Annotated in this window: 48 protein-coding genes (2 of these 48 running past the window's edge); 30 read left to right on the top strand and 18 right to left on the bottom strand. The window is 62.9% G+C overall.

The window, feature by feature from the left end:
- Together FO013_RS07265 and FO013_RS07260 are read right to left on the bottom strand one after the other, a co-directional pair.
- Window positions 1–1,081, bottom strand: partial view of an HRDC domain-containing protein gene (locus FO013_RS07265; protein WP_186293012.1) — the 5' portion only. The gene continues 95 nt to the left of window position 1, outside the view; only the first 1,081 of its 1,176 coding nucleotides appear in the window; its start codon is at window positions 1,079–1,081; its stop codon lies off the left edge, out of view.
- Window positions 1,078–1,692, bottom strand: a complete 615-nt coding sequence (locus FO013_RS07260) for a DUF3000 domain-containing protein (protein ID WP_143921874.1) — start codon at window positions 1,690–1,692, stop codon at window positions 1,078–1,080. The genes FO013_RS07265 and FO013_RS07260 overlap by 4 nt, the downstream gene beginning before the upstream one ends.
- A 150-nt stretch (window positions 1,693–1,842) precedes the next feature.
- On the opposite strand from FO013_RS07260, the gene hemE reads away from it, so the two are divergent.
- The 4 genes from hemE (at window position 1,843) to FO013_RS07240 (ending at window position 5,929) form a co-directional block, all read left to right on the top strand.
- On the top strand, window positions 1,843–2,889 hold the full coding sequence (hemE, locus tag FO013_RS07255; protein WP_143921873.1) for a uroporphyrinogen decarboxylase: 1,047 nt from the start codon (window positions 1,843–1,845) through the stop codon (window positions 2,887–2,889).
- A 4-nt stretch (window positions 2,890–2,893) separates the two neighbouring features.
- Complete coding sequence (hemG, locus tag FO013_RS07250) at window positions 2,894–4,288, top strand: protoporphyrinogen oxidase (protein ID WP_143921872.1); 1,395 nt, start codon at window positions 2,894–2,896, stop codon at window positions 4,286–4,288.
- A 45-nt stretch (window positions 4,289–4,333) separates the two neighbouring features.
- A complete protein-coding gene (hemQ, locus tag FO013_RS07245) occupies window positions 4,334–5,044 on the top strand; it encodes a hydrogen peroxide-dependent heme synthase (protein ID WP_143921871.1) in 711 nt (236 codons plus the stop codon).
- Window positions 5,045–5,158: 114 nt separating this feature from the next.
- Window positions 5,159–5,929 (top strand): class I SAM-dependent methyltransferase, encoded by a 771-nt coding sequence (locus tag FO013_RS07240; RefSeq protein WP_222103587.1) that lies wholly within the window; start codon window positions 5,159–5,161, stop codon window positions 5,927–5,929.
- Window positions 5,930–5,946: 17 nt separating this feature from the next.
- Here FO013_RS07240 and FO013_RS07235 read toward each other — a convergent pair whose 3' ends face one another.
- The gene (locus FO013_RS07235) at window positions 5,947–6,159 is read right to left on the bottom strand and encodes a hypothetical protein (RefSeq protein ID WP_143921870.1); all 213 of its coding nucleotides are present in this window, start codon (window positions 6,157–6,159) and stop codon (window positions 5,947–5,949) included.
- A 124-nt stretch (window positions 6,160–6,283) separates the two neighbouring features.
- Between FO013_RS07235 and FO013_RS07230 the strand changes: the two genes are divergently transcribed.
- On the top strand, window positions 6,284–6,736 hold the full coding sequence (locus FO013_RS07230; RefSeq protein ID WP_143921869.1) for a MarR family winged helix-turn-helix transcriptional regulator: 453 nt from the start codon (window positions 6,284–6,286) through the stop codon (window positions 6,734–6,736).
- Window positions 6,737–6,814: 78 nt separating this feature from the next.
- On the opposite strand, the gene FO013_RS07225 is transcribed toward FO013_RS07230, so the two are convergent.
- The gene (locus tag FO013_RS07225) at window positions 6,815–7,342 is read right to left on the bottom strand and encodes a GNAT family N-acetyltransferase (protein WP_143921868.1); all 528 of its coding nucleotides are present in this window, start codon (window positions 7,340–7,342) and stop codon (window positions 6,815–6,817) included.
- Window positions 7,339–7,764 (bottom strand): peptide-methionine (R)-S-oxide reductase MsrB, encoded by a 426-nt coding sequence (gene msrB / locus FO013_RS07220; RefSeq protein ID WP_143921867.1) that lies wholly within the window; start codon window positions 7,762–7,764, stop codon window positions 7,339–7,341. The genes FO013_RS07225 and msrB overlap by 4 nt, the downstream gene beginning before the upstream one ends.
- Before the next feature lie 183 nt (window positions 7,765–7,947).
- Between msrB and FO013_RS07215 the strand changes: the two genes are divergently transcribed.
- Window positions 7,948–9,147 (top strand): alpha/beta hydrolase, encoded by a 1,200-nt coding sequence (locus FO013_RS07215; RefSeq protein WP_143921866.1) that lies wholly within the window; start codon window positions 7,948–7,950, stop codon window positions 9,145–9,147.
- A 16-nt stretch (window positions 9,148–9,163) separates the two neighbouring features.
- Here FO013_RS07215 and FO013_RS07210 read toward each other — a convergent pair whose 3' ends face one another.
- Together FO013_RS07210 and FO013_RS07205 are read right to left on the bottom strand one after the other, a co-directional pair.
- Entirely contained in the window at window positions 9,164–11,818 is a 2,655-nt protein-coding gene (locus FO013_RS07210) for a penicillin acylase family protein (RefSeq protein ID WP_143921865.1), read from the bottom strand.
- Window positions 11,819–11,844: 26 nt separating this feature from the next.
- Complete coding sequence (locus FO013_RS07205) at window positions 11,845–12,714, bottom strand: DUF817 domain-containing protein (RefSeq protein WP_143921864.1); 870 nt, start codon at window positions 12,712–12,714, stop codon at window positions 11,845–11,847.
- Between the two features lie 118 nt (window positions 12,715–12,832).
- Here FO013_RS07205 and FO013_RS07200 point away from each other — a divergent pair, with 118 nt between their 5' ends.
- Window positions 12,833–13,480, top strand: a complete 648-nt coding sequence (locus FO013_RS07200) for a Rossmann-fold NAD(P)-binding domain-containing protein (protein ID WP_143921863.1) — start codon at window positions 12,833–12,835, stop codon at window positions 13,478–13,480.
- 37 nt (window positions 13,481–13,517) lie between these two features.
- On the opposite strand, the gene FO013_RS07195 is transcribed toward FO013_RS07200, so the two are convergent.
- Together FO013_RS07195 and FO013_RS07190 are read right to left on the bottom strand one after the other, a co-directional pair.
- On the bottom strand, window positions 13,518–14,066 hold the full coding sequence (locus FO013_RS07195; protein ID WP_143921862.1) for a hypothetical protein: 549 nt from the start codon (window positions 14,064–14,066) through the stop codon (window positions 13,518–13,520).
- A gap of 10 nt (window positions 14,067–14,076) precedes the next feature.
- A complete protein-coding gene (locus tag FO013_RS07190) occupies window positions 14,077–14,898 on the bottom strand; it encodes a L,D-transpeptidase family protein (RefSeq protein WP_143921861.1) in 822 nt (273 codons plus the stop codon).
- A gap of 60 nt (window positions 14,899–14,958) precedes the next feature.
- On the opposite strand from FO013_RS07190, the gene FO013_RS22320 reads away from it, so the two are divergent.
- The 4 genes from FO013_RS22320 to FO013_RS07175 all read left to right on the top strand — a co-directional run bounded on the left by FO013_RS22320 (window position 14,959) and on the right by FO013_RS07175 (window position 19,840).
- Entirely contained in the window at window positions 14,959–16,227 is a 1,269-nt protein-coding gene (locus FO013_RS22320; RefSeq protein WP_186293011.1) for a DUF6636 domain-containing protein, read from the top strand.
- Between the two features lie 245 nt (window positions 16,228–16,472).
- Window positions 16,473–18,245, top strand: a complete 1,773-nt coding sequence (leuA, locus tag FO013_RS07185; protein WP_143921860.1) for a 2-isopropylmalate synthase — start codon at window positions 16,473–16,475, stop codon at window positions 18,243–18,245.
- Between the two features lie 93 nt (window positions 18,246–18,338).
- Complete coding sequence (gene recO, locus FO013_RS07180; protein ID WP_143921859.1) at window positions 18,339–19,067, top strand: DNA repair protein RecO; 729 nt, start codon at window positions 18,339–18,341, stop codon at window positions 19,065–19,067.
- Window positions 19,064–19,840, top strand: coding sequence for an isoprenyl transferase (locus FO013_RS07175; RefSeq protein ID WP_143921858.1), 777 nt, complete (start codon window positions 19,064–19,066; stop codon window positions 19,838–19,840). Before recO ends, FO013_RS07175 begins: the two co-directional genes overlap by 4 nt.
- Before the next feature lie 110 nt (window positions 19,841–19,950).
- Here the strand turns inward: FO013_RS07175 and FO013_RS07170 are convergent, their stop codons facing one another.
- Entirely contained in the window at window positions 19,951–21,771 is a 1,821-nt protein-coding gene (locus FO013_RS07170) for a DEAD/DEAH box helicase (RefSeq protein WP_143921857.1), read from the bottom strand.
- Window positions 21,772–22,108: 337 nt separating this feature from the next.
- Here FO013_RS07170 and FO013_RS07165 point away from each other — a divergent pair, with 337 nt between their 5' ends.
- A complete protein-coding gene (locus FO013_RS07165) occupies window positions 22,109–23,488 on the top strand; it encodes a glycine--tRNA ligase (RefSeq protein ID WP_143921856.1) in 1,380 nt (459 codons plus the stop codon).
- Window positions 23,489–23,691: 203 nt separating this feature from the next.
- On the top strand, window positions 23,692–24,951 hold the full coding sequence (locus tag FO013_RS07160) for a YibE/F family protein (RefSeq protein WP_143921855.1): 1,260 nt from the start codon (window positions 23,692–23,694) through the stop codon (window positions 24,949–24,951).
- A gap of 207 nt (window positions 24,952–25,158) precedes the next feature.
- Here the strand turns inward: FO013_RS07160 and FO013_RS07155 are convergent, their stop codons facing one another.
- Window positions 25,159–26,550, bottom strand: a complete 1,392-nt coding sequence (locus tag FO013_RS07155; RefSeq protein ID WP_143921854.1) for an aspartate aminotransferase family protein — start codon at window positions 26,548–26,550, stop codon at window positions 25,159–25,161.
- Window positions 26,547–27,032, bottom strand: a complete 486-nt coding sequence (locus tag FO013_RS07150) for an Lrp/AsnC family transcriptional regulator (protein WP_096167274.1) — start codon at window positions 27,030–27,032, stop codon at window positions 26,547–26,549. The genes FO013_RS07155 and FO013_RS07150 overlap by 4 nt, the downstream gene beginning before the upstream one ends.
- A gap of 192 nt (window positions 27,033–27,224) precedes the next feature.
- On the opposite strand from FO013_RS07150, the gene FO013_RS07145 reads away from it, so the two are divergent.
- Window positions 27,225–28,553 carry a M24 family metallopeptidase gene (locus FO013_RS07145; protein ID WP_186293010.1) on the top strand — a complete coding sequence of 443 codons (1,329 nt, stop codon included), beginning with the start codon at window positions 27,225–27,227 and terminating at the stop codon, window positions 28,551–28,553.
- 34 nt (window positions 28,554–28,587) lie between these two features.
- On the opposite strand, the gene FO013_RS07140 is transcribed toward FO013_RS07145, so the two are convergent.
- On the bottom strand, window positions 28,588–29,976 hold the full coding sequence (locus FO013_RS07140; RefSeq protein ID WP_143921853.1) for an L-lactate permease: 1,389 nt from the start codon (window positions 29,974–29,976) through the stop codon (window positions 28,588–28,590).
- A 78-nt stretch (window positions 29,977–30,054) separates the two neighbouring features.
- Here FO013_RS07140 and FO013_RS07135 point away from each other — a divergent pair, with 78 nt between their 5' ends.
- The 9 genes from FO013_RS07135 (at window position 30,055) to FO013_RS07095 (ending at window position 41,227) form a co-directional block, all read left to right on the top strand.
- Window positions 30,055–30,603 carry a helix-turn-helix domain-containing protein gene (locus tag FO013_RS07135; RefSeq protein WP_143921852.1) on the top strand — a complete coding sequence of 183 codons (549 nt, stop codon included), beginning with the start codon at window positions 30,055–30,057 and terminating at the stop codon, window positions 30,601–30,603.
- Window positions 30,604–30,774: 171 nt separating this feature from the next.
- Window positions 30,775–32,427, top strand: a complete 1,653-nt coding sequence (locus FO013_RS07130) for an ATP-binding cassette domain-containing protein (protein ID WP_143921851.1) — start codon at window positions 30,775–30,777, stop codon at window positions 32,425–32,427.
- 57 nt (window positions 32,428–32,484) lie between these two features.
- Entirely contained in the window at window positions 32,485–33,675 is a 1,191-nt protein-coding gene (gene dusB, locus FO013_RS07125; protein WP_143921850.1) for a tRNA dihydrouridine synthase DusB, read from the top strand.
- 2 nt (window positions 33,676–33,677) lie between these two features.
- Entirely contained in the window at window positions 33,678–34,985 is a 1,308-nt protein-coding gene (locus FO013_RS07120) for a deoxyguanosinetriphosphate triphosphohydrolase (protein WP_143921849.1), read from the top strand.
- Between the two features lie 3 nt (window positions 34,986–34,988).
- The gene (gene dnaG / locus FO013_RS07115; protein ID WP_143921848.1) at window positions 34,989–37,205 is read left to right on the top strand and encodes a DNA primase; all 2,217 of its coding nucleotides are present in this window, start codon (window positions 34,989–34,991) and stop codon (window positions 37,203–37,205) included.
- Between the two features lie 90 nt (window positions 37,206–37,295).
- Window positions 37,296–37,940, top strand: coding sequence for a TetR/AcrR family transcriptional regulator (locus tag FO013_RS07110; protein WP_143921847.1), 645 nt, complete (start codon window positions 37,296–37,298; stop codon window positions 37,938–37,940).
- Between the two features lie 11 nt (window positions 37,941–37,951).
- Window positions 37,952–39,718: an MDR family MFS transporter gene (locus FO013_RS07105; RefSeq protein WP_260848036.1), complete on the top strand. Its 1,767-nt coding sequence runs from the start codon at window positions 37,952–37,954 to the stop codon at window positions 39,716–39,718.
- Window positions 39,660–40,625, top strand: coding sequence for a D-2-hydroxyacid dehydrogenase (locus FO013_RS07100; RefSeq protein WP_143921846.1), 966 nt, complete (start codon window positions 39,660–39,662; stop codon window positions 40,623–40,625). Before FO013_RS07105 ends, FO013_RS07100 begins: the two co-directional genes overlap by 59 nt.
- Complete coding sequence (locus FO013_RS07095; protein WP_143921845.1) at window positions 40,622–41,227, top strand: hypothetical protein; 606 nt, start codon at window positions 40,622–40,624, stop codon at window positions 41,225–41,227. The genes FO013_RS07100 and FO013_RS07095 overlap by 4 nt, the downstream gene beginning before the upstream one ends.
- Window positions 41,228–41,404: 177 nt before the next feature.
- Here the strand turns inward: FO013_RS07095 and FO013_RS07090 are convergent, their stop codons facing one another.
- Complete coding sequence (locus tag FO013_RS07090) at window positions 41,405–42,832, bottom strand: glyceraldehyde-3-phosphate dehydrogenase (RefSeq protein ID WP_143921844.1); 1,428 nt, start codon at window positions 42,830–42,832, stop codon at window positions 41,405–41,407.
- 53 nt (window positions 42,833–42,885) lie between these two features.
- Window positions 42,886–43,926: a YhjD/YihY/BrkB family envelope integrity protein gene (locus tag FO013_RS07085; protein WP_143921843.1), complete on the bottom strand. Its 1,041-nt coding sequence runs from the start codon at window positions 43,924–43,926 to the stop codon at window positions 42,886–42,888.
- Between the two features lie 102 nt (window positions 43,927–44,028).
- On the opposite strand from FO013_RS07085, the gene FO013_RS07080 reads away from it, so the two are divergent.
- The gene (locus FO013_RS07080; RefSeq protein WP_222103586.1) at window positions 44,029–44,793 is read left to right on the top strand and encodes a DedA family protein; all 765 of its coding nucleotides are present in this window, start codon (window positions 44,029–44,031) and stop codon (window positions 44,791–44,793) included.
- 75 nt (window positions 44,794–44,868) lie between these two features.
- Here the strand turns inward: FO013_RS07080 and FO013_RS07075 are convergent, their stop codons facing one another.
- Both FO013_RS07075 and FO013_RS07070 read right to left on the bottom strand, forming a co-directional pair.
- The gene (locus FO013_RS07075) at window positions 44,869–45,885 is read right to left on the bottom strand and encodes a glutathione S-transferase family protein (protein WP_143921919.1); all 1,017 of its coding nucleotides are present in this window, start codon (window positions 45,883–45,885) and stop codon (window positions 44,869–44,871) included.
- 111 nt (window positions 45,886–45,996) lie between these two features.
- Window positions 45,997–47,805 (bottom strand): AMP-dependent synthetase/ligase, encoded by a 1,809-nt coding sequence (locus tag FO013_RS07070; protein WP_186293009.1) that lies wholly within the window; start codon window positions 47,803–47,805, stop codon window positions 45,997–45,999.
- A gap of 190 nt (window positions 47,806–47,995) precedes the next feature.
- Between FO013_RS07070 and leuS the strand changes: the two genes are divergently transcribed.
- Together leuS and nadE are read left to right on the top strand one after the other, a co-directional pair.
- Entirely contained in the window at window positions 47,996–50,920 is a 2,925-nt protein-coding gene (gene leuS / locus FO013_RS07065; protein WP_143921842.1) for a leucine--tRNA ligase, read from the top strand.
- Window positions 50,921–50,959: 39 nt separating this feature from the next.
- Window positions 50,960–51,787 (top strand): ammonia-dependent NAD(+) synthetase, encoded by an 828-nt coding sequence (nadE, locus tag FO013_RS07060; protein ID WP_313900572.1) that lies wholly within the window; start codon window positions 50,960–50,962, stop codon window positions 51,785–51,787.
- A 20-nt stretch (window positions 51,788–51,807) separates the two neighbouring features.
- Here the strand turns inward: nadE and FO013_RS07055 are convergent, their stop codons facing one another.
- Window positions 51,808–52,503, bottom strand: a complete 696-nt coding sequence (locus FO013_RS07055; protein ID WP_143921840.1) for a hypothetical protein — start codon at window positions 52,501–52,503, stop codon at window positions 51,808–51,810.
- A 94-nt stretch (window positions 52,504–52,597) separates the two neighbouring features.
- Between FO013_RS07055 and FO013_RS07050 the strand changes: the two genes are divergently transcribed.
- From FO013_RS07050 to FO013_RS07035, 4 genes are all read left to right on the top strand, one after another.
- The gene (locus tag FO013_RS07050; RefSeq protein WP_143921839.1) at window positions 52,598–53,905 is read left to right on the top strand and encodes a UDP-glucose dehydrogenase family protein; all 1,308 of its coding nucleotides are present in this window, start codon (window positions 52,598–52,600) and stop codon (window positions 53,903–53,905) included.
- Window positions 53,902–54,777, top strand: a complete 876-nt coding sequence (locus FO013_RS07045; RefSeq protein WP_260848034.1) for a DegV family protein — start codon at window positions 53,902–53,904, stop codon at window positions 54,775–54,777. Before FO013_RS07050 ends, FO013_RS07045 begins: the two co-directional genes overlap by 4 nt.
- Window positions 54,778–54,923: 146 nt before the next feature.
- On the top strand, window positions 54,924–55,817 hold the full coding sequence (locus FO013_RS07040; protein WP_143921837.1) for a helix-hairpin-helix domain-containing protein: 894 nt from the start codon (window positions 54,924–54,926) through the stop codon (window positions 55,815–55,817).
- 40 nt (window positions 55,818–55,857) lie between these two features.
- On the top strand, window positions 55,858–57,671 hold the 5' portion of the coding sequence (locus tag FO013_RS07035) for a ComEC/Rec2 family competence protein (protein WP_143921836.1). 484 nt of this gene lie beyond the right edge of the window; 1,814 of the gene's 2,298 nt are visible here — the first part of the coding sequence; the start codon lies at window positions 55,858–55,860; its stop codon lies beyond the right edge, outside the window.

Raw genomic sequence — 57,671 nt, 5'->3', positions numbered from 1 at the left:
CGACGTCGACTCGTGGCTGAGCGCCGAGAGACTTGACGATGGCGGGCTGCAATAGCACGTCGTGAGGAATGTCGTGCTCTTCGGCCAACTCTGCCATGGCAGCCTTGAGAGCAGAGACCCGATCCTTGATATCTGTGTGGCTGAACGGCGACCGTGTATGCGCCGCGTTGACTTCCCTTCGCCCCGGCAGCTCGTCAGCCGTCAGTCGGGTCGCTTTGCGGTAGGCCCGGTAGAGTCGGCCGGAGTCGGCGCGGGAGAGTTTGGGCCAGCTTGCCATGATGTCGTCGCTTGAGTGCACTCGGGACTGAGCGAGGGCGACCAGGTCCCGATCACGCAGAATACGCGATGGAGCGGTATCGGTCTCGGCAGCCATCTCATCGCGAGCAGTCCACAGCTCCCGCACCTTGGCGATGTCCTTGCGTGACTTGAGTTTGGTCAATCCGTGCGTCCTGCGCCAGGGCTCAGCGAAGTGTTTGGGCTCGAAATCAAGGAGATGTTCGAACTCCTGCGAAGCGAACTCCCACTTATCGGCATCGATGAGCGCCTCGCGGAGGATGTCGCGGATGGGCAGCAGAACCTCGACGTCGAGGGCGGCATAGTTGAGCCACTCCTTCGGAAGCGGTCGCTTCGACCAGTCGGCGGCAGAATGCTCCTTGGCCAAGCGAACGCCGAGAGTCCTCTCAGCCACGGCGGCCAGACCGAACTTGTCCCATCCGAGCATGCGGGCAGCGAGCTCGGTGTCGAAGAGCGCCTCCGGTCGCATGCCGCGCTCCTGCAGGCAGGGCAGATCCTGAGTCACTGAGTGTATGACCCATTCATCTGCTCCGAAAGCTGAGTTGAGAGGGCTGAGGTCCGCAAGCACTTCCGAATCGAGCAGGAAGGTTCCTGCGTTCGCGCGTCGCAGCTGAACCAGGAATGCGCGCTGGCCATATCTGATGCCCGATGCGCGCTCGGCATCGATGGCGATGGGGCCGGACCCGTGTGCGAGCTCGTCACAAGCCGTAGAGAATTCTGCATCGGAGTCGACGAGCGGCGGAACGCCATGAGCGGGTGTGGCCAAGAGCGGTAGTTCGGTTGTCATCGACGTCGCCCGGGCAGGGCTGAAACTCCTTCAGGAAGCGGTGGCAGTCCGGCAACTGTGCACAGCAGATCAATCCAGGCTTCGAAGTGATCGCCGATCAGTTCCGGTTCCGCGATCACGGGGGTCCATGAAGCGCGCAGCTCCAAGTCTATCGTGGACGAGCGGTCGGCAAGAGTGCCGAAGCTCTCGGAGAGGACGCGGGTCGTCGTGCCTCCAGCGGCGACGACCTCGCAGTCATTTGCTTCTAGTGCCTCTTCGAGCCAAGTCCAGGCCACAGTGCCGAGCATCGTCTCATTGCCGAGCTCGTGTTCGAGCTCGGCGCGGATGTAGGACACGACACGGAACTGGCCCTCCCATTCCTCAGGGGAACTGGGATCATAGAGGACGACGATGCGGCCCGTGGCCAATTCGTCGATCGCTTCACCACTGGCGCGGAGAAAGGTCTCATCGGCACTGACCTCGGCACCCAGCGCGTAGGAATACGGCGCCAAACGAGCCGGCGCCGGTATCTCGGAGATCGAGACGTTATTCGTGTTCCGAGCTTCGCGCAGAACCGAGGTCACGGCGGAGAACTCCGACGGAATGCGATTGAGAGGTGAGGTGTTGACCACACTTGCCACGATAGATCAGGCCACGGTGGAGGTGAATCGTCCACGCCGTGATGGGACCAAGAGTTTTCACCGGCGCCTGCGATCAAGACGCAGCGTCTTGAAACCGGAATCCGATGGGCATCGATCCGCCCGAGATGGGAGAATGGGGACATGACTTCAACCTTGTTGCCCGCCCTGCGGGGAGAGCAGATTGCGCACACTCCGGTCTGGTTCATGAGGCAGGCCGGCCGATCACTTCCCGAATATCGCGAGCTGCGTGCAGGAACTGCGATGCTCGATGCCTGCCGCACCCCGGACCTCGTCTCAGAGATCACCCTGCAGCCGGTGCGCAGGCATGGTGTAGACGCCGCCATCTTCTTCTCCGACATCGTGGTCCCACTGCAGGCGGCCGGCGTCGACGTGGAGATCGTCCCCGGCACAGGGCCCGTGATTGCGAATCCGATCCGCAGTCGCGCCGATGTCGAAGCAATGGCAGAGCTCGAACCCGACCAGATCCCAGACATCGTGGAATCCATCGGCCGGATCGTCGAAGAGCTGGCAGGGCGGACTCCACTCATCGGCTTCGCCGGTGCCCCCTTCACACTTGCCAGCTACCTCATCGAGGGCGGACCGAGCAAGAACCATGAGAAGACCAAATCCCTCATGGCCGCGGAGCCCGAGACCTTCTCCCTTCTGTTGAGCAAGCTCGCTCGGATCTCCTCGACATTCCTCGACGTGCAGCTGGGCGCCGGAGCCTCCGCGTTCCAACTCTTCGACTCCTGGGCCGGATACCTGTCCCGACGTGACTACGAAGACCACGTCCTCGAACACTCCACCGCGGTCTTCGAATCGCTGCGCCATCACGAGGCGCCGAGCATCCACTTCGGTGTTCAGACAGGTGAACTCCTGACCTCCATGTCCCGAGCAGGCTCCACTGCAGTCGGCGTCGACTTCCGCGTCGACCTCACCGATGCCTCGACACGCGTGCAGCCGGGCCAGCCATTGCAGGGCAACCTTGATCCGGCCCTGCTGTTTGCCCCGTGGGAGGCTCTGGCTCCGCGCATCGAGGAGATCGTGAGGCAGGGGCTCGAACATGAGGCAGGATTCGTCTTCAACCTCGGCCACGGAGTCCTCCCCGACACCGATCCCGAAGTGCCCGGACGGATCGTGGCCGAGGTCCACCGCGTCTCCGCAGAGATCCTGTCCGCTCGAGGCTGAGGCGATGAGTCACATCACGATCGTCGGAGGAGGCATCTCCGGGCTCGTCACCGCCTATCGTCTGGCACCTGACCATCAGATCACCCTCATCGAAGCCGACGCGCGCCTCGGCGGGTGTCTGCACTCGACGACCTTGGCCGGGGCAGTGCCGGTGGGCCTCGACACCGGAGCCGAAGCCAGCCTGTACCGGCGCCCGGAGACGAAGGACCTCGCCGCTGAACTCGGATTGGACATCGAATTCCCCCAGGCGGCGCACAGCTCGCGAGTCCTGTCGAAGGGGTGTCTCCACCCGATTCCCAAACGCACCGTCATGGGAGTGCCGGGCAACGCGGCCGAGGTCAGGGACCTCCTCGGCGAAGACGTCAGTGACCGAGTAGCCCATGAGGTCATCACGGGCCCGATCGAGGGTTCGGACGTGTCGTTGGGGGACTTCCTGACGGACCGCCTGGGCGCCGATCTCGTCGATACGCTCATCGACCCGCTGCTCGGGGGAGTGTATGCGGGACGGTGTCGTGACCTGTCGCTGGCGTCGACGGTGCCCGCTCTGCTGCCGGCGGCTCTCGAGGGGACCTCCGTGCTCGAGCTCGTTCAGAGCCTGCTCGCTGCGCGTGACGCACAGTCCGCAGCCGGCGCAGAGGGCGCAGGCCCGCAGCCGGTGTTCATGAGTCTCGTCGGCGGGATCAACCGCCTTGTCCCAGCGCTCGAGCAGCACATCCGAGAACTCGGAGGCACCATCCACACCGGCACGCAGGTGACGACCGTTCAAGCCGACGGGGGCGGATGGACAGTGGCGACTGAGGACTTCGTCGTCGATTGCGATGGCGTCGTCCTCGCCACCCCGGCGCATGTGACGAAGGATCTCCTCGCCGAGGTGGCCCCTGAGACCGCTTCGATGCTCGCATCCGTGCCCTACGCTTCGACCGCTCTGATCCCGGCCCTCGTCGAGGTTGGCGACCGTGAACTCGAAGGATCGGGTTTCCTCGTCCCACCGACAGAGAGCTCATTCATCAAGGCCTCGACATTCGTGTCGAACAAATGGCCCTGGTTGCATGAGCGCATTCCTGAGGGCACCGCCTTGATCCGAATGAGCATCGGGCGATACGGGGACGGGCCGGGAGTCTGGCAGGATTGCCAGGACGATGAGCTCATCGCACGCGCCTACGCGGACTGGCAGTCCATCGCCGATCGCCGTTCAGATCGGCTCATCGCGGCCGAGGCGCACCGGTGGGAACATGCTCTGCCGCAGTATCTGCCGGGCCACGCCGAAACGGTGGCGAGAATCGACGAGGAGATCGCCGGAATCGCCGGCCTCGAACTGGCAGGTTCGGCATACTTCGGTGTGGGCATCCCTGCCTGCATCAACCGGGCCGAGACGGTTGCCCGGAGAATCACCTTTTAGGAACTGACGCACACGCAAGACTGACACACAGCAGAAGGAGCAGGAATGAGCGAATACTCGCACCCCACAGACGAGCAGATCGAACAGGCGAACAATGAGACGCGATATATCGCGTACTCGGTCTTCGCCTCGGCGGGCGAACTCGGCGACGCCGACCGTGCCGAACTCGCCGACGAACTCCACGAAGCTCTCGCCCCATTGAAGGAGCAGGGCCTCGTCGTCCGCGGAATCTACGATGTCTCTGCTCTGCGCGCGGATGCAGATGTGATGTTCTGGTGGCATGCACCGACCGTCGAACTCGTCCAGGCCGCCTACTCGGCAGTGCGTCGCAGCATGCTGGGCGGAGTCCTCGAACCAGTCTGGTCGGTCGTGGGCCTGCACCGCCCGGCTGAATTCAACAAGGCACACCTGCCGGCGCTGCTGACCGATGACGAACCGGGCAAGTACATCTGCGTCTACCCCTTCGTTCGGTCCTACGACTGGTATCTCCTCGATCCCGAAGAGCGCTCCACGATGCTGCGCGATCATGGCATGGCCGCTGCTGGCTACAAGGACATCAAGGCCAACACGATCGCCTCCTTCGCCCTCGGCGACTACGAATGGCTGTTGGCCTTCGAAGCCCCGGAACTGCACCGCATCGTCGACCTCATGCGCGATCTTCGCAACACCGAGGCTCGTCTTCATGTGCGCGAGGAGGTTCCGTTCTACACCGGGCCGCTCCGTGAACTCGTCGATATCATCAGCGACTGGCGCTGATTCTCACCGGCCTTTTCGAAGAGCTGCTTCGGGGTCGCGGTCGGGGCGCGGCGCTCCTCCATCGGAGACGTGAGCCAGGCGTCAGCAGACGCCTGGCTCACGTAGTCTGTGGTCATGATGACTGCAGATGGCTCGGCCGGCGACGCCGACTACGGGATGATCGGTTCAGGCTACCGGCAGTTCAGACGTCCTGAGCCGGAATTTGCTCGCTCAATCCAGGCTGCGCTCGGCGATGCCCGAAGCATAGTCAACATCGGCGCCGGCACCGGATCCTACGAACCCGATGATCGCGAGGTCATCGCGGTGGAACCTTCGGCTGCGATGAGGGCACAGCGGACGATTGACCAGGCACCGGTCGTCGATGCCAGTGCGGAGTCATTGCCGTTTGCCGACGATGCCTTTGACGCGGCTTTGTCGACATTCTCGATCCATCAATGGCAGAATCTCGACGCTGGTCTGCGCGAGATGCGGCGGGTCACTCGCGGCCCCGTGGTCATCATGACCTGTGATCCGGAGCGGGTGGAACGATTCTGGCTCAGAGACTTCGCTCCTGAGGTGATCGGGACCGAAGCGCGACGATATCCGAGCCTCGAACGAATCACAGCGTGTCTTGGGGGTGCGGTCGAGTTGGAACGCCTGCCGATTCCCTTCGGCTGCGTCGACGGCTTCGCCGAGGCCTATTTCGGGAGGCCAGAGATGTTTCTTGACCCTGGAGCGCGGAAGGCGAACTCCGCGTGGAGTTTCGTGTCAGAGGATTCGGCCCTGCGTTCGGTGAGGAGTTTGGAGCACAGTCTCAACGACGGCAGCTGGGACATTGCGCATAGCGGTTTGCGGACCGCTTCGCACTTCGAAGGATCACTGGTTCTGATCACAGCAGTAGGCTGATCAGTGCGAAGGATTGTTCACTCAGGCTGCTTCTTCTCCACCACGTACGAGTGTCCGTTGGCGTCCGTGCGCATCTCCAGCCCCATCGCGTCGAGCCGTTCATGTCGCAGGTGCTCGTCCTCGTAGTAGCCGCCGGGACGGGAATTGTCGACTTGGGCAGGCCCGACGATCTTGCGGAAGAAGCGATTGAGCCACGCAACGCGTCGCTGGGGATCGTGTGAGTCTGACATGAGAGTCCATTCGAAGTCTAAGAGCCGAGCTGCGGCCCTCCTGAAGCGAACCTGATGCATTCATTGTACACTAATCATTAGTGCACTAATTAAATGATGTGTCTCCCCGGAAGGATGAGAAGCGATGTCGACCACCCACGATCCTCTGGCTCTGGAGAGTCAAGTCTGCTTTGCTCTGGCCGTCGCCTCGCGCGGAGTGATCTCCGCCTATCGTTCGGTGCTTGAACCGATTCATCTGACCCATCCGCAGTACCTGGTCATGTTGGCTCTGTGGCAGCATGAAACTCTGCCAGTGCGGAGAATCGCCGAGCTGCTCCGCCTCGAGGCTGCCACGGTGTCGCCGCTGATCAAACGCCTCGAAGCGCTGGACTATGTGGAGAAACGACGCAGCAGCGACGACGAAAGAGTCGTCGAAGTCTCATTGACTGACACAGGTGCGAAGCTGCGGGCGACGGCTGAGGCGATTCCTGGGCAGATGATGACCAAACTCGATATGGGTGAAACGGAGCTGCGCGAACTTCACTCCACTATGACGAAGATCATCGCCGCAGCCGACGCATCTCACGCCGCCGATTGAACCGCCACAGGAGCCCTCGATCCATTTTTCGCCGCGGTGCCCCCGGCACTCCGAGGCACCCCGGGCACTTGGAACTCTTTAGGTGGACGACGCATCCGCCGGTCGTGACATCGGGGTGTGCTCGATCCCGTCTTCGAGGAACCGCGGACCATTCGGGCTGAATCCGAAGCTCTTGTAGAACCCCTCGAGGTGAGATTGGGCGTTGAGTGTCAGCAGTCGGTGACTGTGGCCGGCAACGAGCTCGCCGATCAGCCGTCGACTCCAGCCTTGGCCGCGCATGTGCGGGTTCGTTACGACCCGACTGATGCTGCGGGCTCCCGGCTCATAGGCCGGGCCGTCGGGAAAGTCGGGCGGGAGGATGCGGGCGTATGCCCGGGGAGCCAGACTGCGGCCCACCTCGGCGCCATGGGTGTCCTGCATGGTCCTGGCGTCATCGGGGTAGAAGGCGTGCAGGGTCTGCGGCAGCGTGTCGACTCCGTCCTGATCGAGGAAGATGCAGTTCTGCTCAACGACGAAGACCTGGGACCGCAGTTGGACGATCCCGTAGAGCTCAGAGACTGTCAGCTCGTCGAACGACTTGATGACGAGCTGTGATTCTTCGCTCATTCCTGACCGTCGACGAGTCGCAGAGAGATTGAGTTCAGGCAGTACCGCAGATCGGTGGGGGTGTCGTAGCCTTCTCCCTCGAAGAGGTGGCCCATGTGTGAATCGCAGTTCGCGCAGCGGACCTCGACGCGCTCCATGCCCATCGACGAATCGCGGAGGTAGCGGACCCGATCCTCGGCCAGGGGAGCGTAGAACGAGGGCCAACCGCAGTGCGAGGAGAACTTGGTATCGGAGGGGAACAGGTCTGCTCCACAGGCACGGCACTGGTACATTCCGACGCTTGTCGTGTCGACGTATTCGCCAGTGAACGGACGCTCCGTGCCACCTTCGCGCAGCACCGCGAATTCATCAGGAGTGAGTACGTCCTGCCAGCGGATCTCCTCGGGATTGTCTTGTGTGTTGACGTTCGGCGACTGACTCATCGCGACCTCCGGTGCTTGTCGATATCTGTTGGAGTCCATTGTCCCACTGCTGCCGGACACGCAGGAGTCCGTCTCCGACGATGGCTGATGCAGCAGCGAGCTGGCTCTGAGAGCCCTCTCACCTGCACAACAGCGTTTGGAGACTTCTCATTCCTTGGGTGACAATGAAGTCAGGAGGTATTCATGGTTCGCGACACTAAATTCCCGACTCGCCTGCTTCTGGCTTCGGTGGGTGTCGGTGCTGGGATCGGCGCCGTGATCTCGGTGGCGTCCTCGGGGCTGGCCGTCTATTTCGCGCGAAAGATCGTGGTTCCCGAAAACGCGCCGGAAGAACTCGAGATTCTCCACATCGACGGTTTCCCGCCCAATATGCGCATCCATCTGCCCGCCGATGAAGAGACGACGGTGCGTGGCACCTATGGCCTCTACTTCAACCAGGGCACTGGCCATGCCGTGATCGGTGACATCGTCGAGTATGACCCGCGGTCGAGAACCGTCTCCCGAGAGATCCTCTCGGTCACCCGCGGAGACATCAAGCGTGCCTCTCACGGTCGTTGGACGGGCATCGTGTACCCGGAGCCCTTGGCAGCCGGAGTCAACGCCGAGGACATCGAGATCGAATCCGACGCGGGAAGACTGCCTGCCTGGCTGCTGCCCACAGACCATCCCGAACCTCATGACACCTGGGCGATCCTCGTCCACGGCCGCGCCAGCACCCGAGCCGAAGGCCTGCGGGCCGCCCCGATCCTCAATACGCTGGGGGTCCCAGCGATCGCCATGTCCTACCGCAACGACGCCGAGGTCAGGGTCGAGACCACCTCCCGCTACGGCCTCGGCGACACTGAGTGGATCGACGTGGACGCAGCGATCGACTTCGCTGTGTCACAGGGCGCCCACGACGTTGTCCTCTTCGGCTGGTCGATGGGCGGGGCCATCGCCCTGCAGGCCGCCTCCCGTGGTCGCAACAGACGGTACGTGAAGGCTCTCGTCCTCGACGGTCCCGTCGTCGACTGGGTGAATGTCCTCGACGGCCAGGCTCGGCGCAATATGCTTCCGACGCCCATCGCCAAACTCACGCTGGAGATGATCACCCAACCGTGGGCGCGGCCGATCACCGGACTGCAGACGCCTTTGGACCTGGGCAGGCTGGACTGGGTGACACGCGCTGCGGAACTCGACGTTCCGGTGCTCCTCATCCACTCAGACGACGACGAATTCGTGCCGTCTTCGCCGTCCCACGCGTTGGCGTCCGTGCGTCGCGACCTCGTGACGATGCCCGTCTACGACAAGGCCCGCCACACCAAGGAATGGAACATCGACCCGGTCCGCTGGGAAGACGATGTGGCGAACTTCCTCGAGGCGAAGATCCTGCCCAAGGTCTGACCGTCTCGCTCCTCGCTCAGGGGCGAAGTACCAGCGAATCCTCGGTGTGCCGGTCCAGCGCATCGGGTGTGTAGGGCCACGGCCGGGTTGCGCCAGCGGCCCAGTCCTCGGTCTGATCGGCATAGTGCGGGTGGAAGGCATGACCAGAGGCCCCTGTGAGGTTGATCCACCGGGAGTGGTTGAAGTCCTTGAGGTCAACGATCTGTCGCATGGAGGGCACCCAGTTCGTCTCGAAGCCCACCGAGGCGTCCCAACCCGTGGCATTGACTTCTCCGGACCCGCCCGAGACCTCGTAGGGGCCTCGATTGAACAGCCGCTCAATGGGCTTGATCCCTGATTCGCCGAGGCTGGCGTTGCGGATGGTCAGCCGGTGCAGAATGCCCCACCGCCAGGTCACAGGTTCGGAGCCGAGCAGATCCTCGGTCGTCTTCCATGCAGAATCCATGGCTCGGGCCAGCGCTTCGTCTCGATTCTCGACCTCGTCGTCGGCCCACCACTCGGAGTCGGGATCCTCCAGCTGGTTCTTGATGATGAGGTACCACCGTGATCCGCCGGCCGGAGGCACCGCATCGGGCAGCTTCGGAGCGAACACTTCGTCGAGGATCGTCTTCGAGAGGACGTTGAAGTAGGCCGCGGCGGCACTGTTGGCATCGTCGTGGCCGTTCCAGTCCGAGAGCAGTTCCTGAGCCGCCGCGATGTCGGTGCCCTCTTGCGCATCGATGTCGAGCAGCAGCGGGATCAGGGTGAGTGCGATGGGATTGAGATCGTCACTTTGGATGCGGGACATGTCGTCTGGCGTGACTTCTCCGTTGGCGATCGTGTCCCGGGTCAGCTTCGTGATCCTCCTCGCCCGGTCTCCATAGTCGAAGTCGTTGCTCAACTGGACGGACTCTCCTGGAGGGGTGACCGGATTGTTCGCCGTCACGATCCAGCCACGCTCGGGGTTGTACAGACTCGGCAGATCCTCGAAGTCGAGGTATCCCTGCCAGTCTTCGTCGGTCTTCCAACCGTGCCGTGGCAGCATGCCGTCGCCGTCGCCGCGTTTGGGGATCTTTCCCGGCGCCTGATAGCCGATGTTGCCTGTGGTGTCCGCGTAGATGAGGTTCTGGGAGGGGACGTCGAAGAGAGAAGCGGCCTGCCGGAATTCGCTCCAGTTCGTCGCCGCATTGAGCCCGAAGATCGCCGAGGCCGTGTTGCCCGGCTCCAGGGCCGTCCACTGCAGCGCCAGCTGGTAGTGCTCGTCGGCTGGACCTGATTTCGTGTCTTCGGAGTTCGCCCCGGTCGAGGCATCGAGCACATCGCGGTAGGATCCGTCGACGTCCGAGATGAGAGGGCCGTTGCTCGTCGAGCGGATCGTGATCTCGCGAGGTTCCTGTTTCGCGATCTTCACGGTCTCTTTGCGTGTGGTCACGGGTTCGTCCCCAGAATCACGGACGACTTCGCCGTCGCGGACCTTCTCGACCACGAGATCGGCGACGTCGGGCCCCAGGTTCGTCAGTCCCCAGGCGATGCTCTGGTTGTGGCCGATGATGACCCCGGGCAGCCCGGAGAAGGAGAAGCCTGACACGTCGAAGGGGCATTCGGGCGTGACCTCGGTGCAGCGCAGTCCGATCTGATGCCAGACGGAGGGCATAGCGGGAGCCAGGTGCGGATCATTGGCCAGCAGCGGGGCACCAGTGGAGGTGTGCTCGCCGGAGACCACCCACGAGTTCGACCCGATGTCATGACTGTTGACTCCCAGAAGCACCGGCAGCGACTTCAGGTGCTCCTTGAGTTCGCCGAGGTTGCTGGGAGTCTCGGTTCCTCCGCCGTGTCCCGAATGCTGTGTCTCCGCAGCAGTCACCTCGCCCCCGGCACGTGCTTCGCCCTCGTCACGTGACTCGTCTTCGTCACGTGCTTTGACACCGGCATTGCCGCCGACGATCGTCGGGCGGGTGTCATAGGGGTAATCGGGATAGATATCGGCCATCTGCTCATCATCGAGCGCGGTCTGGCTGATTGCCCGGTCGATCTCGTCCTCGACATTGGAGCGCAGATCCCAGGCCATGGCCTTGAGCCAGGAAACACTGTCGACCGGAGTCCATTCCTCGATCTCGACCCCACCGGCCTGCAGGCCGACGATGCCGTACTCGAGGGACACCTCGGTGGGGGACTTGTCGCGCAGGTAGGCGTTCACGCCCTCTGCATAGGCTTCGTAGTACGCGCGTGTCTTCTCATCGAGTGCAGCGACCTCCGCCTCGGCGACCTTCCTCCAACCCAGTGTGCGAATGAACTTGTCGGTGCCGAACTGTGACTCGCCGAAGAGTTCCGAGAGCCGGCCCGAGGTGACATGCCTGCGAAAGTCCATCTCCCAGAATCGATCCTGGGCGTGGACGAAGCCCTGGGCCATGAAGAGGTCGTGGGAATCACTGGCCTCAATGGTCGGGATGCCCGAGCTATCGCGGGTGACGCTGACCTCGGCGTCCAGGCCCGACAGTGAGATGTCGCCGTCCGTGGTGGGATAGGAACGTTGGACGAGAAAGACACCGAGCAGTGTGAGAATGAGCAGCAGAACGAGGACGGCCGCGAGGATGCGGACTAGGACCTTCGCGCTCACCAAGCGATGCGCGCCGGACGGCGGTCGGACGGCTTTGACCAGAGCACTGGAATCCTCTGGATCCGCGTCTGCCATGTGTCTCCTTCGACCGAGTCTGAGTTTCAGCTCAGAATATCAGTAGACCCGGTCTTATCAGGCGGTTTGGGAGGGTAGACGAAGGTGACGAGGACGACGGAGATCATCATGAGCAGGAACCACGCCACCAGTTTGGTCACCGGCACCATCTGCCATCCGTCGATCTGGGAGGGGTAGAGCCATGCGCCGGTGACGGTGCCGATGTTCTCAGCGATCCAGATGAAGAACGCCACCAGCACGAAGGCAAGGAGGACCGGCATGCGCAGAGTCAGCTTGTGCACGTGGAAGTGCATCCGGCACCGGAAGAACACCACCCCGACAGCAAGGACGAGGAAGAGCCGCACATCGACTATGTAATGGTGGGTGAAGAAGTTGAGGTAGATCGCGGCGGCGATGACAGCGGTGATCCACCTCGGCGGGTAATGACTGAACCGCAGGTCGAAGAGACGATAGACGCGCACGATGTAGGAGCCGACCGCCGCATACATGAACCCCGTGAACAGGGGTACAGCCGCGATGTGGAGGACACCTCCGGCCGCATAGTTCCACGAGCCCATCGATGTCTTGAAGATCTCCATTCCGGTGCCGACGATGTGGAACAGAACGATGACCCAGAGCTCGCGCCCTGTCTCGAGACGCAGAAGGAGCATCGCCGCCTGGATCAGAACTGCCAGGATCACCAGGAGATCATTGCGGGCCAGTCCCGCATCGTTCGGGTACCACCAAGCGGTGAGAATGATCGCGAGCAGCATGAGGGCTCCGAACAGGCAGGCCCACGCCTGTTTGATCCCGAAGACGAGGAACTCCCGCACCCCGTCCGGTACTTGTGAGAGATGCCGATTGGCGAATCGGTCGAGGAGCTGTTCGAGCCGTGTGAGTTCATGCTGATCGGCCATGAGGTCCTTCGCCTGAGGGGGAGCGGTTGTGACAGAACCCTATCGCGCCCGGCGCCGCGGTCCTCGGTGCCGGTGGAGCCATCAGAGCAGCGGTGGATTCAGCAAATAGACTCGGGGCATGCACATCCTCATCTTCGGAGCCTCCGGCCACGTCGGCACGGGCCTGGCCCAGCACCTGTCCGCTGACCATCGCATATCAGGCATCGTCCGTTCACAGCCGGAGGGCACGACTGCCTATGAGCCCCTCGTCGTCCCCGATTGGGTGGATCGGCCCCAGGCCGTCATCGACGAACTCCACCGCTTGGACGCATCGCCGGTCGACGCAGTCATCGCTGCGGTCGGTGGGTGGTACGTGGACGACGCGATGATCGCTCGCGGGCTCGCTTCCTTCGATGAGGATTACTCCTCATACCTGCGTGGTCATTTTGCGGCCTGCGCGGTATCGGAGGCGCTCGCCGAGGAGGCGGGAAGTGCCCATGTCCGGCACCTGGCCCTCAACGGTGTGGCCAGCGTCGAAGCCTGCGTCGGGTCTGGAGCGATCAGCGTATTCGGCGCCGCCCAAGAGATGCTCATCAGGGTGGCCGAGGCCGAGACGGACACCGTGGACTACCGCGAGCTCAAGGTCATGGCACCCATCGGCGGTGATGACCGCAACGATCTGCGAGGGGGAGTGGAGACGATCAGCCTTCCCAAGGTCGCCGAAGCAGTCAGCGTGGTACTGACTCGACCAGATGAGCACGACATCAGCACTCAGCTGGGCGTCTAGGCCAGATCGTGGACTGTGCTCAGTCCCTGGCTTCTGTTCAGGCCTTGGCGTAGCGGATGAAGACCTGGTCATCGACGGTTCGCACATCGATGACTCGCAAGTTGAGGGTGGCCTCGAGCTGGGAGAAGTGGCTGCCGGTGCTGCGGGAGTAGAGCGGGCTCAGGCTCAGGTGCAGTTCGGCACCTGGGACGGAATCGAGCAGCCGGTAGGCCAGGTTCGGCCCGGACTCGCACACCAGAGTCTCACTGGTGGATTCGACGGCTTCGAGCACCTGCGCTGCAGTGTCGGGAGTGAAGTGCTGAGCTCGGTAGTCGAGGCCAGCCTCGGAGAGCTGCGCGCTCAGTTCGTTCGGGTCCGATTCGGTCAGGACATATACGGGGGTGCGTTCGAGGGCTTTGCCCGGTGCGTTGATGACCGGCAGTGCGGGATTGAGCGCGGTCCGGCGATCGATGATGATGGCACCTGCCTGTCTGCGCAGGGATATGAAGTAGTTGAAGTCGGCCTTCGTGGACACGCCTGTCGACCAACCGTCCAGGGCATACGATCCGTTGATCGTCTGTACGAGGGAGATGATGAGCTTTCGCATCGCGGTGCCTCTATTTCTGCAGCTGGGACTCAGGTCCCATGGCGATGCGCGGGTGGGCATCGGGGTCGATGGTCCCAAGGATCCATTTGAGGTCCTTCTCCTTGAGCGTCACACAGCCGTTCGTCCCGGAATCATGATCGAGGTGCAGCCAGATGCCGCCGCCCTTGTCCCATCCCAGTGGGCGAGTCCTGTCGGTGGGCGGGGTGCCCGGTACGCGGTTGTAGTCGATTGCGATGATGTAGTCGAAGACCCGCTCGTACTCGGGGCCGTAGGCCACCGTCGCTGAGGAGGGGAGTCGATCATCCTGGGTGTAGGGAAGCGCCGTCCCCGGGTCCCGCTTGTACCCGCCTGCATCGCTGAGGGTGAAGACTCCGACCGGTGATGTCTTGTCGCCCTCCCGGCGATCGGCCAGCCAGCCCTTCTTTCCATTGTGGATGTCGAAGGTCTTGCGCTTCTTCCACTGCCCGTCTTCGATGCTGTAGAAGCTCAGCCGCCCGGAATCGGAATTCGCATCCGGCCCGCTGGCAACGAGGACCTGTGAGGTCTCTGCGGGAATCCGTGCGGATGTCTCCGGGCCCAGTCCGGGGACCCGAGCCCAGTGGGCTGGACCTGTTGCCTCTGCGGGCTCCGCCCAGTGTGGGGTCATCTGTGCGGGGGCGGCGAAATCCCCGAGGTGATTCTGCTGTGCGGGTGCAGCGACCATCACGGAATGAGCGGACGCACCACCACCATCATCGTCGTCACTGTCGGTCGGCGTCCCGCATGACGACAGCGTCAGGGCCGCAACAGCGATCGTCAGGCTGGTCCCGGCCCGGGTTCCACCACTGAACATGAGGTCATCATCTCACGAACCTTGAGAACACCGCGGTAGTGACTATGCGAAAATGAGCCCATGAGCATTCCACCTGTGCCGAACCACCCTCCGCGCCCCGGGCGTCGGAAACCGGCGGAGGAGTCTCCGGATTCGATCACAACGCAGTTGTTCATCGGCCAGGACAAAGCCCCGGCTGCGGACGGCTCGACTCAAGCCCTCAGCGCGGACGAGTTGGCCCGGCTCCGGTCGATGGTGTCCTCCGACGGAGTCGATGCCACCGAGGTGCTCAGCCTCGACGAGCTGCGCCAACTCGCCGCAGCCGAGAGCGAAGAATCCGCTGTCAGCGGCCAGACACCACGGAAGGCGAGGTCCGAGGACATCGCCGAGGCGGAGGCCGCCTCGGCGCCGAAGCAGTGGAATCCACAGGGTGCTTCGGGCGGGCAGTCTCCGAATCCCGAACCCTGGGGCGCCGACTTCGGCGCGACCGGGCAGCCCGCTCCTCAACCGCATCCCCCCGAGTACCCCGGAAACGAGTCGCAAGTGCCCAACGGCGCATCACCCTACGCCCCACATGCTGCAGCGGCCTATGCAGGACACGGTGCGCCCGGACCGGCAGTCGGCGCCCACGGGCCAGGTGTCGGCCCCGGTGGTCAAGGGGCCCCTGTCGGTCAAGGGGGTCCTGTCGGACCGGGTGGACCAGCCGGTCCCAACGGCAGCGGTTACGGTCCCGGCGGGCCTGGCGGGTACGGACCCGGGGGATATGGGCCCGGCGGGCCAGCCGGACCTGGCGGACCCTACCGCCGTGAACCCGATACGAAGAAGGTTCCGGGGTGGCTCTGGGCTCTGGCTGCGATCGCACTAGTGATCGCCCTCGGCATCGTCGGCTACATTGCCTGGGACGCGACGCAGGGCAAGGACGACGTCGCGTCCGACTCGTCCTCGCAAGGACCCTCAGACGGTGCAGGCTCCGAGTCCGACGATCCGAGTTCGGAGCCGCCGGTCGCTGCCGAGTCTTTCAAATCACCGTCCGGGAACATCGCGTGCACGATCGATGCGGATCGCACCCGGTGCGTCATCTCATCCTTCGACTACACGCCTCCTGCAGAACCCGATGACTGCAAGTTGGATAACTGGGGAGGCGTCGTCGTGGCCAATGACGAAGGTGCCGGATTCTCCTGCCAAGAGGCCCCAGGAAATTCCGGCCCCGCTCGGGTGCTCGGCTACGGCGAATCGATCACTGCCGAGGGGATGACCTGCACTTCGACCCGCGAAGGTATGACGTGCAAGTCCGATGAGACCGGTGTCGGCTTCAACATGGCGCGTGCCTCGGTCGACTTCCTCGACTAGGAGCCTGGCGGGGGAGTGCTGCCGACTGAAGAGGGGCACACGACCCCTGACCATCTCGACGAGCACGGGATCATAATCTTAGGATTTGGACAGGTTTGAGGCGGACCGAGCAACCAGGACTATGTTGATTGTGTGGCTCACAGGTTGCTCCTCCTTCCTTGCCGCGACGAGTCCTGATCGGACAGCACACTCGTCGCGGAGTTTTTCCTATGCTGATTAAGCACACGATCAATGAATGAGGAACCATGAAACTGCAGAAGCCGACTCCTATGCCATTCAGCAAGTACAAGTCCTTTCAGGACCGGATTGCTCTCGATATGCGCGACCGCACCTGGCCCGATCAGCTGATCCGGAAGGCTCCGCGTTGGCTGAGCACCGATCTGCGGGACGGCAACCAGGCCCTCATCGATCCGATGACGCCTGATCGCAAGCGCAAGATGTTCGACCTCTTGGTCAAGCTCGGCTTCAAGGAGATCGAGGTCGGATTCCCCGCAGCCAGCCAGGTTGACTTCGATTTCGTCCGCGAGATCATCGAGCAGGACGCCATCCCCGACGATGTGCGCATCTCCGTACTCACCCAGGCTCGTGAGGATCTCATCGAACGTACGGTGGAGTCCCTCGTCGGTGCCCAGAAGCCGACTGTCCACCTCTATAACGCGACCGCGCCGGTCTTCCGCAAGGTCGTGTTCGGTTTCGACGGTGAGGGTTTCGACCAGACTCGTGACATCGCCACCCGTGGCACCCAGGCGGTCATGAAGCACGCCGAGTCACTCCTCGGCGACGCAGACTTCGGTTACCAGTACTCGCCCGAGATCTTCGTCGACACCGAACCCGAATTCGCTCTCGATATCGTCGGGAGCGTCCTCGACATGTGGCAGCCGGCCTCAGGCCGCGAGACTGTCGTCAATCTGCCGGCCACAGTTGAGCGCGGCACCCCGAACACCTACGCCGACCAGATCGAATGGTTCTGCCGGAACATGCCCTACCGCGATGAGGTGGCCGTGTCCCTGCACCCCCACAACGACCGGGGAACCGGTGTGGCGGCTGCTGAGATGGGCATCATGGCAGGTGCCGACAGGATCGAAGGCTGCCTCTTCGGCAACGGAGAACGGACCGGAAACCTCGACCTCGTCACTGTTGCGCTCAACCTCTACACCCAGGGTGTCGACCCCGAGCTGGACTTCTCCGATATCGACGAAGTCATCCACACCGTCACCGAATGCAACCAGATCGGCGTCCACGAACGTCACCCCTACGGTGGTGACCTCGTCTTCACCTCGTTCTCCGGCTCGCACCAGGACGCGATCAACAAGGCGTTCGCCGCCCGTGAGAAGAATGCCAATGAGCAGGGCGTGCCTGTGGACCTGATGGAATGGGACATGCCCTACCTGCCGGTCGACCCCAAAGATCTGGGCCGCTCCTACGAGGCGATCATCCGCGTGAACTCGCAGTCGGGCAAGGGCGGCGTCACCTACCTGCTCAAGAGCGAGTACGGTCTGGATCTGCCTCGACGCATGCAGGTCGAATTCTCCCGCGCCGTCCAGCAGCACACCGAAAGCGGAGGAGAGGTCTCCGCCGAGGAGATCCGCCGCATCTTCAACCACGAGTACCTGCCCAGCGATGATCAGGACAACGCCTGGGGCCGGTTCCAGATCGTGGGGCTTCGCACCGACTCGGGCACGGTTGATGACTCGGGCGCCTCGGAGCGCGTCGAGGTCGACCTCATCGTCGACGGCCAAGAGCGCACCTACGAAGGGCGCGGCAAAGGGCCCATCGATGCACTGGTGAAGGTGCTCATCGACAACTTCGACGTCGACGTTCGCCTCCAGGACTATACCGAACACGCCATCGGCTCCGGTGCTGACACCATGGCGGCTGCGTACGTCGAGCTCGCCGTCGAAGACCGTGTCGTCTGGGGCGCCGGACTTCACTCGAACATCACGAAGGCCTCACTCAAGGCCGTCGTCTCGGCAGTCAACCGTGCCGCCCGTGATCGCGACGGTGAGCGCGAGCGCTGAGACGTCAGCTGAGCGGAGTCACAACAGATATCTCACAATGGCCACAGAGTGCGGCGGGGATCTTTCCCCGTCGCATTCTGCGATAATGGGCAGGTGCACAATTATCGTGATGAAGGCATCGTGCTCCAAGGGCACAAGCTCGGCGAAGCCGACCGCATCGTCACTGTTCTCACCCGCAGCCACGGGCTGATCCGAGCAGTAGCGAAGGGCATTCGCCGCACCAAGTCACGCTTCGGTTCCCGGCTCGAACCTTTCATGCTCGTCGATCTGCAGTGCCACGTCGGTCGCAACCTCGACATCGTCACCCAGGTCGAACTCATCGAGCCCTTTGCGCGCGGCATCGGCGCCGACTATGACGCGTACTCGGCCGCGAGTGTGATGGCGGAGACCGCCGCCAGGATCACCGAGGTCGAACCCCAATCACGCACCCATTTCCTGCTTCTCGTCTCGGCCATCCGGTCCCTGTGCAATGGCGAGCATCCGCCGAGGCTGGCCCTCGACGCGTATCTGCTGCGGGCGATGTCCGTGGCCGGCTGGGCGCCGAGCCTGCTCGACTGCGCACAGTGCGGCAGCCCGGGTCCGCACCGTGCGTTCTCAGCCTCCCTGGGCGGTGCCGTGTGTACCGCCTGCCGACCCAGCGGAGCGGCACTGCCGGACACCGACGCACTCGAACATATGGCCGCCCTGCTCTCCGGTGACTGGGAGCGAGTGGAAGCCTCGGACCTCCACGATCAGATCGACGGTTCCAAACTCGTCTCTGACTGGGTGTCATGGCACTTGGAACGCAATATCCGATCACTGAGAGTTCTGGAGGCCAGATGAGCTATCCCGCGCCGCCCCCGCACCCCAGCGGAGCCCGACCTCCGGGCATCGAGGCGAAGTTCGTCCCGAATCACGTCGCGGTGGTCATGGACGGCAATGGACGTTGGGCCAACGACCGCGGACTGCCGCGCACCGAAGGACACAAAGCAGGAGAGGCGTCGCTCCTCGAAGTCATCCACGGTGCCATCGAGATGGGTGTCGACTATCTCTCCGCCTACGCCTTCTCCACCGAGAACTGGAAACGCTCCCCGGACGAGGTGCGCTTCCTCATGGGCTTCAACCGCGATGTGATCCGACGTCGCCGCGATGAGCTCAATGAGCTCGGCGTGCGGATCGTGTGGGCCGGACGCCGCGGTCGCCTGTGGCGATCAGTCATCGACGAACTCGAGTCCGCAGCGGAGATGACCAAGCACAACACCGGCCTAGTCCTCCAGTTCTGCGTCAATTACGGAGGTCGCTCGGAGATCGTCGACGCGGTCAACCAGATCACCGCCGATGTAGCCGCTGGCAAGCTCAAGCCGGGCAAGGTCAGCGAGAAGACCGTTCGTTCGCGTCTGTACGCCGCTCAGGTGCCAGACGTCGACCTGTTCCTGCGCTCCTCTGGCGAGCAGCGCACCTCGAACTTCCTGCTGTGGCAGTCCGCCTACGCGGAGATGGTCTTCCAGGACGTGCTGTGGCCCGATGTCGATCGCCGCACCCTGTGGGCCGCGATCGAGGAGTATGCGCGTCGTGACCGTCGCTTCGGCGGTGCCGTCGATCGCTCGAGTTCCTGAGAACCGGACCGCACCAGCAACCTAAAAGAAGAGGTCCCGCCTAGTGGCGGGACCTCTTCTCGTATACGAGCCCAGCGCCGATTCCTCAGCGCCTCAGCAGAGCATGCACATCAGTAGCGGTCGCGTGAACGTTCTCCGCCGACGCGGTCATTGCTGAACTTCTTGCCGCCTCCGCGACGATCGCCGCGGAAGTTGCGGCTGTCGCCGGGCTGCTTGTCGAAGTTGCCCTTTTTGAACGGACGAGCCGGACGGCCCGAATCCTGACGAATGTCGATCGGGCGACCCTGGATCTGCGTGTTGGAGAGCTTGCGCATGACCGAGGAATCGAGATCCTTGGGCAGATCGACAAGGGTGTGGTTCGACCGGATGTCGATGTGACCGATCTCCTTCGAGGTCAGGCCTCCTTCGTTGGCGATGGCGCCGACGACCGCACCTGGCTGCAGGCGTTCGTTGCGGCCGATGGCCAGGCGATAGGTGGTCATATTCTCATCACGCGGACGGGATGAGCGTTCACGGCCCGGCCTTCCGTCGCGTCCGCCGCCGTCACGGTCACGAGCAGGCTTGCCACGCGAAGGCTCCGGCATGGGATCGGCCTTGAGGGTGTTCGACTCGAGCACCAGGGACGCCAGCGCTGCGGCGATGTCGGTCGCAGGCACGTTGCGGGAGAGCTCGTACTGCTCGATGACGGTCGCGAGTTCGGTCAGTTCGGTCGTCTCGAGCACATCGTCGATGCGCTTGGTGAACTTCTCCACACGGGTGTTCGTCAGCTCTTCGACGCTGGGCATCGACAGCGGTTCGACCTTCTGCTTCGTGGCGCGCTCGATGGAACCGAGCAGACGCTGCTCACGCGGGGTCACGAACAGAATGGCCTCGCCCGAACGCCCTGCGCGCCCGGTGCGGCCGATGCGGTGGACGTAGGACTCGGTGTCATGCGGGATGTCGAAGTTGACGACGAGGGTGATGCGCTCGACGTCGAGACCGCGGGCTGCGACATCGGTGGCGACGAGGATGTCGACCTTGCCGCTGCGCAGCATATCGATGGTGCGCTCACGAGCCTGCTGTGGGATGTCACCATTGATCGCCGACGCCTTGAAGCCGCGGGCACGCAGCTTCTCAGCGAGCTCTTCCGTGGCCTGCTTGGTGCGCACGAACATGATGATGCCCTCGTATTCCTCGACCTCGAGGATTCGAGTCAGGGCGTCGAGCTTATGCGAGTGCTGGACCATGTGGTAGCGCTGGCGGATGTTCGATCCGGTCTGCGACTTCGAAGCGACCCGGACCTCTTTGGGGTTGTTGAGGTATTTGCCGGTCAGGCGGTGGATCGATGTCGGCATCGTGGCGGAGAACAGGGCCACCTGACGTGAGTTGCCGGACTGGCTGAAGATCTCTTCGATGTCCTCGGCGAAGCCCATCTTGAGCATCTCGTCGGCCTCATCGAGGATGAGGTGACGGAGGTTTTCGAGCTTGAGTGATCCCTTTTTGAGGTGGTCGATGACACGACCTGGCGTTCCCACGACGACCTGAGCGCCGCGCTTGAGGCCGGAGAGCTGCGGGCCGTAGGCCTGGCCGCCGTAGATCGGGAGGACGGAGAAGTCGTTGAGATTCGTCGCATACGAGGTGAACGCCTCTGCGACCTGGATCGCAAGTTCACGGGTGGGGGTCAGGACCAGAGCGAAGGGGCCGTCGTTGGCGCGGCCGGCCTCGGCGAGGTCGGACAGTGCGGGAAGAGCGAAAGCGGCGGTCTTGCCGGTGCCGGTCTGGGCCAGGCCGATGACATCGCGGCCCTCGACCAGCGCGGGGATCGTCTCAGCCTGGATCGGAGTCGGGGTCTCGTATCCTTGAGTCTGAACTGACTGGAGGACGAGCGGGTGGAGACCCAGCTCGGAGAACTTCGGTGTTGTCGGATTGTCGGATGTGGACACATCTGTCATGAGTTTTCTCTCTCACGTCGGCACACACTTGATCGCAGATGACTGTAGTGGCGATCTACCCTGCGGCCGCTTGTGCAATCATCGTGAGCAATCCGGGCCGAAACCGTATGAGATCCAAGGCTTGCTTGGACAGACTTGAAAACCGTCAGTACGGAGAAAGGTTTGGGTGTGTCTCAATCCTACATGCCACACGTCCGCCGAGGCGGATCCGCGGGCCGGTTTAAGTGTGAGTTCCGTCGCCCATGAGTCGAGACCCTCGGGCGGGAGCTGAACAGATAGGCTGTACCTGCGAGCCACGGCAGCCGGCCGTCGGCGACCTACCTCAAGGAGAATAAACGTGGCACAGTCCAAGTTGGATGCCGTCATCGCCCTGGCCAAACGCAGAGGATTCGTCTTCCAAGCCGGAGAGATCTATGGCGGGTCCCGTTCGGCCTGGGACTACGGGCCCTTGGGCGTTGAGCTCAAGGACAACATCAAGGCCCAGTGGTGGCAGACCTTCGTCCGCGGTCGTGAAGACGTCGTCGGACTCGATTCCTCCATCATTCTGCCTAAGCGCGTCTGGGAGGCCTCCGGACATGTGGCAACCTTCGTCGATCCGCTCGTCGAATGCCTCAACTGCCACAAGCGCCACCGCGAGGACCACCTCGTCGAAGCCTATGAAGCCAAGCACTCGAAGACACCCGAGAACGGTATGGCTGACATCGTCTGCCCCGATTGCGGGAACCGTGGACAGTGGACAGAGCCGCAGGAGTTCTCCGGCCTGGTCAAGACCTTCCTGGGCCCGGTGGAATCGGAGGCAGGTCTGAACTATCTGCGCCCCGAAACCGCACAGGGAATCTTCGTCAACTTCAACAACGTCGTCACCGCGGCGCGGAAGAAGCCGCCTTTCGGGATCGGCCAGATCGGCAAAGCCTTCCGCAACGAGATCACTCCCGGGAACTTCATCTTCCGCACGCGTGAGTTCGAGCAGATGGAGCTCGAGTACTTCGTTCGTCCCGAAGAGGCCGACGACTACTATCGCGAGTGGGTCGAGGCCTGCTGGAACTGGTTCATCGATCTCGGCATCTCCGAAGACAACGTGCGCCGCCTCGACGTTCCCGAAGATGACCGGGCACACTACTCCTCGGGCACGATCGACGTTGAGTACCGCTTCGGCTTCCAGGGATCGGAATGGGGCGAGCTGATGGGCGTGGCCAACCGCACCGACTACGACCTCGGCACCCACACCGAGGCTTCGGGTGCGAAGCTGCAGTACTTCGATCAGGCAAGTGGCGAACGCTTCACTCCCTACGTGATCGAACCGTCCTTCGGTCTGACCCGTTCGATGATGGCTTTCCTCGTCGACGCCTACACCGAGGACGAGGCGCCCAACACCAAGGGCGGCGTGGACAAGCGCATCGTGCTTAAGCTCGATCCGCGCCTGGCTCCGGTCAAGGCGGCCGTGCTGCCGCTGAGTCGCAACGAGAAGCTGACACCGGCGGCCAAGGAGCTCGCGGCTCGTCTGCGCAGGCGTTGGAACATCGACTTCGATGATGCCGGCGCGATCGGTCGTCGGTACCGCCGTCAGGACGAGATCGGCACCCCGCTGTGCATCACGTTCGACTTCGACTCGCTTGACGACAACGCGGTCACGATCCGCAAACGCGACGATATGAGCCAGGAGCGCGTCAGCCTCGATCAGGTCGAGAACTACCTGTCCGAGCACCTCGGCATCTGATAGTCCGCTGGTGTCTGACCACCAGTTGGAGCCTGTCACCGGTGGCTCCGGAGAATCGGGCCCGGTCGGTCGTGAAATCGACCGACCGGGCCCGTTCGGTTGCGCTGCCGTGGGCTCCATCATTGACGGCACCATCATTGACATCGCCATTCAATTCGCGCACCGCGAACAAGTCACAACGAGCATCGACACGAAGGTCCGCCATGCATATGACGCTCCAAGGGAAGCCCACAGCCTCGCCGAGGGTCCGCCTGATCATGATCGTGTGTCTCCTTCCGCTTGTCCTCATCACGATCGGGGGCCTGGTCCTTCTGTGGCCGCAGGGACCGGAGCAGGACCTGCCCGGCGGCGGACCGATGACGAACACCGCGCCGGGAGTCTCCCACGCTGAAGCCAGAGTCACCGCCGTGGACGCGTCGAACTGCGAGACCAGTGAGCCCGATCCGATGCTCGAAGCCGACTGCATGGAGTTCACGGCCGAAGTGGATGGGCAGGAGGGGAGCCTCTACGTGACTCCCGACGCCATCGTGTCCGGGGTCGGTGTCGGAGATTCGCTCAAGGTCCTCGACTTCACGAAGTCGACTGACCGCGCAGAGACCGAGACTGACTATGTGTTCATCGACTACGACCGAGATGTCCCGATCCTTGCCTTGGCGATCATGTACGGAGTCGTCGTTCTCGCCGTCGCAGGCTTTCGAGGCCTGCGTGCATTGACAGGCCTCGCCTTCGCCGGTGTCGTGTTGATTGTGTTCATGCTCCCGGCGATCCTCGACTCCAAGCCGCCGATCCTCGTGGCAATGGTCGCGGCGAGTGCGATCATGGTCATCGCCCTGTACCTTGCCCATGGCGTGTCGACGCGCACGACCACGGCACTTTTCGGGACCGTCGCCGGCATCGTCATCACGGGGCTGCTCGGGGCCTGGATGACGTCCTGGGCCAATCTCGGCATCGCCTACTCCGAAGAGGGATTCCTCCTCACCGGCACCACGGACGTGTCGTTGGCTGACCTGATCGTCTGCGCGATCCTCGTGACCGGACTCGGTGTTCTCAACGACGTCACCATCACCCAGGCGTCGGCAGTCTGGGAGCTGGCCACAGTGGCACCAGATCTCAAGTCCGGGCAGCTCTTCGCCCGAGCGATGCGCATCGGCCGCGACCACATCGCCTCGACGGTGTACACGATCACGTTCGCCTATGTGGGGTCCGCGCTGACCACACTCCTCATCGTCTCCGCCCACGACCAGTCGTTCTTCGAGACCCTGACACTGGGGGAGATGGCACTTGAGGTCGTGAGCATCCTCGTGTGTTCGATCGGCTTGGTCATCGCCATCCCGCTGACGACTGCTTTAGGGGTGCTCGTCGTACGATCGGGCCTGCGACCGCCGCCACGCGTTGCACCGTCGCAGAGCAGCAGCCCACCTTCGCAGAAGCAGAACTCCGCGACTGACCCAGCTCTGGACTGACCAGCCCTGGGCCGAGTCACCAGCTCTGGAGGGACACTCGGCGACCTTGGGCCGGCTCCGGCAGCGGTGGGAGGGCGGCGGCCGAAGCACTCCGGCCCATCTGCGTGTGGAAGCATGACATGCAGTGTGGCTGCCCGCTATGAAACTGCCCCGACTCCTCAAAGAGGAATCGGGGCAGTTTCCATGCGAGCGAGCTTCAGGCTGCGATCAGAGCTTCGTCCAGGCTTCCGAGAGGACGCCGCGGATGATCTGCTCCATCTCGTCGAACTCCTTCTGACCCACGGTCAGGGGAGGCGAGAGCTGGATGACTGGGTCCCCACGGTCATCGGCGCGGCAGTACAGGCCGTTTTCATACATCTTCGCGGACACGAAGTTCTTGAGGATGCGCTCCGACTCCTCCTCGGTGAAGGACTCCTTGGTGTCGCGATCCTTGACGAGTTCGATGCCGTAGAAGAAGCCCTCACCGCGAACGTCACCGACGATCGGCAGGTCCTTGAGCTTTTCGAGCGTGAACTTGAACGCGGCAGCGTTCTCGTGGACGTGGTCGTTGAGCTTCTCCTTCTCGAACACGTCGAAGTTTGCCATCGCGGCGGCACAGGCGACGGGATGACCGCCGAAGGTGTAGCCGTGGTAGAAGGTCTCCTCGCCACCGGGGCCGAAGGGCTCGAACAGGCGATCCGAGGCGACCATCGCACCCAGCGGAGCATACCCTGAGGTGATGCCCTTGGCGCTGGTGATGATGTCGGGGACGTAGCCGAAGTCGTTGCAGGCGAACATGTCGCCGATGCGACCGTAGGCGCAGATGGTCTCATCGGAGACCATGAGCACGTCGTACTCGTCGCAGATCTCACGCACCCGATCGAAGTATCCGGGTGGCGGTGGGAAGCAGCCGCCGGAGTTCTGCACCGGCTCGAGGAATACGGCCGCAACCGAATCGGCGCCTTCGAACTCGATGGCTTCGGCGATGCGGTCGGCTGCCCAGCGGCCGAAGGCCTTCTCATCGTGGGCGTAAGGCTGCGGCGAACGGTAGAAGTTCGTGTTGGGCACCTTGATCGCACCAGGTACCAGGGGCGCGAACTGTTCACGCAGATCCGGCAGAGAGGTCACGGACAGGGCGCCGTGCGGCGTGCCGTGGTAGGCGGTGGCGCGCGAAATGATCTTGTGCTTGCCCGGCTTGCCGGTGATCTTGAAGTAGTTCTTCGCCAGCTTCATCGCGGACTCGACCGAATCACCGCCGCCGGAGGTCAGGAAGACGCGGTTGAGGTCGCCGGGAGCGTAGCTGGCCAGGCGCTCTGAGACCTCGATGGCCTGCGGATGGGCGAAGGACCACAGCGGCATGAACGGCAGCTTCAGCGCCTGATCGTACATCGCCTTCGCGATCTCCTCGCGACCGTGGCCAACCTGGACTGTGAACAGTCCAGCCAGGCCGTCAAGGTACTTATTGCCCTTGTCGTCGAAGATGTGGTGGCCCTCGCCACGGGTGATGATCGGTGCTTCACCACCGTTGAACAGTGACTGGTGCGGAGCCATGTGCATCCACACGTTGTTGCGGATGGCATCCTGATAGCCGGTGCCAGCTCTGGTGACATTCTCTGTCATCGCGTCCCCCAATTGTATTTTTGCTTTTCGAGTGAGAGGTACATGAAGAGCTCCGTGTCCACGACTGCGTCGATCGAGCGGAGCTCTTGGTTGACGAATTCGATCAGGTGGCGATCCGATTCGCAGACGATCTCGACCAGGATGTCGAACGACCCTGCGGTGACGACGAGATAGTCGATCTCGTCGTATCCGTGAAGTCTGTCGGCGACCTTGGAGATATCGCCCCGAACCTTGACTCCCACCATGGCCTGTCGGGCGAAGCCCAGACTCAAGGGATCGGTCACGGCGACGATTTCCATCACGCCGGAATCGATGAGCCTGGAGACCCGCTGACGGACTGCGGCTTCGGACAGCCCGACAGACTTGCCGATGGCCGAATATGACTTGCGTCCATCGTGCTGCAGCTCGACGATGATCGCTTTCGATTTCTCGTCGAGATTGCCCAGGCGGTGACTGCTTCCGCTCGGCATCAAGTGGGCCATTCCTCACCTCCGTGATTTGGGTCTCAGCACAATCTATCATCAATTCAGTCGGAATGCGCATCCTGGCGTGCGAATTCCGTCGAATCCGAAAAAGATTGATTCTGGATTCGTCATGAATGTGCGTTTCTACGCGCGACAACACGCGTGTCGCAGTGATTGACACGGTGTGATGCGGCTCACCACACTGTAATCATGAATGAGGGTGAGCTGTTCTACGCCGGAGAAGACAACCGGCCGGATGTGCAGGGAATGCGGCCCGGTGCCCGGCAGGGCCGGGCAGGACAAGAAGTCAGAGCTCGCCCACAGCCGCGGCCAGGCGAGGTCGACACGATCGGCGCGAACAATCTGTGGTTCTCCCCGGATGAGTACTTGGGGCGCATCGCCTCGGTGCGCAATCGGATGGTCGATCAGGGACTGTCTGCGCTCATCGTCACTGATCCGGCGAACGTCTACTATCTGACCGGCTACAACGCCTGGTCCTTCTATACCCCGCAGCTGCTGTTCGTCCCGGCCGCGGGACCGCTCACACTGTTTCTGAGGGACATGGACGCCAGGGGAGCTGCGCACACCTCGTGGCTGCCGCCCGAGGATATCGTCGGATATCCCGAACGCTATGTGCAGAGACCCCACATCCACCCGTTCGACTGGGTGGCCTTCGCCCTCCGGCAGCGTTGGGAGGTCGCACGGGCGTCCTCATCGCCGGTCGGCGTCGAGATGGACTCGCACTTCTTCTCGCCGCGAGCTTTCCGATCGCTGGTCAACGGCGTGCCTGAGTGGAGGCTCGTCGACTCCTTCGAGCTGGTCAACTGGATCAGGGCGATCAAGTCTCCGTCCGAGGTGGCGCTGATGCGCAATGCCGCCGAGGTGACCACGGAGTCGATGAACGCGGCACTGGGGACCATCGGGGTCGGTATCGCGCAGAACGAGGTGGCGGCGGAGATCGCGGCTGCGCAGGCTCGCGGACGCGGCAGCTCCTGGGGTGACTATCCGGCCATCGTTCCGCTGCTGCCCACGGGGGAGAGCGCCGATACTCCGCACCTGAGCTGGACGGACCGCAAGTTCATCGACGATGAGTCTGTGAGCATTGAGCTTGCCGGCGTCCACCGCCGATACCACGTGCCCTTGGCTCGGACTGCCGTGGTAGGAAAGCCGAAGCAGGAGCTCATTCGTCTCGAAGGTGTCGTCGCCGAGGCGCTGTCCGCTGTACTCGAGGTCGCCGCACCTGAGGTGGCCACCGCTGAGCTCGCCCGGACCTGGAATCGGGTGCTGGCGCTGGCGGGCCTGGAGAAGCCGAGCCGTCTGGGGTACTCAATCGGAATCGGCTATCCGCCCGATTGGGGCGAGCGCACGATCTCGATCAGGACCGAGGACGATCAGTTCCTCGAGGCGGGAATGACCTTCCACCTCATCTGCGGAATGTGGATGAACGGGTACGGCTATGAGCTGTCCGAGTCCATTCTCATCACCGATACCGGGTGTGACACATTCACCGCATTCCCGCGTGAGCTGATCCGGGTCTGACAACCACCTCGGCGGCGGCAGATCGTTCTGGATCTCAGGCCATGAACTGGATCCAGAGACCGAGCGCCACCGCGTTGACTCCGGCTACAGCCAGGGCCCGACCCTGAACCCAGGCGATGTCATTCGCCGAGGCGGGCGCCGAAGGTTCAGCCATCTGGACCGACATCGCCACACGTGGAGGGGCAGCCAGTGCTGCGAGCGAGGCGGCGGCGTTGCCTGCTGCCACCACGGGCAGGGATGGAACGTGGGACGATGTCGCAACCGCGTCGATGGTGCCGGTGAACATCGAATTTGCGCCGGTGTTCGAGCCGGTGACTACGGCTCCGATCGCCGTCAGCCAAGGTGTGAAGAGGACGAGTCCGGCGGGCACAAGCGTCCCGATGGCTGCGCTCATACCGGTTGTCGTCATGATCCATCCCATGAGCATGAACGCGGCAGTTCCGGCGCCGATGGGCAGCCAGGAGCGGACAGCGGACACCGTGACACTGCTGCGAGAGGTGACTCTGAGTGCGGCGATCACACAGGCGGCGGCCAGCCAGAACGGGGGAGAGGCAACGATCTGAGTCAGCAGCGAAGGGAACGCCGACTGCAGCGTGCGTGCGATGAGCAGGCCCACGGTGAGAGTGGTGTAAGGCAGGACCGCCAGGCCCAATCTGTGAGTGAAGCCGGTTCTGCGGCGGCGGATGATGAAGAGGGCGCCCATCGCAGCGATGACGAGGAGTGAGCCGATGATGCCGGCCGGGGCCATGCCGACCAGGATGTTCGCGGCGAGGATGCCTGCCCACAGGAGGGCTGCAGCGGCGCCGATTCCGAGGCAGGAGGTCAGTCCGGGTCGCATGACGAGGATCACCGAAATGGCCACGATGATCACCGGTATCGCATTGATCCACGCTGTTGCCACACCGAGATCGTCTACGTTGACGCCGGTGAGTGCGGCAGCGACCGTGGTCCCGGGGCCGAGTGCGCCCCAGGGTACGGCGATGAGTCCCAGGAGTCCGAGGATCGCCGATTGACGCAGCGAACAGCCGAGCAGTCGGAGAACGGGGACTCCGATAGTCACCCCGATGCCGAAGCCGGTGACAGATTCGGCGAATGGGACGAGGCCGAAGACGACGAGGGCCACCCCGAGTGGTCGACTGGGTGCCGCCGATTCGACCCAGGCGGAGATTTCGCCCATCGAGCCTGACGCTTCAAGCAGACGAGCGAGGACCATGCCGAAGAGGAGGATGAGGGCGACTTCGAGAACGAGGGGGAAGTAGTCCGCCCCGGATTCGAGCAGAACCGATATAGGTGTCGGAAAGAAGAAGATGACTGCAAGACCGGCGGCGATGACCCCGGCTGCGGCGGAGATCCACGAACTGCGCTTGAGGATGAGCAGGGCGATGGCGAGCATAATGGGGGCAAGCGCCAGCAGTGGAGTCATATGAGAAGTTCCATCATGTGAATAAGTTTATATTGATGGAACTCACTCTACTATTCAAGAATAAACTATGATGTCACAATGGCGAACACAGAGGACCTCGGAGCCCGAGTATTCGGCGCGCGGATCAGAGCCCGCCGCAAGTACAACGACCTGACGCTCAACGAACTCGCACTCCGTGCTGGAATCTCCCGGGCGGCACTGTCGAAGATCGAACGCGGCGAACAGGACACGTCGGTCTCGAACGCCATGGGCCTCTCCCGGGCACTCGGCGTCGATGTGGGAGAGCTCCTTGCCCCACCGGAGGTGGTCATCGCCCCGAGCAGCTCCATCCCTGCCCACAGCGGATACGGCAGGGGCACCCTGCGGCGAGATCTTCCCGCGCCGCAGCAGAATATGGAGGTCGTCCACTACAAACTCGATCCGCACTGCGAAACCGCGTCGTTCGCGGCCCACCGCAGCGGCTCACGTGAGTCCTTCTTCGTCCTCGCCGGCACGATCGAAATCGTCACCATCGATCGCCGGACGACTCTGCGAGCGGGAGACTGTGCGCAGGCGCCGGGCGATGTTCCCCATCAGCTGTCCAACCCGGGTGACGAGCCGGCGGAACTCATGCTCATCATCGTCTGAGACGGCAGAAGGGTCTGAAGGCGCCCTTGACGAAACGAACCGACCTCGGGCATCCTGGTGCTGATCCATTCCCGGCGAAAGACAGTCACTTCGTGAAGTAGTTCCTCATTTCCGCATCACGCGGGTGCAACGGACCCGCATCGCACTTCTGTGCACGAAATGAGGACACACATGACTGCTGCCGTATCCATCTCCGATCTCGGCTACCGCCTCGGCGACGACACCGAGATCTTCACATCGCTGAGCGCCACGATCCCTGCTGCCACCGTTGGCCTGGTCGGCGACAATGGGGTCGGCAAATCCACTCTCGCCAGGACCATCGCCGGTCTGCTCAGGCCCACTGCCGGGAACATCACCGGTGCCGAGGGGGCCGTCTACATCGATCAGCTGCTGCCGCACACCGAGGACAGCGTCGCCTCGGCGCTGGGAATCGCCCCCGTCAGGACTGCACTGACGAAGGCCCTGGCCGGGCAGGCCCAACCCGATGACTTCGACGTCATCGGTGATGACTGGGACATCGAAGAGCGGGCGCTGAGTGCTCTGGCCGATCTCGGTCTCAGGCTCGACGCCGCTGCCCTGGACCGCCGGCTGTCCACCTTCTCGGGAGGTCAGGCCATGCGCATCGGTTTGGCCAGAGCCGCGCTGGCTGGCGACCGGTGGCTGATCCTCGACGAACCCAGCAACAACCTCGACGGGGCAGGGCGTCGACGCCTGGCCGCTCTGCTCAAGGACAGGATCGGACCGACCCTGGTGATCTCGCACGACCGCGCACTTCTGTCGACGGTCTCGGCGATCGTCGAGATGACCGACCAACTGCGGGTGTACGGAGGAGACTTCGACGACTACGAGGCCATGGTCGCGGCCGAGGAGGAGGCGAAGCTCGCCGACGTCGTCGATGCCAAGAAGGCCCTGGCGATCGAGAAGCGCCAGCGCATCGAACTCGAGACGAAACTGGCCCGATCCGACCGAAAGGCGGCCAAGGACAAGGAGAACAAACGTCGACCGAAGATCGTCATGAACGGTTTGACGGACTTCGCCCAGAAGAGCGCAGCGAAGCGTCGAGGAGACAAAGCCGCCGACGAGGAGCAGGCCCGCTCCTCTGTTCGCTCTGCCAAGGACGCCCTGCGCAGGGACTCGAGCATTCGCCTGGATCTGCCGGAGACCTCGATCCATTCCGGTAAGCGAGTACTCGACATCTCCAGGGGAGTGCTGGACCAGCCGCGCACGGTGGTCGGACCCGAGCGCATCAGGCTGACCGGCGCCAACGGCTCCGGGAAGTCGACGTTGCTGACCGCAATCGCCGGCAGACACGACACAGGTGCGCCGATACACGAGCTGTTTCCGAACATGTCGATCACAGTTTCGGTCCCGATCGGCATCCTCGACCAGCAGTACAGGCTGCCGCCGACACTGACCGTCATGGAGGCGGTGAGGGAGAACAACCCCAGTCTCGGCCCGCACCGCGTCCACGAGGTATTGGCTGCGATGGGGCTGCGAGCGGGCCGGACCGATCAGCTCTGCTCGACCCTGTCGGGAGGGGAGCGGTTCCGTGTCGCACTGGCGACGAGTCTGCTCCAGGACCCCGCTCCGCAGCTGCTCGTACTCGACGAGCCGGGCAACAACCTGGATCTGTCATCGCTGACCGCACTCGTGACCGCCCTGGACGGATTCGGCGGATCCATGATCGTGGTCACCCACGATGATCGTCTCGCCGAGGAGCTGCATCTCGACGTCGAATGGGACATCCGGGAATTTCTGGCCCAGGAACAGGTTGAAGCGGACAGGGCTGAGAAAGAGACGGAGGGGCCATATGCACGATCGTGAGTCGGCGGCATCTGCTTGTGCAGGTGTTCCATCATTTGACGGCACGGGGATAATGGCATGGTGAGTGTCATCAGCCCTGCCCCAGAATCCGCATCCCCAGCCACCGTCGAGCCTCTGCGCATCGGCCCCATCGAGCTGTCCTCGCCGGTGGTGCTGGCACCGATGGCGGGAATCACCAACACCGCCTTCCGTCGCCTGTGCCGCGAGTACGGAGCCGGTCTCTATGTGACTGAGATGGTGACGTCAAGGGCGCTTGTCGAACGCAGTCCCAAGAGCATGCGGATCATCCAGCATGAGCCGTATGAGACCCCGCGCTCGGTGCAGCTCTACGGCGTCGACCCGGAGACGATCGGGCAGGCCGTGCGGATGCTCGTGGACGAAGACCGCGCCGACCACATCGATCTCAACTTCGGCTGTCCCGTGCCCAAAGTCACCAGGAAGGGCGGGGGCTCGGCCCTGCCCTGGAAGAAGGACCTGTTCAAGGCCATCGTCACCACGGCCGTGACCGAGGCGGACCGCGGCGGCATCCCTCTGACAGTGAAGATGCGCAAAGGCATCGACAAAGACCATCAGACCTTCCTCGACGCCGGCGAGACGGCCCGCAATGCGGGAGTGGCAGCGATTGCCCTCCACGGTCGATCCGCGGCGGACCTGTACTCCGGCCAGGCCGACTGGGACGCCATCGCCCGACTCAAGGACCACCTCGGCGACACCGTTCCGGTTCTGGGCAACGGTGACATCTTCGCGGCAGAGGATGCACTTGAGATGATGCGCCGCACGGGATGCGACGGAGTCGTCATCGGCCGAGGATGCCAGGGTCGGCCCTGGCTGTTCGGTGACCTCGCCAATGCACTCAACGGCAGCGATGAGCGCTTCCGACCCGGCCTCGCCGAGGTTGCACGCGCCGTCTACAAGCACGGTGAATACCTCGCCGAATACTACGAGGACGAATTCTACGGAGTCCGTGACCTGCGTAAACACATCGCCTGGTACTTCAAGGGCTATCCGGTCGGGGGAGACCTGCGTCGTCAGCTGGCGATGGTCTCTTCGCTCGAAGAGCTCGAGGGGCTGTTGGCCCAACTCGATCAGAACGCACCGTATCCTGGTACGGATGCGGAAGGCTCCCGGGGGCGGACCACCCGCCCGAAGAAGCCGCATCTGCCCGAAGGGTGGCTCGACTCCCGCGTCTTCGATGTCAGCGGGAAGTCTCTGCTCTCCGAGGCGGAACTCGACATCTCGGGAGGATGACAATGCCATTCGAATCTCACCCACGCACATCGGTGCGCTCGGGGACCGTGGCGACCTACACGCCATGGGACGAGGAACGATGGGTGAGCGAACCGGCGAAGAATCCACGCCGCTCGGCGTTTCAGCGCGACCGGGCACGGGTTCTGCACTCCGCGGGTCTGCGCCGACTCGGCGCCAAGACTCAGGTCGTCGAACCAGGCACTGACGATTTCGTCCGTACTCGGCTCACGCATTCCCTCGAGGTCGCCCAGGTCGGACGCGAACTCGCCCGCTACCTCGGCTGCGACCCCGATATCGTCGACACCGCCTGCCTCAGCCATGACCTCGGCCACCCACCGTTCGGTCACCACGGTGAGACCATTCTCGACGCACTGTGCATCGACATCGGCGGATTCGAGGGCAATGCGCAGACCTTGCGTCTGGTCACCCGGATCGAACCGAAGGTGATTGCCGATGACGGTCGCCCGGCCGGGCTCAATCTGACACGCGCGAGCCTCGACGCGCTGACCAAATACCCGTGGTCGCGGAGCGAGGCATCCGTCGGTCGGCGTGACTCCGGTGTCAGGAAGTTCGGCGTCTACGACGACGACAGAGGAGTCTTCGACTTCTACCGCGACGGGATCGAGAACGGAAAACGATGCATCGAAGCTCAGGTGATGGACCTCGCCGATGACATCTCCTACTCCGTCCACGACGTCGAAGACGCGATCGCCGGCGGCCATCTGCACCTGGGAGACTTCGCTGCCGCGAACCGCCGCGGAGAGCTCTTCGACATCACCCGGAAGTGGTATCTGCCGACCACGAGCGATGAGGAGATGGACAAGGCTCTGTCGAGGCTGCAGGCCGCAGCATACTGGCCTTCGGAGACCTATGACGGATCCAGGCAGGCCCAAGCGGCACTCAAGCACATGACGAGTCAGCTCATCGGACGGTTCGTCGGTGCAGCGGAGGCCGCAACCCGTGAGGAGTACGGTTGGGAGCCCTTGTCTCGTTACGCAGCCGCCCTCGTGGTCCCCGAACCTACGGCTGTCGAGATCGCCGTTCTCAAGGGAATGGCGACGCTGACGGTGATGGTCGCCGAGGATCGTCTGCGTCTCCATGACATCCAGTCCGCCGTCATCACCGAGCTGTCCCAGTGGTACTCCGAGTCGCCGACCAACCTCGAGCCGATGTTCAGGGCCGATTACTTCGAGGCCGCCGACGATGCGGCCAGGCTGCGTGTCGTCGTCGATCAGATCGCATCTCTGACCGATCATTCCGCCTGGGCCCTGTACCACCAGCTCAAAGCAGGGGCGGAGGATCGTCTCTAGACCATGGCCGGACTGATCAGACGCGAGGACATCGACGAGCTTCGAAGTCGAACCCGCATCGACGAGGTGGTGGGCGAGTTCGTCACGCTCAAGACCGCTGGAATCGGCTCGCTCAAGGGCCTCTGCCCCTTCCATGATGAGAAGACCCCGTCGTTCACCGTTCGTCCTCAGGTCGGGATGTACCACTGCTTCGGCTGTGGTGAGTCAGGCGACGTCTTCGCTTTCCTGCAGAAGATCGAGCAGCTCAGCTTCGTCGAAACCGTCGAATCTCTGGCCAGCAAGATCGGGATGCATCTGCGTTATGAAGACGGCAAGGGGCCCGATCGTGAGCAGGCCAGCCGGCGCCAGCGGCTGCTGGAGATGCACGAGGTCGCGCAGCGCTTCTTCACCCAGTCGTTGGAAGGCGAGCAGGGGCAGATCGGTCGGGAGTTCCTCGAGGGCCGTGGCTTCCCCAGCAGCTCGAGCCGGGAATTCGGTCTCGGCTTCGCACCCAAGTCCTGGGATTCGCTGACCAGCCAGCTCAAGCGAGCCGGTTTCAGCGAGGAGGAGATTCTCGCCGGAGGCTTGGCCAGTGAGGGTGGCCGCGGCATCTACGACCGTTTCCGGGGCAGGGTCGTCTGGCCCATCAAGGACATGACCTCGCGGACCATCGGTTTCGGGGCCAGGCGCCTGTTCGACGACGACCAGGGTCCGAAGTATCTGAATACTCCGGAAACAGCCCTTTATCACAAGAATCAGGTGCTCTACGGTCTGGATCTGGCCAAGAAGTACATCGCGAAGACTAAGCGCGTGGTCATCGTCGAGGGCTATACAGATGTCATGGCCGCACACCTGGCTGGAGTCACGCAGGCGGTGGCCACATGTGGAACGGCTTTCGGGCCCGAGCATGTGAAGATCGTGAGGCGACTGCTCGGCGACGACCCGACGGGACAGGTGATCTTCACCTTCGACGGAGACGCAGCCGGACAGAAAGCTGCACTGCGGGCCTTCGAGTTCGAGAGTGAGTTCACCGCCCAGACCTTCGTCGCAGTCGAACCAGACGGGCTCGACCCCTGTGACCTGCGGATGGCGAAGGGCGACGGTGCGCTGCGCGAACTCATCGACGGGCGCAAACCGCTCTTCGAATTCGTCATCACCACCGCGATCTCTCGCTACGACCTCGACTCGGTCGAGGGCAGGATCGCTGCAGTCAAGGCCAGTGCCGAGCTTCTGACCGACATTCGTGATCGCAACAGCCTCAGCCACTACTATCGCTTTGTCGCCGGCCGCATCGGCGTCGACATCGACGAGGTGGAATCCGCGGTCAGGGATGCCCGAAAGAGGCCGAAGAAATCGCAGCCTCACCCGTCTCGTCAGACTCAGGGCGGATCACCGCAGGCCCTGCAGGAGACTCCGCCCGGACCGGCTCAGGCACCGCCCGGACCGGCTCAGGCACCGCCCGGACTGGCTCAGGGACCGCCCGGAGCTCAGCGGGTTCCCTCCGGCGCGCAGCAGACGCAGATGAACGGATCGCAGGGTCAGTCTGTCGCGTGGAAGCAGAACCAATCGGCACCGGAGCAGGCCCGGCCAGGGCAGCAGGCGCCCGGAGCGCAGGCGCCAGGACCGGCGCTCGGAGCGCAGGCGCAAGGGCAACCAGCACCCGGCTCCGCAGGGGGAGTCGCCGGCAAGGACGACACCGCCATCGAATACGTCTACGATGAGCGCCCAGACGTGTCGAACCTGTCGGCCCCGATCAGCCCCGCTCGCCTGAAGACGGAGAAGGGAGCCCTGATGGTGGCGCTGCAGCATCCCGAGTTCGTCAATGCCAAGCTCTTCGACTCCCTGTCTGCCCGAGCCTTCGAGCACCCGGGCTATCGCCGGATTCAGTCCGCGATCAAGGCTGCCGGAGGACTGAAGTCAGCCGGAGGTGTGAACTCAGTCGGATCCGCCGACGCCACGCGCTGGGCGGAAGCCGTCCTCGCAGCCAGCGACGAGGACCTCAGGCCCTATGTCATGCAGCTGCTCGTGTCTCCCTTACCGGTGGCAGACGGTGTCAGCGCGGAGGGATTCGCCAGAGGCATCGTGGCCCGCCTCTTCGACTACGACCTCGAACGGATCGCCAAGGAGCTGCACTCACGGCTGCAGCGCCAGGACACAACGGACACCGATGCGCAGACGACGCTTCTGGGGCAGCTGCAGGTTCTCGAGCAGCACAGGGCACGGTTGAAGACACTGATGTGAAGGTGGCGGTTCTCGCCTGAGAACGTGAAATAGTGCACAATTGCAATTTTGCAGTTGGTGTAAAGTTGCATGAGATGCAAAAATAGTCTCATGCGTGAATCCGAACCCGAATCCCTCCGCGCCAAGAAGGCGCGTCAGACTCGTCATGCGCTGCATGACGCGGCAATCACTCGGGTTCTCGATGAGGGGCTCGAATGCGCGACGGTGGCGAACATCGCCGCCGACGTCGGCGTATCCACAAGAACCTTCTTCAACTACTACGCGACGAAGGAAGACGCCATCGTCGGACTCGACGAGTCCAATATCGACGCCAAGTTGGTTGATGACTACGTCCACTCTGATTCAGGGGTGGAGGATCTAGCCGAGGACACTGCCCGTTTCGTCCGCGAAGTGCTGCTCATGGGTTCGATGGATCCCAGCCTGCCGGCCCGGCGCAGGAAACTGTTCGCCCGCTATCCGGAGTTGGTCAGCAAGCGCTTCGATCGGGCCGAGGCTCTTGAAGAGCTCGTGGCCGCACACGTGTTGGCGCGCCTGCGCTTCCTGGGGCAGGAGTTCTCCACCGAAGAATCGGCCTGGCGCAGCGCCAGGATGCTCACCCAACTGTGCCGGGTACCCCTGAATCACGCTGGCCAGACGCTCAAGCGCTCACCCGAGCGCATTGACGAGAAGTCCGGCACGCAACCACTCTTCGAAGAATCATTGGGACTCTTCCTCAAGGTTCTGGACCGACTATGACAAAGGCTGAAATGAGAAGTAATCAAGGACTGAGGATCGGCGAGATGCCCAAGACCCCGGAAGACCGCAGCGAACCCGAGCAGATGAAGACATCTGCGATCATCCTGCTCTTCGTGGGACTGATGATCGCCATGTTCATGTTCTCCCTCAATCAGACGGTGCTGGCGACCGCCCTGCCGACGATCGTCGGTGAACTCGACGGTGTTGACCAGATGCTGTGGGTGTCCACAGCGTTCATGCTCGCCTCGACGATCATGATGCCCATCTACGGCAAGGTCGGCGACCTGTTCGGCCGCAAACCGCTCTTCATGTTCGCGATCTGCTGCTTCCTGCTCGGCTCGGTCTTCGCACTCATCGCAAACGACATGTCGATGCTCATCTTCGGTCGTGTGCTCCAGGGCATCGGCGGCGGCGGCATGATGATCCTGTCGCAGTCCATCATCGCTTCTGTGGTCCCAGCCCGTGAACGCGGCAAGTACATGGGCATCATGGGTTCGGCCTTCGCCGTGTCCTCAGTCGCCGGCCCACTCATCGGCGGTTGGCTGACGGAAGGTCCCGGCTGGCGCTGGGCCTTCGCCATCAACTTCCCACTGGGCATCATCGCTCTCTTCGCTGCCGCCTTCTTCCTCAAGGTGCCCAAACGCGCCCCCGGGCCACGTCCGAAGATCGACGTCATCGGCATGGCCCTGATCTCGATCGTCACTTCCTGCATCGTCCTCGTCTCCGCGTGGGGCGGACACGACTACGAATGGGGATCGTGGCAGATCAACGGCCTCATCATCGTCGGTGCCCTCGCGATCGTCGGATTCATCCTCGTCGAACTCAAGGTCAGCGAGCCGGTCATCCCGATGTACCTGTTCAAGAACCGCGACTTCCTGCTGTGCACCGTCGCAGGCCTATTCATCGGCGTCGGAATGTTCGGCGTCCTCTCCTACATGCCCACCTATCTGCAGATGGTTCACGGCATCGATGCCACAGTGGCCGGTCTGATGATGGTTCCTATGATGGGCACGATGCTCATCTCCTCGACCCTCATCGGCTTCGTCGTCTCCCGCACCGGCAAGTACAAGAAGTATCCTCTTATGGGCATCCTGATCATGGCCGCCTCTCTTGTGCTGCTGTCGCAGCTCAAGGCAGACAGTGCCGCTTGGGAGACAATGGTCTGCTTGGCTCTGCTGGGACTCGGACTGGGACTGAGCATGCAGACCCTCGTGCTCGTCGTCCAGAACGCATTCCCCGTTGCCATGGTCGGCACTGCCACAGCATCGAACAACTACTTCCGCCAGGTCGGAGCGACCTTGGGTATGGCCTTCATCGGCTCGGTCTTCACGCAGCGCCTCCTGGACAACATCAAGGACGGCATGGGCGAGCTGGCGAAGGCCAATCCCTCGCAGCCGGTGCCCAAGGTGTCCTCGACGGGGCTCACACCCCAGATCGTCGCCGACATGCCTGAGCCGCTGCACACTCTCATCATCACGTCGTACAACGACGCCTTGGTGCCGCTGTTCCTGTGGGTTGCCCCACTGGCAGTCCTCGGGTTCGTCTTCCTGTGCTTCCTGCCCAACACACCGCTGGCGCAGACCTTGAAGGCTGACCCTGCGAAACGCGAACTCGTGCGTGTCGGCGCAGACTCATCTGCCAGTCTGACCGACGGTTCCCAGAGTCGCACCGACTCATCCGATAGTCTGGCTGAGAAGGCTAGGCTGAAGGAGTCGACTCATGACGGTACTGACCATACTCAACGCTCCCGGGACGGAGATTCCGGATCAGCTCACTGACCTCGGTCGGAAGGAGGACGTCGAGCTGCGGATCGTCGAGGCCCAGGAGTTGGGCTCCGCTCTCCCCGGCACCGATGTCCTCCTACTCTGGGACTTCTTCTCGAAGGCGCTGCGCAGCGAATTCGGACACGCTGACAGCCTGAAGTGGATCCACGCGGCCGCGGCGGGGGTGGACTCGCTCTTGTTCGACGAACTCTCGGCTTCGGAGGTCGTGGTCACGAATGCACGTGGCATCTTCGATCGTCCGATCGCGGAATTCGTGCTCAACTACATCCTGATCCATGCGAAGAACTCGCTGCGATCACTTCAGGATCAACGGGAGTCCGTCTGGAACCGTAGATCGACCAAGAATCTGGCCGGATCCCAGGCACTGATCGTCGGCACAGGTTCGATCGGCCGGGAGATCGCCAGGGTCCTCAGCGCCCTCGACGTCAATGTCACCGGCGCCGGCAGCCACGCACGGACCGGAGACGCTGACTTCGGGAGCGTCGTCGACTCATCTCAACTGAGTTCTCACCTGTCCGGCGTCGACTGGGTCATCAACATCGCGCCGCTGACGGAAAGAACGAAGAACCTCTTCGACGCTGAGGTGTTCGCCGCCATGGACTCAAGCGCCTACTTCGTCAATGTCGGTCGTGGTGAGGGTGTTGTCACCTCCGACCTCGTCAACGCGCTCGAATCAGGCCAGATCGCCGGTGCAGGGCTCGACGTCTTCGACGAAGAGCCGCTGCCAGCCGAGCACCCCTTGTGGCAGGCCGACAACGTCATCGTCACCCCGCACATGAGTGGGGACACAGATGGATGGCGTACACGCCTGGCCGACCAGTTCGTCGACCTGTTCGAGAAGTACGCGGCAGGTGAGACGTTCCCGCATACGGTAGATAAGGCGGCGGGCTACGTACGATGACCGAGAAGTCAGACCATGCTGCTCAGCGGGCGTTCCTCGCTCAGGTTGTCAGCGAACTCATTGCGGTGCGCAGAGCACGACTGCTGAGCATGCTCGTGTTGGCCCTTGCCATGCTCGTGGCCGGTCTCGGCGCGGCGATGCAGGCGCAGGGGACCCGGGTGGACACGGTTCTGCTGTTCTCCGCATTCAGTCTCATCATGATCGGAATCGTCTGTGCGTTGGGTGCGATCATCGCGTGGACGAGGATCAATCGTGACGTCCTCGACTCAGTCGCCTCCGCCAGACCGGCCCGTGCCCGCGCACCCAGAAGCCGGAACGCGGGTATGGCTGTGGCGATCGGCTTTGCGGTGATCGGGCTTCTGTTCGGATGGATGCTGTTCTCGATGACACCGATCTTGGCAGTCGCGGTTGTCCTGGCATGTGCGATCCTGGCCTGTCTGGGACCTGTGTGGGCCAATGAACTCTCCAGCGCTGATGATCGCTTCGCCGTGATTCTCGACAGCGACGACGAGCTGGCCAATCGCTTCCGCACCTATACCCCGATTTGGCTTCACGACGCGTTCGAGAATGAGAAGGCAGACAGGGGCAGAGACCGACCCTGAACAGGTTCGCCGGTCACCGGTCGCTTACTGGCAGGGCATCTCGGCCGCAGTAGGAAGAAGAACAGCAGTAGGAAGAAGGGCACTCGAGGCGAGCCGACACTTTCAGACAGCGAAGCGCCCGCAGCCATTCAGGCTGCGGGCGCTTACGCATGAGATCAGATGGTCGGATCGATCCGATCAGGGGAACGCAGGAACGTCGACTCCGGCCATCTTCGCCACACAGCGAATGACTTGGCAGCTGTAGCCGAACTCGTTGTCGTACCACACGTAGACGACGACGCGGTCGTCATCGACGATTGTGGCGAGGCCATCGACGACGCCTGCTCGCTTCGATCCGACGAGGTCGCTGGAGACCAGTTCGGGGGAGGAGACGTAGTCGATCTGATTGCGCAGCGGCGAATTCATCGAGGTCTCACGCAGGAACCCGTTGAGCTCATCGACGCTCGTTGCATTCTCAAGGTTGAGGTTGAGAATGGCCATCGACACGTTCGGGGTGGGAACCCGGATCGCGTTGCCTGACAGCTTGCCTTTGAGCTCTGGCAGAGCCTTCGCCACGGCCTTGGCCGCTCCGGTTTCGGTGAGCACCATGTTGAGGCCGGCAGCGCGGCCACGACGGGAACCCTTGTGGAAGTTGTCGATGAGGTTTTGGTCGTTGGTGAATGAGTGCACCGTCTCGACGTGGCCGTTGCGGACCCCGTACTTGTCATGGAGAGCCTTGAGCACCGGGGTGATCGCGTTCGTGGTGCACGATGCGGCCGACATGACAGTATCGTCATCGAGAATGGCAGCGTCGTTGACACCGTAGACGATGTTCTTGACGTCGCCCTTGCCCGGTGCAGTGAGGATGACCTTCGAGGCGCCGGGGCACTCCAGATGCTTGGACAGACCTTCTTCGTCACGCCATTTGCCGGTGTTGTCAACGATGACGGCATCGTTGATTCCGTACTCGGTGTAGTCGACCTGCGAGGGATCGTTGGAGTAGATGACCTGGATCAGCGTTCCGTTGGCCTGGATCGTGTTGGCCTCTTCGTCGACGACGATGCTGCCATCGAAATTGCCGTGCACGGAGTCACGTCGCAACAGCGATGCGCGCTTGACGATGTCATCGTCGCTGCCCTTGCGCACGACGATTGCACGCAGGCGCATACCTGTGCCGCCAGCACGATCGATGAGGATGCGGGCCAGCAGACGGCCGATGCGACCGAAACCGTAGAGCACGATGTCCCGAACTGCACCGTCTTCGCCATTGGTACCCGCGACTGAGGCGAGTTCGGCGGAGAGGAAGTTCTCAACGGAGTCGGACTGCTCCTGCTGCTTCTGAATCAGACGACCCAAGTCGATTCGGGTGGGGCCCAGATCGAGCTCGCTCAGAGCCCGAACGATCTTCAGAGTCACCTCGATGTCAAGATCCTCGCCGAGGAAGTGGCGGGCGTAGCGATGAGCCTTGATCATTCCGATCACTGACTTATTCAGCAACGATCGGCCGAACAACGTCAGCAGCACGTCGTTCTCACGGTACAGGCGTCCGGTCAGTGGGATGAGTTCTTCGGCGGCAGTCTGCTTGTTCGCCCATTCGTTCAGGCGAGCCGTCGTTGCGTCAGTCAAAGGTCGTGTCTCCTCGGTCAGTTAGCGAATTCTCGCCCAGTCTAACGGGTTGTCTACTCGCGTTTCGTCTGGTGCTCGTCGAAGCGTCGGAATCCGAGCAGTGTGAGTGCGACGATGCCGGCGCCGGCCAGCAGCGCGCCCAGGCTCTGGATCTGGACGCGGGGCTCGACGAAGCGGTATTCGGGCGAGGAGTCCTCCTGGAGACGAGGTGGGTCCGCGGTTCCGATCCAGGCCGCGACGAACAGGATGATCCGGGCGAAGATATTCATCGTCAGCATGATCGCGATGATCGATCCGAACACACCAGCGGCCTTGTTGCCGGAGAAGATGTCGATGAGGACAGTGGCCAGGTTGATGAGAATCGTGAAGGCCACAGCACCGAGGAGCGAGCCCCTGATCTTGGCTCTCTTGCCCACAGGGTGGTCGGGCAGCATGGTGAAGAGGAACATGAAGATCAGCCAAGCGGCGCCCAGCGTGATGATGAACGGCACCACTCTGATGACCAATGACCCGAACCCGCCGAGGTGGAGCATCTCACTGATGGCCGATCCCAGACCGGTGCCGACGACGGTCAATGCCACCGTGAGCAGCAGGCCGATGATGAGTCCCAGGAGAGTTGCAACGTTGTTGAGGATCTTCTTGACGAATGACTTGTTGGGCACGACATCGTCGAAGTCTGCGTGCAGCTGTGCTCTCACTGCAGCACCGAGGTTGCCGATGAATCCCTGGCCCGTGTAGAGAGCGGCCAGGATGGCGATGATGCCGACCGACTGCCAGCTGGTGAGGAAGCTCTCCAGCTGTTCCGTCAGCGATGAGTTTCCGCCCACCCGCTTCTCGATCTGCTCGACAACCATCGGAAGAAGGTCCGGACGTGCAACGTCGAGAACGAAGCCCAGACTGGCGAAGGTGAACATCGCGATCGGCATGACTGCGAGGACCAGGAAGTAGGTGATGGCTGCACCGAACTGATTGCCCAGCCGATCGCCGAAGCGTTTGACGGCGCGCATCAGGTGGGCGGGTCCCGGCTGGTTGATAGCGGTGTGGCCGACTTCGGCGACCGTGTTGCGTGAGGCCAGTACTTTGGCTGGTGCCACTTCGTGCTCCTTCGATCTTGACCCGCAGGTGTCTGTTTCAACACTAGCCGCTGGGAGGGACCTGGGAGTGTTGGGCCGCGCCTGTAATCTAGACTTTTGCCCATGCCGACACCAATTTCGACAGTCCTGCCTACCGATCTGACGTTGTCGGCAGGCTCTTCAGCGGCAGACAATCTCAGCGGCTTCTCTGCCTGGGCCGTGAGGCTCATGGAGACGCTGGGCCCGATCGGTGTCGGCTTCTTGGTGTTCTTGGACAACATCTTTCCGCCGATTCCCAGCGAACTCGTGCTGCCGCTGGCGGGCTTCACCGCCAGCCAGGGAAGCATGAACATCGTTCTGGCGATCATCCTCGCCACAGCAGGCTCCGTCGTGGGTGCAGTCATCCTGTGGGCGCTGGGCAAATGGATCGGCCTTGAGCGCATCAGCCGCATTGCCGTGAAGATGCCGCTGGTCGATGTCGCTGACGTGCACAAGACGGTTGGATGGTTCGACAGGCACGGTGACAAGGCAGTCTTCTTCGGCCGGATGGTCCCCATCTTCCGGTCTCTGATCTCCATCCCCGCTGGCATGCGGAACATGTCGATCATCAAGTTCCTGCTGCTGACCACAGCTGGAAGCGCAATCTGGAACACCATCCTCATCGTCGCCGGCTTCTACCTCGGCGAGAACTGGTCGGTTGTGGAAACCTACGCAGGCTACTTCCAGACGCTGGTCATCGTTGCCGTGATCGTCTTCGTCGCGGTGTGGATCGTGATGAAGGTCCGCAAGCGCAGGAGGGCAAAGGCTGTACCGGGCACCGAGGCCAGCGGTGTTCACACAGAAGGCCGCGAGCGCACCGAAGGCCCAGCCGGTCTGGACGAGGCCTGAGTCCTCGGTCTGGGGGCTGAGCCATCGGCTCGCATCACTGCACGGTCTGCATCACTGCACGACCCGCAATCCTCGTTACAGCCAAGCGGCAGCGGTGTGCTCCTCCGGAACTTCCTCACCGGCGCGGACAGGTCCGGGGGCTGTGCCGTCGCCGAAGGGTGCGCCACCCAGCCTCTCTCGGCCATGAGGCGAGAGCCAACCGGCGAGATCGGGGCCCTTGGGAACGATCTGCGTCGGGTTCACATCGGCGTGGACGATGTAGTAGTGCTGTTTGATCTGAGTGAAGTCCACGGTGTCTCCGAATCCCGGAGTCTGGTAGAGATCGCGGGCATAGCCCCAGAGGTTCTCGAAGTCCCGCAGCGTCTGTCGATTGCACTTGAAGTGTCCGAAGTAGACGGGGTCGAAGCGAACCAGCGTGGTGAATAGACGGACATCCGCCTCGGTGATGGAGCCGCCCATGAGGTACCGGGAATTGCTCAGACGTTCCTCAATCGTGTCGAGTGCAGCGAACAGTCGGTCGAAGGCAGCTTCGTAGGCTTCCTGAGAGCCGGCGAAGCCACAACGGTAGACCCCGTTGTTGATCTCGGTGTAGATCAGGCGCATGACCTTCTCCATCTCCGCCCGAGACTCTTCGGGCCAGAGATCCGGGGCGCCCTCTCTGTGATAGTGCTTCCACTGAGTGGAGAAGTCCTCGGTGATCTGCGGGAAGTCGTTCGTCACGACAGCACCACTGGCGATGTCGACCATTGCAGGGACGGTGATCCCACGGGGGTAGTTCGGGAAGCGTGCGAAGAACGCCTGCTGCAGACGTTCGATGCCCAGCACTGGGTCGATTCCGCCGGGGTCGAGATCGAAGGTCCAGGACCGAGCGTCGTGCGTGGGACCCGGCATTCCGATGGAGATGACGTCCTCGAGGCCCAGCAGCCTGCGGACGATGATCGTCCGGTTCGCCCACGGGCAGGCGCGAGCGGCAATGAGCCGGTAGCGACCGGGTTCGACCGGCCACTGCGAGTCGGGATCGGCAAGGATCCGGTCTTCGATGTAGTTCGTGTCCCGGGCGAATTCCTCACCCTTGGCCACGTAGCTGTTCATCTGGCTGTTGTCATCGGACACGGTCCACTCCTTCGCTCAAGTGCCACAGTAGTCTCCTTTGAATCCCAGGCTACGTCTCCTTGCGGGCCTGCGTCGCCTCGCCGGCTGTGGTCAGTCGGCGTAGAGACCGTCGATGTCGGCGGCGAAGTCCTTGCCGACGAGGTGACGCTTGACCGACTGCTTTGCCGATAGGTAGCCGTTGTCTTCGCTGAGTTCGACGGGCAGGATCGTGAACTTCTTGATGCCCTCCGCCCGTGACACGGTTCTGTTGACGTTCTCGACTGCCTGCTCGATGGTGGCTCTCACGGTTTCGTCGGCAGAAGCCTGGCGCAGGTCCATCTCCGGCAGATCATGATTCTTCAACCATGTCGGCAGCATCTCAGAGTCGAGGAAGATGAGCGCGGAGATGAACTTCCGGTTGTCACCGACGACGACGGGCTGGCCGATGAGCGGGTGGCGGCGCAGTGCATCTTCGAGAGGTGCCGGCGCGATGTTCTTGCCGCTCGACGTGACGATGAGCTCCTTCTTGCGGCCACTGATCGTGAGGTAGCCGTCCTCGTCGAGAGAACCGAGGTCGCCGGTGGCGAACCATCCGTCGTGGAATTCCTTGTCGGTGGCCTCGGGATTGTTCCAATATTCGCGGAAGACGGGGACGCCCTTGGCCAGAATCTCTCCATCGGGTGCGATCGCCACGCTGACACCGGGAAGGGGGACGCCGACGGTGCCGATCTTGGACTTCTCCGGCACATTGACAGTGATCGGGGCGGTCGTCTCAGTCAGGCCGTATCCTTCGAGGACGACGAGGCCGACTCCGCGGAAGAAGTGGCCGAGGTGGGCACCGAGGGGGCCGCCGCCGGATACCGCTGCACTGACGTTGTTGCCCATGACCGTACGGAGCTTCGAATACACGAGCTTGTCGAAGAGCGCATGCTGCAGCTTGAGCGCGACCGGGACCTTGCCGGCATCCGTGGCCTTGGAATAGGAGACCGCGACCTGTTCTGCTCGACGGAAGATCTTCTCCTTGCCGCCGGACTGGGCCGTCGCCAGTGCCGAGTTGAAGACCTTCTCGAAGACACGAGGAACTCCGAGGATGAACGATGGACGGAAGCTGGCAAGCGCGTCGGTGAGCTTGGTCAGGTCGGACTGGTGGGCCAGCAGAGCGCCGGAGCTGATCGCAAGGACCTCGATGAAGCGGGCAAAGACATGTGCCTGCGGCAGGAACAACAGGGCGCGCATGCCTCCGGTGAAGATCTCGGGGATCTGCTCCTGAGCAGCCTGCACCGTCTGCACGAAGTTCCCGTGTGTGAGGACGCAGCCCTTGGGCTTGCCGGTGGTGCCGGAGGTGTAGATAAGAGTGGCGACCGATTCGCCGGTGACCTGTGAGCGCTGAGCTTCGAGGGCGTCATCGCTGATCTCTCGCCCGGTCGTTTCGAGCTCGGCGAAGGCTCCTTGGTCCCACACCCACAGCTGTGGAGCCGCGATGCCGGCGGCGGCCGCGGCGGCTTCGACCCGGTCCGCATGCTCACGTGTGCTGACAAGACCTCGGCCGACTTCAGCATCTTTGATCATCCAGGCCAACTGGTCTTCGGAAGAAGTGTCGTAGAACGGAACCGAGATCGCGCCGGCGAACCACACGGCGTAGTCGCTGAGCGTCCATTCGAAGGAGGTGGGACCGAAGATCGCGATTCGGTCCCCGACCTCGACCCCGGAAGCAATGAGTCCCTTGGCTGCTGTGCGGACCTGGGTGAGGAATTCGCCGGCGCTCACTTCCTCCCAGCCGTTCTCAACTGGTTTGGCCAGCAACGGCAGATTCGTGTCCTCGGCGACCTTCGCGAGGAAGACATCGGTCGTCGATGACGTCGTATCAACCTTGAAGTCGACGACCGGGGTCGTGGATTGGGGCATTGTCGCTGGGCTCATGAGGTCTCCTTCGTGACGTAAGTTACTGCCCGGTTATCCTACTGGTCTGGCGTTGTGAGGTGAAATCGCTCACGTTTGGAGGCTCAAAACCACTTCACACCTCTATCTGGCAGTCTAGCCAAGTCGAAGCAGGGAATGTTCAGAGTACGATGGTCGAAACCCGCTCACGCCCAGTCAGTGAAGGAAGGTAATGACGACGAATCCTGAGGAGACCGGTTTCCGCTATGACGCGGTGCTGGCCGAGAAGATCGAGAAGTCATGGCAGCGCACATGGGAACAGGCGGGAACTTTCCACGCGCCGAACCCCACCGGCGATCTGAGCCGGGCTGACGGAAGTCTCGATCGACAGGATTCGGAGTCTGCCTATGCTCCGCCACAGACTCTCGGTGAGCGTGAATCCCTCTACATCATGGACATGTTCCCCTACCCTTCAGGGGTGGGACTGCACGTCGGCCACCCCCTGGGATACCTGGGCACGGACGTCTACGGCCGCTATCAGCGGATGCGCGGGCACAACGTCATGCATGCTCTGTCCTATGATGCCTTCGGGCTGCCCGCCGATCTGTACGCGGTTCAGACGGGGCAACACCCACGCATCACGACGGATGCGAACATCAAGAACATGACACGTCAGCTGCGTCGGCTGGGGCTTGCCCACGACGCACGCCGCAGCTTCTCGACCACCGACGACGACTTCGTCCGGTGGACCCAGTGGATCTTCCTGCAGATCTTCAACTCCTGGTACGACCCGGAGGCAGCCACCGAGGGAGAGGATTCCGTCGGTGCCGCACGGCCGATCTCTACACTGGTCGAGGCATTCGAGCAGGGAACCAAACAGACACCTGACTCTCGTCCCTGGGCCGAACTGAGCCCGGCGGAGCAGGAGGACATCCTGCAGGACTACCGCTTAGCCTACGTCTCGGAATCCCCGGTCAACTGGTGCCCGGGGCTGGGCACAGTGCTCGCGAACGAGGAAGTTACGGCCGAGGGACTGTCCGAACGTGGCAACTTCCCTGTCTACACCCGCCGTCTGCGGCAGTGGAACATGCGCATCACCGCCTACGCAGACCGCCTCATCGACGACCTGGACGACTTGGATTGGCCTTCGGCCGTTCGCAGTATGCAGGTCAACTGGATCGGCCGCTCCAAGGGCGCCCTGCTGCGCCTGCCTGTGGCCGAATCAGATACTCAGGTCGAGGTCTACACGACCCGTCCGGACACGCTCTTCGGCGCCACCTATCTTGTCCTCAGCCCAGAGCATCCGCAGGTCGCTGAGCTGACTGCAGCTGAGTGGGATGAGCAGACGCCCGATTCGTGGCGCGGTGGTCAGCCCAGCCCCGCCGAGGCGATCGCCTCCTACCAGCGGGACGCGGCGGCGAAGACTGACGCGGATCGTCAGCAGAGCAAGGAGAAGACCGGAATCTTCACCGGTTCCTATGCGATCAATCCTGCGACCGGGGAGCAGATCCCCGTCTTCGTCGCCGACTATGTGCTGATGGGCTATGGCACCGGCGCGATCATGGCCGTTCCGGCGGAGGATGCTCGTGACTGGGACTTCGCGAAGTCCTTCGGACTGCCCTATGTGCGCACGGTGCAGCCTCCAGCCGACCACGATGAGGACACTCCCTTCACCGGCGCCGGGGTGATGATCAACTCCGCCAACGACAAGATCGACATCAACGGTCTCGAAGTCGATGCGGCGAAGGCGACGATCACCGACTGGCTGGCCAGCCAGGGTCTGGCCACCGAGTCGACCCAGTACCGACTGCGGGATTGGCTGTTCTCACGCCAGCGCTATTGGGGCGAACCGTTCCCGATCGTCTACAACGAGGCTGGCACCCCCATCGCACTGCCCGATTCCATGCTGCCGGTAGAGCTGCCGGAGGTCGACGACTTCGCACCTCGGACGTTTGCCGCCGACGATGCTGACAGTCATCCGGAACCTGCACTGGGGCGCAATCGCGACTGGGTCGAGGTCGAACTCGACCTGGGCGATGGTCCGCAGAGGTACTACCGCGAGACGAACACGATGCCCAACTGGGCCGGATCGTCCTGGTACCAGCTGCGCTACGCCGATCCGCACAACAGCGATCGTATCGTGGACCCGGTCAACGAGAACTACTGGATGGGTCCACGCGAATCCAAGCCGCGCGGCGGCGCCGACCTCTACGTGGGCGGTGCCGAGCACTCGGTTCTGCATCTTCTCTACGCCCGGTTCTGGCACAAGATCCTGTTCGACCTGGGCCACGTCACCTCGTCGGAGCCGTTCCATCGTCTGGTCAATCAGGGCTACATCCAGGCCTACGCCTACACCGACTCACGTGGGGTCTACGTTCCCGCCGCCGAGGTGGAGGAGAGGACCGATGACAAGGGCGAGTCGAGCTTCTGGTACGACGGTTCGCAGGTCAACCGTGAGTACGGCAAGATCGGCAAGTCGCTGAAGAACTCCGTCTCTCCCGATGAGATGTATGACGCGTACGGTGCAGACACATTCCGCGTCTATGAGATGTCGATGGGACCGATCGAACAGGCTCGCCCCTGGGAGACGCGTGCCGTCGTCGGCGCGCAGAGGTTCCTGCAGCGCGTGTGGCGTCTGTTCGTGGATGAGACCACCGGTGAGTCCGTCATCAGGGACGGTGCGGCCGATCCGGAGACGCTCAAGGTCCTTCACCAAGTCATCGACGGCGTCCGAGACGATATGGACCACCTGCGCTTCAACACCGCGATCTCGAAGCTGATCGTGCTCACGAATCATGCGACGAAGCAGGGTGGAGCCACGGCCGACGTGCTCGAACCGCTGGCGATCATGCTCTCGCCCTTCGCGCCGCACCTGGCCGAAGAGCTGTGGACGAAGCTGGGACGCACATCGACGGTGACCTATGCGACCTTCCCCATCGCGGACCCACAGCACCTGGTCGCCGACCAGGTCACCTGTGTAGTCCAGGTCAAGGGCAAGGTGCGTGCCAGGCTCGAGGTCGATCCCGATATCTCGGCAGAGGATCTGGAGAAGCTGGCACTGGAATCACCGAATGCCCTCAAAGCGCTCGACGGGGCCGGAGTGCGCAAGGTCATCGTTCGTGCGCCCAAATTGGTCAATATCGTCCCCGACGCCTGAGCGTCGGCGTCTGCCCGGAAGGGTTGGAAACATATGTCAATGGAAGCTACTCGGGATGAGATCCGGCACACCCTGGGTGTGAGGCCGACAATCGATCCGGCGACGGAGGTCGCTCGGCGTGTCGAATTCCTTGTCGACTACATCCTGACAACGGGCGTCAGAGGCCTGACCTTGGGTATCAGCGGCGGCCAGGACTCGACCCTGGCCGGACGCCTGTGCCAATTGGCGGTCGAGGAGCTGCGTCGGCGGGGAGCGAGAGCGGAATTCTGGGCGATCCGTCTGCCGCATCACGTTCAGGCCGATGAGAGTGACGCTCAGGATGCAATGGGTTTCATCCGCGCCGACCACGAAATCGTCATCAACATCGGTTCGGCCACAGACGCAGCGGCCGCGGAATATGAGAACGCCACCGGAGACGCCATCACCGACTTCGGCAAGGGCAACGTCAAGGCACGGATGCGGATGGTCGCTCAGTTCGAGCTGGCGGGGGAGAAGCGGCTCCTTGTCGCGGGCACCGATCACGCTGCCGAGGCGGTCACCGGCTTCTTCACCAAATTCGGCGACGGCGGTGTCGATGTGGTGCCGCTGGCCGGGCTGAACAAGCGGCAGGGACGAGCACTGCTTGCCCACCTCGGCGCGCCCGAGCACCTAGCGCACAAAGCTCCGACAGCGGACCTGCTCGATGACGAACCTGGCCAGACTGATGAGTCGTCACTGGGGCTCAGCTATGACCAGATCGACGACTTCCTCGAGGGCAGAGACATCGACAAGTCCGCGGCTGCGACACTCATCGAGAAGTACCGTGCCACCGAGCACAAACGTCGGACTCCGGTAACACCGACCGATTCGTGGTGGATCCGCCACTGACTCGGCGCCACTGATTCGGCTCAGGCGACGAGTCCGAGTTCCAATGCTGTCTGGTTGAATTCCCACCGAGCGGAGACGAACCTGTCGCCCAAGCTCTCGCCGCGGCTGCGTGCTTCTGTGTACTCTCGCCAGCCACCCTTGCGGGTGTCACCTGGACGGATCTCTCGCTTCGTCATATCGTCGGCCAGCGGCCGCGTCTCTTCGTTGACCCAGATCGAGAGAGCCTCGGCCGCGCGATAGAGATTCATGAACGCGGTGTGCGAGCGTGAATTGTCGAAGCTGGACTTCGAGAATTCCTGCCTGAACGTGTGCAGCGGCTCGAGTTCGTCGACTTCGAGCGCCCCGTAGGTCGCGTCAAGACGCAGCGACTGCACCAGACCGGCAGAATCCGGGAGCAGGTCCAGGATCCGCTGTGCTCGCTCTTCGTCGGGCAGCGCAGTGACCTCTTCGTCGACGGGGGTCAGTCCCAGCGTGTCGAGGCGCCCGCGCTCGGTGCTCAGCAGCTGGCGCAGGGAATCGATCTGTGTCTGCGCCCGTCGCCACTCCCCATGGAACATAAGCAGGGCCCCGATGACGCCCAGGCACAGAACGAGGCCGAGGATCCAGGCGAACGGATGCAGTCCGGGCACAGCGAAGACCACGATGCCCAGAACGCTGAGCACCGCGAATGTCACGGCTGCCGGTGAGTTGGTCAGGAAATCAAAGAAACGCTTCACAATTCCAAGGGTACTGTTTCAACCTGCAGATATCGTGGAACCTAGTGGCATATAGTGTGGCTGAAACGCCGGGACGAAGCAGGGAGAACACGGGTTGAAGATTTCAGTCATCGGGTGCGGATACTTGGGTGCTGTGCATGCGGCGGCTATGGCATCACTGGGACACGAGGTGGTCGGCGTCGACGTCGACGCAGACAAGATTGCGGCGCTGACCTCTGGTCGGCCGCCGTTCTTCGAACCGGGCCTGAGTGAATTGCTGGTGAAGGGTCAGAATCTCGGCAGTCTCGAGTTCACCACCGATGTCTCGCGTGTCGCGGATTCGGCGATCCATTTCGTGTGTGTCGGGACTCCGCAGAAGCCCGGGGAGTTCGCAGCCGATGTCACGTTTGTCGATGCCGCAGTAGATTCGCTGGTTCCCCACCTGACTTCGACGTCTGTGGTTGTGGGTAAGTCCACGGTTCCTGTCGGCACCGCTGAGCGTCTGGCCTCTGTGCTGGCTCCCACGGGTGCGTCTCTGATGTGGAATCCGGAGTTCCTGCGTGAGGGCCATGCAGTTGAGGACACACTGCACCCGAATCGTCTGGTCTACGGCGTAGCTGAGGGCGAGTCCGGCGAGCGGGCCACAGCAGTCCTCGACGAAGTGTATGCGACGATGCTGGCGGACCAGACCCCGCGAATGGTCACAGACTTCGCGACGGCCGAGCTGGTCAAGACCGCTGCGAACTCGTTCCTGGCCACGAAGATCTCGTTCATCAATGCTATGGCTGAGCTGTGCGAAGCCTCGGGCGCGGATGTGACTCAGCTGGCGGATGCGATCGGGATGGATGATCGCATCGGACGGAAGTTCCTCAATGCCGGACTCGGCTTCGGCGGTGGGTGTCTGCCCAAGGACATCCGTGCATTCATGGCGCGTGCCGGTGAGCTGGGGGCTGACCAGGCGGTGGCGTTCCTGCGTGAGATCGATTCGATCAACATGCGTCGGCGTGTGCGCATGGTCGACATTGCCCGGGATACTTTGGACGGCTCGTTCATCGGGAAGAAGATCACGGTCCTCGGTGCCGCGTTCAAACCCAACAGCGACGATGTCAGGGATTCGCCTGCTCTGGCGGTGGCGCGGCTGATTGCGACGCAGGGCGGTGTGGTTACGGTGACGGATCCGCAGGCGATCGACAATGCCGCACGATCGTTTCCCGAGCTGAACTACGTGGCTGATGCCTCTCAGGCGCTGGCTGGTGCCGATGCGGTGCTGCTGCTGACGGAGTGGCAGGAATATCGGGATCTTGATCCGGTCGCCACGGCGTCGCTGGTGGCGGGCAAAGTCCTCATCGATGGCAGGAATGTGCTGACTCCGCAGGTGTGGCGCTCAGCTGGATGGACATATCGGGCTCTGGGCCGTCCATGAGGATCGGCCTGGTCACTGATTCGACGGCCCAGCTGTCGGATGCAGAGGAAGCCACGCTGCGTGAGATCACCGGTGATCTCTTCGCCGTCGTTCCCCTGACGGTGCTCGTCGGAGGGGTCGCCTTCACCGACGGGGAACTCGCCGCTGGAGACCTGTGCCGGAAGATGGACGAGGGCGCCGAGGTGTCGACGTCCATGGCGACACCTGCTCAGTTCGCGAACGCCTATGCGACGTTGCTTGATCATGGTGCCGAGTCGATCATCACCGTGACCATTTCCGGAGATCTCTCCGGGACCCGCGACTCGGCCGTGGCCGCAGCACAGAACGAAGAGTCGCTGATCAATGTCGTCGACTCCCGAACCACCTCGGCGGGACTGGCCGGTGCTCTGGCGATCGCGGCCGCCGGAATCTCGCAGGGACACGACGTGGCATCGATCGCCGGCACAGTCGCCGACTGGTGCGCTGACGAGACTCGAACCGCATTCGCTCCGGAGACCTTGGAGCACCTGCGCCGAGGTGGTCGCATCGGCGCCGCCTCCTCACTGCTGGGCCGAGCCCTGCAGATCGTTCCGGTGCTTGGACTCAACGCTGGTGTCGTCGCTCCTGTCGCGAGGGTCCGGACACGCACGAAGGCACTGGAGCGCATGGTTGCGCTGGCCGGTGAAGCCGCGACAGAGATCGACTCCGATGAGCAGGACGTCTACGTGGAGATCCAGCACGCGGACGGTGAACCCTCCCACCCCGATGTGGTCATGCTGCGCGAGCAGATCGAAGGTGCCGGTCTGCCGACGACGTTTCGAACCTTGTCGACCATCATCACCGCCCACGTCGGCTCCGGCACGATCGGTATCACGGTCCAGACCAGACCCTGATCTCCTTACCGCAGGGCCACTCACGTTCGTTGAACTGTGGACGACGGTCCGACTCATGTGCGTTTGAGGTGTGGACCGGCGAACGGTTTCCACAGGCGGCATTTCGGCCCTGGTGCGATCGAAGCAGCTGCCCTTAGCTTGTCGACATGGCTGTCTCTCCCGATGATCGCTTCGCAGGCCTCATCAACTCCAGCGCCGAACGCGGCGGATGGGTCCCAGGAGACGTCTTCGGAAGCGACAGCGAAGGCGAAGAGGAGCCGGTCGAGCCGCGCCGGGTGCGTCTGCCGATCCTCGTCGCGGTGACCGTCGCTACCATTGCTGTGCTCGTCATGGCCTTTCTCATTCTTCGCCCGGCCCCACAGCCTGCCGCCACTGGGGTCCAGGAGGGTTCGGCCTCCGGCGGAGGAGCGACCTCGACCGAGACGAAGGCGGGGGCATCTCCAGGACAGAACCAAGCTGCTGCAGACGAAGCCACGCCGGCAGTCCAGAGCGTCGATCCCGGCACGGTCGTCGTCCATATCACCGGGGCGGTGAAGAGACCCTCAGTCGTGACCCTGAGCGCTGGAGCTCGAGTCCAGGACGCCGTGGAGAAGGCAGGCGGACTGAAGGAACAGGCGGATGCGGAGGCTATCAACCTCGCTCGCATCCTCCAAGACGGCGAGCAGATCCACATCCCCGCCCACGGAGAGGAAGCAGAACCCGGAAGCGCCGATCCCGGCAGTGCCGAATCGAAGGCGGCAGGGGGCGCAGGGACCGGCAGTGAGGGAGGAGACAGCGCAGCTGGTGCTCCCGGCAGCGGAGCAGCCAGCGCGGCCGGTGCCTCCGACGGTGGGGCTGCAGAGCAGGGCGCACAGGTGGATCTCAATACGGCTGATCTCGCGACTCTGGAGACGCTGCCGGGAGTCGGACCGGTGACGGCCGAGTCGATCATCGCCTACCGCGAAGTACAGCCCTTCACCAGCATCGAAGATCTGCTGCTTGTCCAGGGGATCGGACCCAAGACATTCGAGAGCCTCAAAGATCGTGTCTCGGTCGGATAGGGCCCGGCGAGAGCGAGCGAACTGTTCGAAGGCTCAGTGGGTGAGAGATCGTTGGAGAGCCGTACTCAACTGGGCGCGCTCGGCTGCGAAGGTCTGGCCAGGATCCGTTCGCCTGCTCATCTGCGCGCTGGGTCTGTGGATCACCGCGCTGGTGGCTCCAGGGCCATGGGCGCTCCTCGCCGCTCCGCCCCTTGTCGGTCTCGGCTTCCTCTGCCTGCGCAGACACCACCACCTGGGAGTGCTCCTCATCGTGTTCGCGTGTCTGTTCTCGGTTCAGACCGCCATGCTCGGTGCCGGCCGCGGAACTGAAGAAGTCACCGATGTGGAGGGCATCGTGGTCGGACACAGCCAACCGGGGGCTTCTGGCTGGTCTCGACTCACGGTGCTGACATCGACAGGACTCACCGAGGTGCTCAGCCCCTCCACGCCTTCCGATGGTTCGCACGTGTCCATGCGCACAGAAGCTCTCGACGACATCCGCATCAGCAGCAATGAAGCGACGGTCCTGCGCACACCGAACAGGCTGTGGCAGTGGCGAGGAGACCTGCGCATGCAGCTGCGGCAGGATTCCCTGGCCTCAGGACACAGCGGCGGTGCACTGCTGCCGGGCCTCGTGGTCGGTGACACCGAGCCTCAGGATGCACGGATGGAAGACGATATGCGTGTGGTGTCCCTGACTCACATTTCGGCTGTTTCAGGCAGCAATGTCACGATTGTCAGTCTCGGCGCCGGACTGTTGGCCGGACTGTGCGGGGCCGGTCCTCGAACTCGCGTCGGTCTCGGGGTTCTCACTTGCATGGGGTATGTGTTCGTGGTGGGGTTCGAACCCAGCGCCATCCGTGCCGCGGGTATGGCGATCGCGGTCGCCTTCGTCTTCCTCCGTGGGGGAGGGATTTCACCGGTGGCGGTGATGAGCTCGACCGTGTGCATCCTGCTCACCGTTGTCCCTGTGCTGGCGACCTCGGTAGGCTTCGTGCTCTCCGTCGTCTCGACCGCTGCAATCATGTTCGTCGTCCCGATCATTCTGCGGCGACTGAGCCTGCGCCTGTCGATGGTCCCCGCCATCGTCCTCAGCGCCCTCATCGTGCCCCTGGTCGCCCAACTGGCCTGCACCCCGGTCCTCGTGGCCATCGACCCCCGGATAGGGCTGTGGTCGGTGGCGGCGAACGCTCTGGCCGCGCCCGCAGTCCTGCCCGCCACTGTCCTCGGGTTCCTATCGCTGGTATGCGGGGGAGTCGGTCTCGTCGGAGTCCCCGGACTGCTGTGGTGTGCTCAGCTTCCTGCCTGGCTCGGCTCGCTGTGCGCATGGTGGATCGTGGCCGTTGCCAGGATCTGTGCCGGACTGCCCGGAGCTGCGCTCGACTGGCCCGAACCGCCGTGGGGGACACTGGCCGCGCTCGGACTCCTCATCGTGCTGGGTGCAGGTTCCTGGCTGTTGGTGCGCAGAAGGCTGTGGGGAGTCCCGGTCGTCGTCCTCTGCATCTGCCTGACCGCACTGATCATCGTGGTCGGTCGGACGAAGCCACCGGCACACGATTGGTTGGTGATGATCTGCGATGTCGGGCAGGGATCGGCAACACTGATCAACCTCGGCGAGGGCCGCGGCCTCGTCATCGACACAGGGAAGGACCCGAAGCCCGTCGATGTGTGCCTCGACGAGGGCGGGATCGAGGAGTTCGATCTCCTCATCTCCCACTTCGACGCCGATCACAGCGCCGGGTATGCCGGAACCACTTGGTCGCGGACCCTGCACCGCCTATGGGTGTCTACCAACGTCAGCGGGGGAGAGGCGATGCACAGCATTGTCGAGGACACCGGCGCCGAGGTGGTCACGACAGCGCGTGGACGCACGTT

It is taken from the genome of Brevibacterium aurantiacum (assembly GCF_007558825.1).
Classification (GTDB): Bacteria; Actinomycetota; Actinomycetes; order Actinomycetales; family Brevibacteriaceae; genus Brevibacterium; species Brevibacterium aurantiacum_A.
This window is presented reverse-complemented; position numbering and strand designations above follow the sequence as displayed.

Coding starts and splice junctions, on each gene's coding strand:
- hemE (WP_143921873.1), top strand. CDS start 1,843: ATGACTTCAACCTTGTTGCCCGCCCTGCGGGGAGAGCAGATTGCGCAC.
- hemG (WP_143921872.1), top strand. CDS start 2,894: ATGAGTCACATCACGATCGTCGGAGGAGGCATCTCCGGGCTCGTCACC.
- hemQ (WP_143921871.1), top strand. CDS start 4,334: ATGAGCGAATACTCGCACCCCACAGACGAGCAGATCGAACAGGCGAAC.
- FO013_RS07240 (WP_222103587.1), top strand. CDS start 5,159: ATGATGACTGCAGATGGCTCGGCCGGCGACGCCGACTACGGGATGATC.
- FO013_RS07235 (WP_143921870.1), bottom strand. CDS start 6,159: ATGTCAGACTCACACGATCCCCAGCGACGCGTTGCGTGGCTCAATCGC.
- FO013_RS07230 (WP_143921869.1), top strand. CDS start 6,284: ATGTCGACCACCCACGATCCTCTGGCTCTGGAGAGTCAAGTCTGCTTT.
- FO013_RS07225 (WP_143921868.1), bottom strand. CDS start 7,342: ATGAGCGAAGAATCACAGCTCGTCATCAAGTCGTTCGACGAGCTGACA.
- msrB (WP_143921867.1), bottom strand. CDS start 7,764: ATGAGTCAGTCGCCGAACGTCAACACACAAGACAATCCCGAGGAGATC.
- FO013_RS07215 (WP_143921866.1), top strand. CDS start 7,948: ATGGTTCGCGACACTAAATTCCCGACTCGCCTGCTTCTGGCTTCGGTG.
- FO013_RS07210 (WP_143921865.1), bottom strand. CDS start 11,818: ATGGCAGACGCGGATCCAGAGGATTCCAGTGCTCTGGTCAAAGCCGTC.
- FO013_RS07205 (WP_143921864.1), bottom strand. CDS start 12,714: ATGGCCGATCAGCATGAACTCACACGGCTCGAACAGCTCCTCGACCGA.
- FO013_RS07200 (WP_143921863.1), top strand. CDS start 12,833: ATGCACATCCTCATCTTCGGAGCCTCCGGCCACGTCGGCACGGGCCTG.
- FO013_RS07195 (WP_143921862.1), bottom strand. CDS start 14,066: ATGCGAAAGCTCATCATCTCCCTCGTACAGACGATCAACGGATCGTAT.
- FO013_RS07190 (WP_143921861.1), bottom strand. CDS start 14,898: ATGTTCAGTGGTGGAACCCGGGCCGGGACCAGCCTGACGATCGCTGTT.
- FO013_RS22320 (WP_186293011.1), top strand. CDS start 14,959: ATGAGCATTCCACCTGTGCCGAACCACCCTCCGCGCCCCGGGCGTCGG.
- leuA (WP_143921860.1), top strand. CDS start 16,473: ATGAAACTGCAGAAGCCGACTCCTATGCCATTCAGCAAGTACAAGTCC.
- FO013_RS07175 (WP_143921858.1), top strand. CDS start 19,064: ATGAGCTATCCCGCGCCGCCCCCGCACCCCAGCGGAGCCCGACCTCCG.
- FO013_RS07170 (WP_143921857.1), bottom strand. CDS start 21,771: ATGACAGATGTGTCCACATCCGACAATCCGACAACACCGAAGTTCTCC.
- FO013_RS07160 (WP_143921855.1), top strand. CDS start 23,692: ATGCATATGACGCTCCAAGGGAAGCCCACAGCCTCGCCGAGGGTCCGC.
- FO013_RS07155 (WP_143921854.1), bottom strand. CDS start 26,550: ATGACAGAGAATGTCACCAGAGCTGGCACCGGCTATCAGGATGCCATC.
- FO013_RS07150 (WP_096167274.1), bottom strand. CDS start 27,032: ATGGCCCACTTGATGCCGAGCGGAAGCAGTCACCGCCTGGGCAATCTC.
- FO013_RS07145 (WP_186293010.1), top strand. CDS start 27,225: ATGAATGAGGGTGAGCTGTTCTACGCCGGAGAAGACAACCGGCCGGAT.
- FO013_RS07140 (WP_143921853.1), bottom strand. CDS start 29,976: ATGACTCCACTGCTGGCGCTTGCCCCCATTATGCTCGCCATCGCCCTG.
- FO013_RS07135 (WP_143921852.1), top strand. CDS start 30,055: ATGGCGAACACAGAGGACCTCGGAGCCCGAGTATTCGGCGCGCGGATC.
- FO013_RS07130 (WP_143921851.1), top strand. CDS start 30,775: ATGACTGCTGCCGTATCCATCTCCGATCTCGGCTACCGCCTCGGCGAC.
- dusB (WP_143921850.1), top strand. CDS start 32,485: ATGGTGAGTGTCATCAGCCCTGCCCCAGAATCCGCATCCCCAGCCACC.
- FO013_RS07120 (WP_143921849.1), top strand. CDS start 33,678: ATGCCATTCGAATCTCACCCACGCACATCGGTGCGCTCGGGGACCGTG.
- dnaG (WP_143921848.1), top strand. CDS start 34,989: ATGGCCGGACTGATCAGACGCGAGGACATCGACGAGCTTCGAAGTCGA.
- FO013_RS07110 (WP_143921847.1), top strand. CDS start 37,296: ATGCGTGAATCCGAACCCGAATCCCTCCGCGCCAAGAAGGCGCGTCAG.
- FO013_RS07105 (WP_260848036.1), top strand. CDS start 37,952: ATGAGAAGTAATCAAGGACTGAGGATCGGCGAGATGCCCAAGACCCCG.
- FO013_RS07100 (WP_143921846.1), top strand. CDS start 39,660: ATGACGGTACTGACCATACTCAACGCTCCCGGGACGGAGATTCCGGAT.
- FO013_RS07095 (WP_143921845.1), top strand. CDS start 40,622: ATGACCGAGAAGTCAGACCATGCTGCTCAGCGGGCGTTCCTCGCTCAG.
- FO013_RS07080 (WP_222103586.1), top strand. CDS start 44,029: ATGCCGACACCAATTTCGACAGTCCTGCCTACCGATCTGACGTTGTCG.
- FO013_RS07075 (WP_143921919.1), bottom strand. CDS start 45,885: ATGAACAGCTACGTGGCCAAGGGTGAGGAATTCGCCCGGGACACGAAC.
- FO013_RS07070 (WP_186293009.1), bottom strand. CDS start 47,805: ATGAGCCCAGCGACAATGCCCCAATCCACGACCCCGGTCGTCGACTTC.
- leuS (WP_143921842.1), top strand. CDS start 47,996: ATGACGACGAATCCTGAGGAGACCGGTTTCCGCTATGACGCGGTGCTG.
- nadE (WP_313900572.1), top strand. CDS start 50,960: ATGGAAGCTACTCGGGATGAGATCCGGCACACCCTGGGTGTGAGGCCG.
- FO013_RS07045 (WP_260848034.1), top strand. CDS start 53,902: ATGAGGATCGGCCTGGTCACTGATTCGACGGCCCAGCTGTCGGATGCA.
- FO013_RS07040 (WP_143921837.1), top strand. CDS start 54,924: ATGGCTGTCTCTCCCGATGATCGCTTCGCAGGCCTCATCAACTCCAGC.